56 protein-coding genes (1 of these 56 running past the window's edge) are annotated in these 57671 nt (G+C 45.8%); 6 read left to right on the top strand and 50 right to left on the bottom strand.

From position 1 onward, the window contains the following. The 3 genes from FFM73_RS04230 to FFM73_RS04220 all read left to right on the top strand — a co-directional run. Window positions 1–111 carry the 3' portion of a DNA-directed RNA polymerase subunit epsilon gene (locus tag FFM73_RS04230; protein ID WP_137630540.1) on the top strand. It extends 108 nt beyond the left edge of the window, so only the last 111 of its 219 coding nucleotides appear in the window; the start codon falls outside the window, past its left edge; its stop codon occupies window positions 109–111. Continuing rightward, complete coding sequence (gene rnjA / locus FFM73_RS04225; RefSeq protein WP_137630539.1) at window positions 108–1784, top strand: ribonuclease J1; 1677 nt, start codon at window positions 108–110, stop codon at window positions 1782–1784. The genes FFM73_RS04230 and rnjA overlap by 4 nt, the downstream gene beginning before the upstream one ends. Window positions 1785–1975: 191 nt before the next feature. Beyond that, window positions 1976–2944, top strand: coding sequence for a diacylglycerol/lipid kinase family protein (locus tag FFM73_RS04220; RefSeq protein ID WP_137630538.1), 969 nt, complete (start codon window positions 1976–1978; stop codon window positions 2942–2944). 94 nt (window positions 2945–3038) lie between these two features. Here the strand turns inward: FFM73_RS04220 and FFM73_RS04215 are convergent, their stop codons facing one another. The 43 genes from FFM73_RS04215 to FFM73_RS04010 all read right to left on the bottom strand — a co-directional run bounded on the left by FFM73_RS04215 (window position 3039) and on the right by FFM73_RS04010 (window position 46828). Beyond that, window positions 3039–3248 (bottom strand): hypothetical protein, encoded by a 210-nt coding sequence (locus FFM73_RS04215; protein WP_137630537.1) that lies wholly within the window; start codon window positions 3246–3248, stop codon window positions 3039–3041. Window positions 3249–3471: 223 nt separating this feature from the next. Beyond that, window positions 3472–4584, bottom strand: coding sequence for a C40 family peptidase (locus tag FFM73_RS04210; RefSeq protein WP_137630536.1), 1113 nt, complete (start codon window positions 4582–4584; stop codon window positions 3472–3474). Between the two features lie 279 nt (window positions 4585–4863). Next, a complete protein-coding gene (locus FFM73_RS04205; protein ID WP_235874450.1) occupies window positions 4864–5895 on the bottom strand; it encodes a DUF1002 domain-containing protein in 1032 nt (343 codons plus the stop codon). Window positions 5896–5981: 86 nt separating this feature from the next. Further along, complete coding sequence (locus tag FFM73_RS04200; RefSeq protein WP_137630534.1) at window positions 5982–6722, bottom strand: serine hydrolase; 741 nt, start codon at window positions 6720–6722, stop codon at window positions 5982–5984. Then, window positions 6719–7609, bottom strand: coding sequence for a C40 family peptidase (locus tag FFM73_RS04195; RefSeq protein ID WP_137630533.1), 891 nt, complete (start codon window positions 7607–7609; stop codon window positions 6719–6721). The genes FFM73_RS04200 and FFM73_RS04195 overlap by 4 nt, the downstream gene beginning before the upstream one ends. A gap of 25 nt (window positions 7610–7634) precedes the next feature. Further along, window positions 7635–8720, bottom strand: a complete 1086-nt coding sequence (locus FFM73_RS04190) for a mandelate racemase/muconate lactonizing enzyme family protein (RefSeq protein ID WP_137630532.1) — start codon at window positions 8718–8720, stop codon at window positions 7635–7637. 44 nt (window positions 8721–8764) lie between these two features. Then, window positions 8765–9451 (bottom strand): Crp/Fnr family transcriptional regulator, encoded by a 687-nt coding sequence (locus FFM73_RS04185; RefSeq protein WP_137630531.1) that lies wholly within the window; start codon window positions 9449–9451, stop codon window positions 8765–8767. A gap of 143 nt (window positions 9452–9594) precedes the next feature. Then, window positions 9595–10560, bottom strand: a complete 966-nt coding sequence (gene arcC, locus FFM73_RS04180) for a carbamate kinase (RefSeq protein ID WP_137630530.1) — start codon at window positions 10558–10560, stop codon at window positions 9595–9597. Window positions 10561–10662: 102 nt separating this feature from the next. Continuing rightward, the gene (argF, locus tag FFM73_RS04175; protein WP_137630529.1) at window positions 10663–11691 is read right to left on the bottom strand and encodes an ornithine carbamoyltransferase; all 1029 of its coding nucleotides are present in this window, start codon (window positions 11689–11691) and stop codon (window positions 10663–10665) included. Window positions 11692–11714: 23 nt separating this feature from the next. After that, window positions 11715–12950 carry an arginine deiminase gene (gene arcA, locus FFM73_RS04170; protein ID WP_137630528.1) on the bottom strand — a complete coding sequence of 412 codons (1236 nt, stop codon included), beginning with the start codon at window positions 12948–12950 and terminating at the stop codon, window positions 11715–11717. Window positions 12951–13237: 287 nt separating this feature from the next. After that, a complete protein-coding gene (gene rbsR, locus FFM73_RS04165) occupies window positions 13238–14257 on the bottom strand; it encodes a ribose utilization transcriptional repressor RbsR (RefSeq protein WP_137630527.1) in 1020 nt (339 codons plus the stop codon). Window positions 14258–14365: 108 nt separating this feature from the next. Further along, window positions 14366–15358, bottom strand: coding sequence for an aldo/keto reductase (locus FFM73_RS04160; protein ID WP_137630526.1), 993 nt, complete (start codon window positions 15356–15358; stop codon window positions 14366–14368). Window positions 15359–15469: 111 nt separating this feature from the next. Then, entirely contained in the window at window positions 15470–16375 is a 906-nt protein-coding gene (gene murQ, locus FFM73_RS04155; protein ID WP_137630525.1) for an N-acetylmuramic acid 6-phosphate etherase, read from the bottom strand. A 301-nt stretch (window positions 16376–16676) separates the two neighbouring features. After that, a complete protein-coding gene (locus tag FFM73_RS04150; protein WP_137630524.1) occupies window positions 16677–18317 on the bottom strand; it encodes a peptide ABC transporter substrate-binding protein in 1641 nt (546 codons plus the stop codon). Between the two features lie 61 nt (window positions 18318–18378). Then, window positions 18379–19341 (bottom strand): ribose-phosphate diphosphokinase, encoded by a 963-nt coding sequence (locus tag FFM73_RS04145; RefSeq protein ID WP_137630523.1) that lies wholly within the window; start codon window positions 19339–19341, stop codon window positions 18379–18381. A gap of 59 nt (window positions 19342–19400) precedes the next feature. Then, on the bottom strand, window positions 19401–21923 hold the full coding sequence (gene recD2 / locus FFM73_RS04140) for an SF1B family DNA helicase RecD2 (RefSeq protein ID WP_137630522.1): 2523 nt from the start codon (window positions 21921–21923) through the stop codon (window positions 19401–19403). A 21-nt stretch (window positions 21924–21944) separates the two neighbouring features. After that, window positions 21945–22673 (bottom strand): tetratricopeptide repeat protein, encoded by a 729-nt coding sequence (locus FFM73_RS04135; RefSeq protein WP_137630521.1) that lies wholly within the window; start codon window positions 22671–22673, stop codon window positions 21945–21947. Window positions 22674–22685: 12 nt separating this feature from the next. After that, entirely contained in the window at window positions 22686–23345 is a 660-nt protein-coding gene (locus FFM73_RS04130) for a histidine phosphatase family protein (RefSeq protein ID WP_137630520.1), read from the bottom strand. Window positions 23346–23463: 118 nt separating this feature from the next. Continuing rightward, window positions 23464–24588 carry a tRNA 2-thiouridine(34) synthase MnmA gene (gene mnmA / locus FFM73_RS04125; RefSeq protein ID WP_137630519.1) on the bottom strand — a complete coding sequence of 375 codons (1125 nt, stop codon included), beginning with the start codon at window positions 24586–24588 and terminating at the stop codon, window positions 23464–23466. 105 nt (window positions 24589–24693) lie between these two features. Further along, on the bottom strand, window positions 24694–25041 hold the full coding sequence (locus tag FFM73_RS04120; RefSeq protein ID WP_137630518.1) for a DUF1831 domain-containing protein: 348 nt from the start codon (window positions 25039–25041) through the stop codon (window positions 24694–24696). 154 nt (window positions 25042–25195) lie between these two features. Next, window positions 25196–25384, bottom strand: coding sequence for a zinc ribbon domain-containing protein (locus FFM73_RS13175; protein ID WP_198418928.1), 189 nt, complete (start codon window positions 25382–25384; stop codon window positions 25196–25198). A 6-nt stretch (window positions 25385–25390) separates the two neighbouring features. Next, window positions 25391–26374, bottom strand: coding sequence for an RNA-guided endonuclease InsQ/TnpB family protein (locus FFM73_RS04115; protein WP_198418927.1), 984 nt, complete (start codon window positions 26372–26374; stop codon window positions 25391–25393). 209 nt (window positions 26375–26583) lie between these two features. Further along, window positions 26584–27744, bottom strand: coding sequence for a cysteine desulfurase family protein (locus FFM73_RS04110; RefSeq protein WP_137630517.1), 1161 nt, complete (start codon window positions 27742–27744; stop codon window positions 26584–26586). Window positions 27745–27765: 21 nt separating this feature from the next. Beyond that, window positions 27766–28452 carry a 5'-methylthioadenosine/adenosylhomocysteine nucleosidase gene (locus FFM73_RS04105; protein WP_137630516.1) on the bottom strand — a complete coding sequence of 229 codons (687 nt, stop codon included), beginning with the start codon at window positions 28450–28452 and terminating at the stop codon, window positions 27766–27768. Between the two features lie 24 nt (window positions 28453–28476). Further along, window positions 28477–28785 carry a hypothetical protein gene (locus FFM73_RS04100; protein ID WP_235874449.1) on the bottom strand — a complete coding sequence of 103 codons (309 nt, stop codon included), beginning with the start codon at window positions 28783–28785 and terminating at the stop codon, window positions 28477–28479. Further along, window positions 28786–29337, bottom strand: a complete 552-nt coding sequence (locus FFM73_RS04095) for an NUDIX hydrolase (RefSeq protein WP_137630515.1) — start codon at window positions 29335–29337, stop codon at window positions 28786–28788. Between the two features lie 25 nt (window positions 29338–29362). Beyond that, complete coding sequence (locus tag FFM73_RS04090; protein WP_137630514.1) at window positions 29363–29593, bottom strand: cold-shock protein; 231 nt, start codon at window positions 29591–29593, stop codon at window positions 29363–29365. Window positions 29594–29802: 209 nt separating this feature from the next. Then, window positions 29803–32607 (bottom strand): isoleucine--tRNA ligase, encoded by a 2805-nt coding sequence (gene ileS, locus FFM73_RS04085; RefSeq protein ID WP_137630513.1) that lies wholly within the window; start codon window positions 32605–32607, stop codon window positions 29803–29805. Window positions 32608–32878: 271 nt separating this feature from the next. Then, window positions 32879–33586 carry a DivIVA domain-containing protein gene (locus tag FFM73_RS04080; RefSeq protein WP_137630512.1) on the bottom strand — a complete coding sequence of 236 codons (708 nt, stop codon included), beginning with the start codon at window positions 33584–33586 and terminating at the stop codon, window positions 32879–32881. A 23-nt stretch (window positions 33587–33609) separates the two neighbouring features. Then, a complete protein-coding gene (locus FFM73_RS04075; protein ID WP_137630511.1) occupies window positions 33610–34392 on the bottom strand; it encodes a YlmH family RNA-binding protein in 783 nt (260 codons plus the stop codon). A gap of 16 nt (window positions 34393–34408) precedes the next feature. Next, window positions 34409–34693 carry a YggT family protein gene (locus FFM73_RS04070; protein ID WP_235874448.1) on the bottom strand — a complete coding sequence of 95 codons (285 nt, stop codon included), beginning with the start codon at window positions 34691–34693 and terminating at the stop codon, window positions 34409–34411. Window positions 34694–34704: 11 nt separating this feature from the next. Then, window positions 34705–35154 (bottom strand): cell division protein SepF, encoded by a 450-nt coding sequence (locus FFM73_RS04065; protein WP_137630510.1) that lies wholly within the window; start codon window positions 35152–35154, stop codon window positions 34705–34707. A gap of 43 nt (window positions 35155–35197) precedes the next feature. Beyond that, entirely contained in the window at window positions 35198–36448 is a 1251-nt protein-coding gene (gene ftsZ / locus FFM73_RS04060) for a cell division protein FtsZ (protein WP_137630509.1), read from the bottom strand. A 24-nt stretch (window positions 36449–36472) separates the two neighbouring features. After that, window positions 36473–37795 (bottom strand): cell division protein FtsA, encoded by a 1323-nt coding sequence (gene ftsA, locus FFM73_RS04055; RefSeq protein WP_137630508.1) that lies wholly within the window; start codon window positions 37793–37795, stop codon window positions 36473–36475. Between the two features lie 185 nt (window positions 37796–37980). Then, window positions 37981–38817: a cell division protein FtsQ/DivIB gene (locus tag FFM73_RS04050; RefSeq protein ID WP_137630507.1), complete on the bottom strand. Its 837-nt coding sequence runs from the start codon at window positions 38815–38817 to the stop codon at window positions 37981–37983. Window positions 38818–38836: 19 nt separating this feature from the next. Then, entirely contained in the window at window positions 38837–39931 is a 1095-nt protein-coding gene (gene murG, locus FFM73_RS04045) for an undecaprenyldiphospho-muramoylpentapeptide beta-N-acetylglucosaminyltransferase (RefSeq protein ID WP_137630506.1), read from the bottom strand. After that, window positions 39931–41313 carry a UDP-N-acetylmuramoyl-L-alanine--D-glutamate ligase gene (murD, locus tag FFM73_RS04040; protein ID WP_137630505.1) on the bottom strand — a complete coding sequence of 461 codons (1383 nt, stop codon included), beginning with the start codon at window positions 41311–41313 and terminating at the stop codon, window positions 39931–39933. Before murD ends, murG begins: the two co-directional genes overlap by 1 nt. A gap of 47 nt (window positions 41314–41360) precedes the next feature. Continuing rightward, complete coding sequence (mraY, locus tag FFM73_RS04035; RefSeq protein ID WP_137630504.1) at window positions 41361–42320, bottom strand: phospho-N-acetylmuramoyl-pentapeptide-transferase; 960 nt, start codon at window positions 42318–42320, stop codon at window positions 41361–41363. A 31-nt stretch (window positions 42321–42351) separates the two neighbouring features. Beyond that, window positions 42352–44499 (bottom strand): penicillin-binding transpeptidase domain-containing protein, encoded by a 2148-nt coding sequence (locus FFM73_RS04030; protein ID WP_137630503.1) that lies wholly within the window; start codon window positions 44497–44499, stop codon window positions 42352–42354. Beyond that, window positions 44496–44876 carry a cell division protein FtsL gene (gene ftsL, locus FFM73_RS04025; protein WP_137630502.1) on the bottom strand — a complete coding sequence of 127 codons (381 nt, stop codon included), beginning with the start codon at window positions 44874–44876 and terminating at the stop codon, window positions 44496–44498. The genes FFM73_RS04030 and ftsL overlap by 4 nt, the downstream gene beginning before the upstream one ends. 45 nt (window positions 44877–44921) lie before the next feature. Next, entirely contained in the window at window positions 44922–45863 is a 942-nt protein-coding gene (gene rsmH / locus FFM73_RS04020) for a 16S rRNA (cytosine(1402)-N(4))-methyltransferase RsmH (protein WP_137630501.1), read from the bottom strand. Between the two features lie 27 nt (window positions 45864–45890). Next, window positions 45891–46322: a division/cell wall cluster transcriptional repressor MraZ gene (gene mraZ, locus FFM73_RS04015; RefSeq protein ID WP_137630500.1), complete on the bottom strand. Its 432-nt coding sequence runs from the start codon at window positions 46320–46322 to the stop codon at window positions 45891–45893. Between the two features lie 173 nt (window positions 46323–46495). Continuing rightward, complete coding sequence (locus FFM73_RS04010; protein ID WP_171001196.1) at window positions 46496–46828, bottom strand: DUF3397 family protein; 333 nt, start codon at window positions 46826–46828, stop codon at window positions 46496–46498. A gap of 180 nt (window positions 46829–47008) precedes the next feature. Here FFM73_RS04010 and FFM73_RS04005 point away from each other — a divergent pair, with 180 nt between their 5' ends. Continuing rightward, window positions 47009–47131, top strand: coding sequence for a DUF4044 domain-containing protein (locus FFM73_RS04005; protein ID WP_089137010.1), 123 nt, complete (start codon window positions 47009–47011; stop codon window positions 47129–47131). Between the two features lie 100 nt (window positions 47132–47231). Here the strand turns inward: FFM73_RS04005 and FFM73_RS04000 are convergent, their stop codons facing one another. Together FFM73_RS04000 and FFM73_RS03995 are read right to left on the bottom strand one after the other, a co-directional pair. Further along, window positions 47232–49562, bottom strand: a complete 2331-nt coding sequence (locus FFM73_RS04000) for a DNA translocase FtsK (protein WP_137630498.1) — start codon at window positions 49560–49562, stop codon at window positions 47232–47234. 27 nt (window positions 49563–49589) lie between these two features. Further along, the gene (locus tag FFM73_RS03995; protein WP_054654739.1) at window positions 49590–50105 is read right to left on the bottom strand and encodes a tRNA (cytidine(34)-2'-O)-methyltransferase; all 516 of its coding nucleotides are present in this window, start codon (window positions 50103–50105) and stop codon (window positions 49590–49592) included. A 399-nt stretch (window positions 50106–50504) separates the two neighbouring features. Between FFM73_RS03995 and FFM73_RS03990 the strand changes: the two genes are divergently transcribed. Next, a complete protein-coding gene (locus FFM73_RS03990; RefSeq protein WP_171001195.1) occupies window positions 50505–51104 on the top strand; it encodes a copper homeostasis protein CutC in 600 nt (199 codons plus the stop codon). A 72-nt stretch (window positions 51105–51176) separates the two neighbouring features. Here FFM73_RS03990 and FFM73_RS03985 read toward each other — a convergent pair whose 3' ends face one another. Genes FFM73_RS03985 through yjbM form a run of 3 tightly spaced genes read right to left on the bottom strand, consistent with a single transcriptional unit; the run spans window position 51177 to window position 53528 of the window. After that, window positions 51177–52076, bottom strand: coding sequence for an RluA family pseudouridine synthase (locus FFM73_RS03985; RefSeq protein WP_137630496.1), 900 nt, complete (start codon window positions 52074–52076; stop codon window positions 51177–51179). Then, the gene (locus FFM73_RS03980) at window positions 52069–52872 is read right to left on the bottom strand and encodes an NAD kinase (protein WP_137630495.1); all 804 of its coding nucleotides are present in this window, start codon (window positions 52870–52872) and stop codon (window positions 52069–52071) included. Before FFM73_RS03980 ends, FFM73_RS03985 begins: the two co-directional genes overlap by 8 nt. Beyond that, entirely contained in the window at window positions 52872–53528 is a 657-nt protein-coding gene (gene yjbM / locus FFM73_RS03975; RefSeq protein ID WP_306418821.1) for a GTP diphosphokinase, read from the bottom strand. The genes FFM73_RS03980 and yjbM overlap by 1 nt, the downstream gene beginning before the upstream one ends. Window positions 53529–53847: 319 nt before the next feature. On the opposite strand from yjbM, the gene FFM73_RS03970 reads away from it, so the two are divergent. Beyond that, window positions 53848–54465: a DsbA family protein gene (locus FFM73_RS03970; protein ID WP_171001194.1), complete on the top strand. Its 618-nt coding sequence runs from the start codon at window positions 53848–53850 to the stop codon at window positions 54463–54465. Window positions 54466–54530: 65 nt separating this feature from the next. Here the strand turns inward: FFM73_RS03970 and pepF are convergent, their stop codons facing one another. Together pepF and FFM73_RS03960 are read right to left on the bottom strand one after the other, a co-directional pair. Then, window positions 54531–56342, bottom strand: coding sequence for an oligoendopeptidase F (gene pepF, locus FFM73_RS03965; RefSeq protein ID WP_137630493.1), 1812 nt, complete (start codon window positions 56340–56342; stop codon window positions 54531–54533). Between the two features lie 54 nt (window positions 56343–56396). Beyond that, the gene (locus tag FFM73_RS03960) at window positions 56397–57446 is read right to left on the bottom strand and encodes a competence protein CoiA (RefSeq protein WP_137630492.1); all 1050 of its coding nucleotides are present in this window, start codon (window positions 57444–57446) and stop codon (window positions 56397–56399) included. Window positions 57447–57671 lie beyond the last annotated feature (225 nt).

Here is a 57671-nt window from a genome sequence, read left to right as displayed (position 1 = left end):
GTTTCTGATAACACCAAGCATAACATCGAATTCATCGAACCACTTGAGGGCAAGTTCCTTGAATACGAACAAGAAAACCCGGACTATAAGTTGACGGAGTTCAATAAATGAAAAAACTAAACGTCAAAAACAATGAAACAGCGATTTTTGGCGTTGGTGGTTTAGGCGAAATTGGGAAGAATACATACGGTATTCAATTTCAGGATGAGATCATTTTGATCGATGCTGGAATCAAGTTCCCTGAAGATGAGCTACTGGGAATCGATTACGTGATTCCAGATTACCATTATCTGATTGCCAACCAGCAAAAGATCAAAGCACTAGTCATCACCCATGGTCACGAAGACCATATTGGTGGTGTGCCTTACCTATTGAAGGATTTAAATGTGCCCATCTATGCTGGACCACTAGCGCTTGCGCTAATTAAGAACAAATTGGACGAACACGGCTTGCTCAAAACAGCTGAACTTCACGAAATTAGTGATGACACCGTTTTGAAGTTCCGAAAAACGAGTGTGGAATTTTTCCGAACAACCCACTCAATTCCCGATACCTTAGGAGTTGCTGTTCATACTCCTTCTGGCGTGATTGTCCAGACTGGGGATTATAAGTTCGATCTGACTCCCGTTACCAACCAGCCGCCGGATCTGCAAAAGATGGCGCGTCTTGGTGCCGAAGGTGTCCTTTGCTTGATGTCCGATAGCACTAACGCTGAAAAGCCGATTTGGACTAAGTCGGAAAAATGGGTCGGTAAATCAATTCGCCGGATCTTTGATCAAGTCGATGGGCGCATTATTTTTGCAACCTTCGCCTCGAACATTTCTCGAATGGAAACCGCCTGTGAAACTGCACTTGCCCATGGCCGTAAAATTGCGGTCTTTGGCCGAAGCATGGAAGCCGCCATCGTCAACGGTCGTGAACTGGGCTATTTGAATATCCCAGACGATGCGCTCATCGATGCGCACGAATTACATTCCATACCAGCCAATAAGGTCATGATCCTGTGTACCGGCTCTCAGGGTGAACCAATGGCCGCCCTGTCACGAATCGCTAACGGTACTCACCGTCAGATCTCCATTCAGCCCGGCGACACCGTGATCTTTTCAAGTAACCCGATTCCTGGTAACACCATTAGTGTTAACCACGTCATCAACGAGCTTGAAGAAGCCGGGGCTAACGTCATTCATGGTAAGGTCAATAACATCCATACTTCTGGTCATGGTGGCCAAGAAGAACAGAAGTTAATGCTGCGCTTAATGAAGCCGAAGTACTTCATGCCAATTCATGGTGAATACCGGATGCTTAAGATCCACACCGAATTAGCTGAACAATGCGGCGTCCCACTGGACCATAGTTTTATCATGGAAAACGGTGATGTGTTAGCCCTAACGAAGGATTCCGCCAGAATTGCTGGTCACTTCACTGCTGGTGATGTTTACATCGACGGCAGCGGTATCGGCGATATTGGTAACGTGGTTTTACGTGACCGCCAACTGCTTTCTGAAGAAGGTTTAGTAGTGGTTGTAGCAACTATCAATCTGAATGATAAGATTATCCAGGCTGGTCCGGATCTGCTCTCACGTGGCTTTGTTTACATGCGTGAATCTGGCGAACTGTTGAACGAGGGCCGTCGTCTGGTGTTCTCCACTATCCGGCGCGCAATGCGTTCTAAGAAAGCCAATGAAGCCTCAATTCGCAACGCCATCATTGATGATCTGCAGAACTTCTTATATGAGAAGACTGAACGTCACCCAATGATTTTACCAATGCTAATTATGGATTAAACCAGTTAGACTAAAACAGGTCAGCTACTCTTTGAAGTAACTGGCCTGTTTTGATTTTCAGAGGACCCTGAGTGTTGCTTTTGCTATATTTTAACGAAATCTTAGCACTTCAATATAGTTCCTACATACAAAGTCGGCTATAATAAGAAAGTATGATTTTTGTAAGCTTAAGCTATTGGAGGATGAGTTAGGTGTCTGTTAGTTACTACATCATTTTAAATGAGTTTGCCGGTGGTGGCAGCGTGAAAAAACTTTGGCCAGAGATCAAGGCCGTTTTAGATGAACGTCACGTGAATTATGAAGTCACGCAATCGACCTACGCTGGCCATACGCAGCTTTTAGCAAATCAGTTTGCCAAAGCCCATGCTGACGATACGCCTACCAAGCAGCCCCGCTTTGTGGTCTTAACGATTGGCGGTGATGGTACGCTCCATCAGGCCCTCACTGGATTAATTGAGGCTCATTTAGAGCACCCGATTCCGGTGGCTTCTCTACCAGTGGGCTCAGGCAACGATTTTGCCAGAGGCGTTAAAATGGCTAAAAATTGGCACGCTGCACTTGATCAGGTCTTAAACTGTACCGCCGAAAATTGGCTGACAATCGGCTCCTACTTCGATACCAATAAACAGGCCCAGGGGGTCTTTACAAACAACGTCGGCATCGGTTTTGACGCCGCTGTGGTTACCTCTGCTAACAGTGCGCCAACTAAAGGCTTTTTAAACCACTTGCATATCGGTATGCTCAGTTACCTAGCTGTTATCATTGGCGTCTTTTATAACCAAGAAGCCTTCCCGCTGACGGTCCATATTGGCCAGCATCGGGACATCTATCCCCACGCCTACCTCGTAACCGTTACGAACCACCCTTACTTTGGTGGCGGCGTTAAGATTGCGCCATCTGCTTCTGTCAATGACCCCAATCTCGATTTAATTGTGATTGAGAAGGCCAATATTTTCAAGTTGCTTTTTATATCATTAATGTTATCAATGGGCAAACATTTAAAGCTCAAGTCCGTTCATCATTATCATAATAACAAGATTCATTTGATCGTCCCCTCTATCGAGTATGGTCAAGTTGATGGTGAAGATATGGGTGGGCGTTACTGGGATACTTACTTTGAAACCAAGCAATATCCATTCTGGATCGATCCAACAATTTAAATCAGCATAACAAAACGACATTAACAGTCAATTAGCTGTTAATGCCGTTTTTTAGTTCTCATTCAATTATTTGTCAGAATCACTCAAACTCAACTTAATCTTCTGAAGCAGCCATTGCTTCTAGAATCATGTTTAAATAGTCATGCTTAGCTGAAAGCTTTTGCATCTGCTGACCATATTTCGGCTCGATAGTAATCGTCTCGTGATGACACGGTTCAACCTGTCGCGCTTCCGTAGCCTTTAATTCATCTAATTGCTCATTTACTTGCCGATATTCGGTGAGGATCTCTGAACGATTACTCATCAGTTATACGCCTTCTTAATTGCAAAATAAATTTAAAACAAGTTTAAGTATTTTTAGAACAAGAATGACTATAACACCAAACTTCAGGTTTGTGAACCGTATTTTGCAAGAAAGTTTTTAGGGACTAGCGGGATTAAAATTTGCTAAAAAACAGCCAACTAGCCCAAAACAAAAAGACTCGAACGTCAATAACAGACTTCGAGCCTCAATAAATCATCTTTAACTAGTCGTTTACAGTACCCGCAAAACTTGGTTTGAAGTAGGGACTGATCGATTGAATCTGAACGTTTTCACCAGGCTCTGGCGCAGCAACAAACTGGTTGTTGCCGATGTAAATACCAACGTGGTAAGTTGCACCTTTACTGCCCCAAAACAAGAGGTCGCCAGGAGTAGCTGAACTAACAGAGTGCGCAGAGACGTGTGACTCTTGTGCAACGGTGTTATGCGGTAGCGTCGTTCCCGTAGTATGGGCATAAACATAACTGGTAAACCCGGAGCAATCCATTCCCCTAAGTGAGGATCCGCCCCAAGTATACGGAATCTTTTCGGAAGCTAATTTAACCGCGTAGCTTGTTACTGAAGTGGATGCACCAGCAGCGTCCGCCTTAACGGTTTTCTTAGCTTTAGGTGCATTGACGGCAGTGGTTTTAGCCGTCGCTGTTTTAGTTGTCTTAGGTGTTTTAGTAACGATTGCTTTTTTAGTGACTGCGTTTACCGTTTGTTGTTTAGCAGGTGTCTTCTTAACGGTGGCTGCAGTACTCTTCTTAGCTGGTACTGCAGTGCCCCTGATCGTTAATTTTTGACCAGCGTAAATGACGTTAGTGGTTAAATGGTTGATGGCCTTCAACTGACTGGCAGTCATGCCATACCTTGCACTAACCTTGTTCAGCGTGTCCCCTGACTTCACTTTGTATGTAGAGGCTGAGGCTGTTGTCTTAGATGTTGCCACGTGGCGGGCAACACCGGCTTTAGTCGTAACTGGCGCTTTCCTAATCGTTGTCTGTTTAGCGGCTGTCGGTTTAACGGTTGTCGTTGACTTCGTTACCGTTGATTTTGTAGCCGTTTGCTTCACAGGTGCTTGTTTCACAGCTGTTTTAGTGACCGAAGACCCTAAAACAATCTGTTGACCTGCAAAAATCGTATCTCTCTGCAAATGATTGGTTTTTTCAATTGAACTAACTGATACACCATACTTGTGGGCAAGTCTCCAAACTGTGTCACCAGACTGGACAGTTACCGTTTTAGCGCTGGCTTGAAGCGGACCTGCTAGTACAAAGCCAGCAGCTCCAATAACGCCAGCGGTGATGATTTTAGTCGTTGTGTGTTGTTTTCCCAAATCAAATCACCCCTCCTGATTAATCTTCTCGTGAATGCGCTTTTACAGAAATTACACGTTCATAGTACCACACTTTCTAAAAATTCCGCAAAAAAGTTTAAGATTTTCTTGCGATGAGCAATTAATGACGCTTTTAATAATCGCCCTCTAGACTGAAATAACGCGGTTTATAAGGCTTTGTAACATACAAAAAAACTAGTTGCTGTTCTCATGAATATCAGCAACTAGTTAGTTATTATTAATCATTAGATTATTTTTTACTTAATAAATCAGCCTATTTTAGAACAAATGGCTAAAGAAATTCACGATTGACTGCCAAATTCTGCTGAGTGTGCCCATCATGCCGCTAGTGTCGGCATTACTAGCAAAATCCTTTAACTGCGCCATCTTGTTACCTACCGAGTTACTGATGTTACTAGCAACCTGTTTAGCGTTATCCACGTAACTTGAGGTGCCAGAAACTGGCGCTTTTTGAACGTTACCCAACGCAATCACGATGTTATTGATCACCGTAGTTGACGTTTGTGACTGAATACCTTGTTTAGCTAAGGCATCATCCAACATCTGTCTGATATCTTCCTTAGTCGCATATTGATTATCTTGTTGCCGCTGCTTGGCTAAATCAGACGAGACGTTACCAACTGCTGCCATCAGTTTTCCAGGATATTTTTTATCCCCTTTATTTTGGTCAATTGCTGGTTGAGTGGCGTCCATAATGCCGTTGGCAGCCTGAGTATTTTGCTGATTCAACGTTAAGCCATCCGCGGCCAGCGCTTTATAAACACCGGTTAAAGCCGATTCACCAGAAACGGTTTTATCAGCCGTCACCGTGATGATCACATCTTTGACCCCGGCCATGGTGGCCACCATCGCGTACTGCTGCGACGTCACTTGAGTAATATTATTTTGCCCGTTATAAGGCGCAATGTTGACTTTCACGCCAGTGCCCGGATCGGCTGGTGCTAATGACACGGAACTGATCATGCTGGCATCACTCGTTCCAGCCGAATTAATGTAAGTGGCATAATCAGAGCCCGTAACGGTCAAACTTTGATAGTTTGACTGTACAGCCAACGCCTTTGAAACGGCATCCTTATCCTCAGAAGCTAAGCCGGAACCATAAACCACGTATGGTTTTGACAGTGCTTTCGTTTGAACCGCCTGTCCAGAACTCGTATTCGCTGAATCAGAACTTTCAGAACTTGAAGGCACATCAGTGGTATTATCAGCCAGTGCCCGAACTGGCACACTAGCCCCCAGCAGGAGCAATAATGCCCCGCTGATCAAACTCAACCGAATTGCTTTTTTCATCATGAAATCCTCATTTCATATAGGTTAATTCTAGTGTATCACGCCCGATAACGGGGCTGAATACCTAACCAGTGCTTTTAATGAATTTATAAGGCGCGGTAGATCAACTGACCAATTGCCGCCATCATTGAGATCACTGCTAACCGGTCTGTAAACCCGTTTGTTAACACGGCGACATCCATCGACTGACCATTTTTAGTAAACCGCGCAACATCGTGGTCAACGAACGGCCCCTCACCGGTCTTATTGTAGATTTGAACGTCCGCGGTAGTTTCATCCATCGTTAAGGGTAATTTACCACGAAACTGCTGGTTTAAAAACCAGTTTTGCGTCTGCGGAAAGGTCTTCAAGAGGTACCGAAAAAGCCGCAGCGCATCAGCCGCTGAAATCACATTTTCACGCCCAGCTTTGACCGCCTCTGTATCCATTAATCGGCGTTGCAACTGTGTCTCCTGATAGCTATTTTGAGCTAACCACTGATTGATTGCCGCCATCGACAAATGGTCGATCATCACATTAGCAGCATAGTTATCCGAAACGGTGATCATTAATTTCAACAGATCCTGGATCGTCCACTTGGACTGGTCCAGTAAGTGCAGCACACCTGCACCACCAACTTGCGGCGTATTGGAAACATCAATTACCTGTTCCAGATCCTCATGGCGGGTTAATTGGGTCGCCAAAATGGCTAGTTTAATTACTGAAGCTGCTGGTAACTGCTCATGTGCAAGATGACTGTAAACTAGCTTATTTGCATGATACATATAAATTGAAACAGGCTCTTTGTAAGCTGCAATTAGCAAATCGACCTCTGCTTTTAGGCTCATTGCCAATACCTTCTTGCAGCCACAAATTCTGGGGCATATCGCATCTCAGTTAGTCTCGCAATGTCGACCTGTTTACCCGGTGTGCGTGACTGAATCATCTGGCCGTTGCCAATATACATCCCCACGTGATGTACAAATCCCTTACCGTGTTCATAGGCAAAAAACAGCAGATCACCCGGCAGTAAATTTTCTGGTTTGACTGGCTGACCACTGTTCCGCTGATCATCAGCATCTCTTGGAATCTTAATTCCCAGTACACGATGCAGGGTATACATAAAGCCCGAACAATCGAAACCATATGGTGAGATTCCGGCCCAGAGATAACGCAGGCCTGAGAATTGATGCGCCATGGCAACCATTTTATCGCCAGCCGTTTTGCCGGCTACATGAACCACCGTACTGTCAGCAGCAACATAGCCGTCTCCAAATGGTGTAGCGACTCGCAGTAAATTGCCTTCTTCTGATAATTTTGTTAATGCCGTACCCATGACAAGTTCAAGCAACGGTTTTTGCTGATCATCATAGAGGATCGTAAATGGTACGGTAATATGAACGGTCGGCGCTTCAGCCGAATACGCTACGGGAGCAGTCGACAATAGTTTAGTTGGCAACCAGCCAATGTAGCCTCGTTCATCCGCATCATCAGTCTGAGTGGTCAAGTAGACCTTGGACCACTCACCTTCAGTACTATCGATCATTACTTCGTCATTAAAAACGGCTTGGGTCTCCAACCGTTTAGCATCACATAAATCAATGGTTTGCGCCGTGGTCATCTGCGCCACCCACTGTTTAGTCTTACCATCGAGGGCTAACCGATCACTCTTTCGCGGTGCTTTGGGACTGGTCCACAACGTTGCTACAGGTACTATTACTCGTCTTATTTCCATTTGCTCGCCCCCTAATTGCTGTTAATTACTTTGTCTGAAACTGAATGCCCAATCCACTTTCGCTAGGAATCGTGATCTCTGATCCTGTATGCGTAATACCACCCGTTGTGGGCTGCTGAGTAAACATCATGGCCGCGTCTAAATCGTAATATTGAATATTACTTTTAGCAGCTGCAATCTCCGCAGCTGCAGTGACCGAAACCTGCGATTCAATCATACTGCCCACCATGCAAGGAACACCAAAGGCTTCCGCAAGTGTATTAATCTTCAGGGCATTATCAATGCCGCCCGCCTTCATTAACTTGAGATTAATAATATCACAACCGTCCATTTTTAGTAATCGCAACGCATCCTTGGCTGAAAAGATACTTTCATCCGCCATGATTGGCGTATCGGTATGGGCGGTCACGTAAGCCATGCCTTCAAAATCATCAGCTGGCACCGGCTGTTCTACTAATTCGATTGCCAGACCATCCGTAGCCATTTGATTGATCATTTTAGCGGCTTGTTTTTTATGCCAACCTTGATTTGCATCCAGCCGAATCTTAACGTCTGGGCCCACCGCATCCCGAATGACACGAACTTGTTTCAGATCTTCAAAGGGTGACTGACTGCCAACCTTGACTTTTAAGGTGTTAAACCCTGCCGTCACTAGTTGTTTGGCATGACGCACCATTTCCGCTGCCGTCCCGACACTGACCGTATAATCGGTAGATATCGTTTGGCGATAACCGCCCAGCCATTGTGATAAGGAAACCCCATAGTGCTGCGCCAGGAGATCATTCACGGCAATGTTGACCGCCGCTTTAGGACTGTGATTACCAACTAAGGCAGTCTCAATGATTTGTTTGACCCGTTCAGGCTGGTTCAGCGATGCGCCAATTAATTTCGGTGCGATCACCTGCTCGATAGCGTACCGGATACTGGCAGAAGTGTCACCCGTAATCGGTGCTGTGGGAGCTGCTTCACCCAAACCAGTAAACCCATCCGAATCCGTCATTTTCACAATTAAACTCTCAGCCGTCGTTACGGTTCGTAAAGCTGTTTTAAACGGTGACTTTAACGGTACTGCAATTGGAAAGGTTTCAATTTTTTTTATTTTTAATGCCATGACACTGCCCCTAATCTTTATAATCTTAAGTCCGTTTCCCCTGATCAAATGGTTAAATCATGGGGATCAAAACGAAAACGCTTCTTATTATAGGTTAATTTACCGGCAACTTCTAATTTGGTCACTACTTGCCCAGCGGTTTCACGCGTGGTGCCGCTTAAGCGGGCCAATTCGATCAGCGTGATCGGATAAGGAATCAAAACATCACCCTCTGGTGTCTGCTCACCCATATCGGTGCCAAAGATGCTCAGCGCCTGAATCACCCGGCCAGTCGCACTGGAAGTCACTAATTTCTGCAGCCGGTTTTCCATCTGGTCCAGCAAATGACTCATTTGACTGATCACTTGGCGGGTCACCAGCGGATTTAAAGCCACGATAGCTTCAAAGCTTGACATGGGTACTGATGCGATCGTAATCGCCGTTAACGCTGTCGCCGTGTAGGGATAGTCCGTATCCGTATACAGCCCACGGTAAGGAAAACCTTTGATCGCCTTAACGTAATTAATGAATGAAAAGTTACCGGTCTCATCCTGCCGTTCCAAGCGCACCACACCTTTGATCACGTAGTAAAACCGGTTTCGCGGGTCACCGTGGTCAAACAGCACTTGGCCCTTCGGATAAGTTTTAACGTTTAGGTCGTGCGTCAGTTTGGTAAATTCAGCCTCAGTAAACTCACGAAACTCAGGTAACTGACGCAAATAATGACGATAAGTATCATCCGTTTGCAGCATGGATCCGGCCCCTTTCTTAACTGGCTTATATTATACGCCAAATGGGGTTAAATTTAAGTTTCATCTATTAATTGTGCATTAAAACCTTATAAAAATAGCCTCATGATCATTCAAATAACTGATCATGAGGCTATTATATTCTCTTAAACGTTTGTCTCCACGTTCACGGCTGAGATAACGGTTCCGGAACCCGTTTCAATGAACTGCCCCAGGTTAGTCAGTGACGTGATCACCGCCTGTCCTTCTGGGCGATGGGTCACAAATTCAATAGCCGCTTCCACTTTCGGCAGCATGCTGCCAGCTGCGAACTGGCCATCAGCAATGTGCTGCTGTAAATCATCGACTGAAACTGCTGTCAGCTGTTGCTGCTCTGGGGTATTAAAGTTCACGTACACGTGATCCACCGCGGTTAAAATAATCAGCTGATCAGCACCCACCCGTTCGGCTAATTTTTCTGAAGCGAAATCTTTATCGATCACCGCTTCGCAGCCGACCAGTTCATGGTCATGCCGGATAACGGGGACACCACCGCCACCAGCTGCAATGGGGATAATTCCCGCGTTGACTAGCTGATTAACGGCGCCAGCTTCCACCACACCGATGGGTCGCGGTGACGGCACTACCCGCCGATAGCCCCGGCCGGCATCTTCCACAAATTGAAATTCAGGATTGGCACTTTGAATATCAGTCACTTCTTTTTGGGTATAAAAGGGCCCAATCGGTTTCGTTGGCGTGTCAAAAGCCGGGTCATTTTCATCAACCACGACCTGAGTCACCACCGTCGCCACGTCCATTTCGATTCCCAGATCAGCTAGTTCGGCCGCCATGGCGTTTTGCAGCCAGTAGCCGATACTGCCCTGGGTCATGGCAACTGCGGTATCTAATGGCATTGCCGGATTATCCGGTGTGTTGCCAGCGGCTTGCTGCAATAATAGATTACCGACCTGGGGTCCATTACCGTGGGAAATAATCAGCGAATCGCCTTGCTGAATAAATTTAACCAGGTATTTAGCGGTTTCTCTTAACGCGCGCTGTTGCGCTTGAGCACTGGCATCACTTGCTAAAATGGCGTTGCCACCGAGTGCCACCACAATTTTTCGTGCTGTCATGGGAAATCATCCTTTCTGTCAAGGTGTCTGCTGAAAATAAAAAAGGCGCTGAGCAAAACAACTGAATGTTTCGCCTAAGCCCCCTAAAATCGATTGATCAGCTTATACTCTTGGAATAAATAAGTCACCTAACGTTGCTGCCATCATGGCTTTGATGGAATGCATCCGGTTTTCAGCTTCTTCAAACTGCCGGGCGTATTTGCTGCGGAAAACTTCGTCCGTAATTTCCATTTCAGTTAACCCGTACTTCTCCTGGATTTCTTTACCGTAATCAGTAGTGGTATCATGGAAAGCCGGCAGACAGTGCATCACGATCAATTGATCATCTGGGGTGCCCGTCTTCTTCAAAGCTGCCATGTTGACTTGGTAAGGTTTCAGTAAATTGATCCGTTCTTGCCAGTTATTTTCACCCATAGATACCCAAACGTCGGTGTAAACAATGTTGGAACCCTTCAGACCTTCATCCAGGTCATTCGTGATCAGTAATTTAGCGCCTGAGTCCTTCGCAAACCCGTTGGCCAGGTCTTGAATCTCTTGGGCTGGGTGTAATTCGTTAGGCGCCACGATGTGGATGTTGACACCTAAGATTGCACCGGTTACTAATAGGGAATTAGCCATGTTGTTACGACCATCACCCATGTAAGTTAATGTTAGTCCCTTGAGATGACCAAAGTTTTCCTTCACGGTCATGAAGTCAGCCAGCATTTGAGTTGGGTGCCATTCGTCCGTTAACCCGTTCCAAACCGGTACCCCGGAGAATTCGGCTAACTGTTCCACGACTTTTTGACTAAAGCCCCGGAATTCGATGCCGTCAAACATGCTGCCAAGCACCTTGGCCGTATCTTCAACCGATTCCTTTTTACCTAACTGAATATCGTTAGCGCCTAAGAATTCTGGATGCGCCCCAAGGTCGATTGCTGCAGTGGTAAACGCTGAACGTGTCCGGGTCGAATTCTTTTCAAACAGTAACGCGATGTTCTTCCCTTCCAGGTAATGATGCGGCACGCCCGCCTTTTTAAGGGCCTTTAAATGCAGTCCAAAATCAATCAAATAGTTCAATTCAGCGGCACTAAAATCTTTTTCGGCCAGCACTGACCGTCCTTGAAAAACGCTATTTTTAAATTCTTTCATGATAATAGCTCCTTTTTGTTAGATTATAGATCTTCCCGTACCAGCGGCATACTCATGCATCTTGGGCCGCCACGTCCCCTTGAAAGTTCACTGGACAGAACTTCCAGAACTTTCAGTCCATGTTCACGGAGTACCTGATTTGATACGTAGTTTCTATTATAGGTTACCACAACTCCCGGAGCAATCGCTAATGTATTCGACCCATCATTCCATTGTTCCCGGTCAGCAATCAGGGGGTCACCGCCACCGGTCGGAATGAGGTCGATCTCAGCTAGTCCTAGCACGTCTTTTAACACTTGTTTGAGGTCTGAATGGTGGTTAACGTGCAGGTCGCCATCTTGATCTTCGGTAATGGTCCACGTATCGATTTGACCGCCTTCACCCAAGATCCCCGGGTGAACGGTAAATTGGTCGTGGTTGATCATCGTAAATACCGTGTCTAAGTGCATCATGGCATGGTTATGCGGGATCCGAATGGCCAGTACCTTTTCAAACCCGCTCTTTCTTTCAAATAACCGCCGAGCGATATCTTCAATAGCACCAGCTGAAGTCCGTTCCGACACCCCAATGGCAATTACGGTGTCACTAAGCACTAATTCATCGCCACCTTCGATCCGTCCTGGCTGATCACGATCCCGCCAAACGTGCAGGCCTTGATCAGCAAACCGTGGGTGATAGTTAATGATGGTTTCCATAAAGAAGGATTCGCGCTGCCTTGCCGGGAAGGTCATATGATTGATACTGAGACCGTCGCCTAACGAAGCAGCCGGGTCACGGGTGAAATACAGGTTAGGCATTGGATCTAGGTAGAACGGATAATCCTGTTCTTCAGCTGCACTCACGAGGTCACGCGGTACAAAATCTAATTCATTTTTCCGTACGCCTGCCATGAGTTTGATCACCATTTCAGTCGTTGTCATATTTAATAGGTAGTCTTCTAATTCACGATGAATAATGCCAGCTGCATAGCCAGATTCAGTTAACATCTTGTCCAGAAAAGCGGTTTTGACTGCTAAGCCGCCAGCCTCTAACGCTTCCACCACTAAGTTCTCTAAATATAATACTTCAGCGCCGTTCGCTCTTAATGTGTCAGCAAAATTATCGTGTTCTTTTTGCGCAATGGGTAGGTAAGGAATGTCATCGAATAAAAGCCTTGGCATCATCTCAGGGGTAAAGTTTTCCACCTCGGCACCTGGGCGTTTCAACATAACAACGTCAAGTTTGCCGATTTCTGATGTGACGTGAATTGGTTTAGTCATGGTAGTTACCTCCTATCTCTTTTAGACACCTTAATCATACGGTTAATTGGAACCGGTTTCATCGAATCCTTCACAGTTAAAATGCCAAGGATTTCACATTTTTAAGTCCGTATGCTTATTGCCAAAAAAATATGCAAAAATACTGGTTATTTGAGCTTCATCAGCTTAAATATACACGTACTTTTGCATATTATTAGATTATTAAAATTTCGTTAAATATATTTCATCCCCTATTCATAGGGATATTCGCACTTTAATCACTATTAATTCATATTTGTTTCACATTTTTACTGTATATCATCAGCAATTAATTTGACACTGTCCCGGGTCACTAGTTCTAACGGTAACTGTTTATCTTGATGAGCCAACCGGGGATTATTCAGCCGTTCGATCAGCAGTTTAGTAGCGACCTGCCCCATTTCAAATGCCGGCTGGTGAATCGACGTCAGCTTAGGTGTGATAAAATTAGCCAAATCAATATCATCGTAACCCACCACAGACAAATCATCAGGTACCTTTAATCCCCGTTCAGAAAGCCCGCGATAAAGACCAATCGCCATTTCATCATTAATACAAAAGACCGCGGTGGGCTTTTTCGCCAGCAACTCAGCCGTGGCTTGATAGCCCCCTAACTTCGTCATCGACGTCTGAACCACCATCTCATCCGGCAGTGTTGCCCGGTACTTAGCCATCCCGGCCCGAAAACCACTGATTCGCTGCTGAATATTATGAGTAATGGTTTCTCCTGCCAGCAAGGCAATTCTACGGTGACCCTGCGACAATAAATAGTTAGCCGCCATTTGGCCGCCCTTATAATCATCGACCCAGACCCGGTCCCCAATCTGCGCATCGTTTTGATCAAACAGTAGATAGGGAATCCCATTGCGAGTCAAAATGCGATCAATGTCGTTGGCATCCAACGTGGCACTGGCAATGATCAGCCCATTTGCTGCCCGTTTGATCAATTCCTCAAGGTACATACTCTGCAGTTCCTGGTTCTGATTAGCGTCAAAAATAATGGGAACAAAGTGGTTCGACTGAGCGGCCTGCTGAATCCCCTTAATAAACATACTAAAAAACGGGTTAGCTAAGTTAGGCACAAGCACCCCAATGGTTTGAGTGGATCCCATAATTAAATTGCGGGCGTTAAAATCCGGCACGTACCCTAGTTGTTTTTGTAATTTAAGTACCCGCGCACGAGTATCACTGCTGAACCGATCACCCTTACCATTGAGGATCTGTGAAACCGTGGTTACCGATACACCAGCAGCTTCAGCTAGATTTCGAATCGTCACTTTTTGTGCCACAATACGCTCCTTACTGCAACCCGCTTGTTTGAAAACGGTCGCCCATGATTAAACTATGTAATAAATCCCCCATTTCGCCGATGCAAAAATGGGGGTAATCCACTTTAATTAGCCTTTAATAATTGAATCGATCTTGGTTAATTCATCAGCGGAGAAACGAATATTTTGAACGGCTTTCAAATTGTCTTCCAAATGAGACACCTTTGAAGCTCCCGTAACCACACTAACAACCACGGGATCCTTTAATAACCAGGCTAAGGACATTTGAGCCAAAGTCTGATCACGATTCTTTGCCATTTCGTTTAACTGGTTTAACTTGGCAGTGACTTTAGCACGACCTTGATCCATGACCTCAGTACTGCTCCAATGAATCTGAAAATCTTCTGGAATGCCACCTAGATATTGATTCGTCAGCAATCCTTCAGCTAAGGGACCATAGGCGACCATCCCGAGGTTATTTTCCTTCAACGTATCCAGCACACCGTCGTCTTCAACTTCACGGTTTAACATGTTATAAGATAACTGATTGACCACAAACGGCGTGTGCAATTCTTTGAAGGTCTTCATAATAGCCTTAGTTTGTGCATCATTATAGTTAGAGATCCCAACATATAATGCCTTACCCGCCCGAACTAGACTGTCCAAAGCTTCCGCCGTTTCAGCTGGATCAGTGTTTGGATCTGGACGATGACTGTAATAGATATCAACATAGTCCAGCCCCATCCGTTTCAAGCTGCTATCAAGTGCGTTGATCAGCGTCTTACGGGAACTCATTTCACCGTAAGGCCCCGGCCACATATGGTAGCCGGCCTTAGTCGTAATGACCAGTTCATCACGGTACGGCTTCAAATTAGCCTGGTAAACTTGACCAAAGAGCCGTTCAGCTGCACCTGATCCTGGGCCATAATTATAGGCCAGGTCAAAACTAAAAATACCGCTATCAAATGCTTTTAAAATAACCTTTTCACTGTCAGAATAGTTGGCATCGTCCCCGAAGCTGTGCCACATTCCAAAGGACACTGCAGGTAACTGCAGACCCTTGTTGCCGGCACGACGAACGGGCATCCGGCCATCGTAACGATTTTCATCCGCTGCATACATATGAATGATTCTCCTTCTCTTATAAATTGGTACATATCAATTTTAAAAGGAGAATGACACTCGGTCAAGGGGAAAACCATGTGAATCTGCAGCCAATCAGTCAGATTTTCATTAGGATTTTAAACTGAGCTTGACCGCATCGCTGACGCGCCCGCCAGCCTGTTTCAATAACGCCTTGGCTTCAGCAATCGTCCCCTTGGTTTCAATCAGCAGAATGGCTAACGGCACGTTATTATCCGCACGGTCCAACGCTCTTTCGGCAGCCAGAGTAGACGTTTGCGTAGCAGCAGCAATGATGCGCTTTGCCCGCCGTTTAGTCTTGGCGTTAGTTGGTACCACGTTGATCATCAGGTTTTGATAGACTTTACCCGAACGGATCATGATGCCGCTAGAGACCATGTTTAAGACCATTTTTTGCGAGGTCCCGGCCTTCATCAACGTGGCCCCGGTGATCACTTCCGGCCCTACGATCGGACAGATTGCCACGTCGGCGTTATGTTCCAATGGGCTGTCAGTCACGCAGGCCACGGCAATGGCTAACGCACCGACCTGTTTGGCATAATGCAGGGCCGCCACGGTATAAGGTGTGGCACCACTGGCGGCGATTCCGATCACAATATCCTTCTTATTTAGCGTGACCTTTTTCAAGTCATTTTCAGCTGCTTCGGTTGAATCTTCTACCCCTTCTAGGGTGTGGAACATGGCATCTGGACCACCAGCGATAATTCCAAAAGTCTGGGATTCTTCCAGCCCGTAAGTTGGCCGTAATTCCGTTGCATCAAGAACCCCTAACCGGCCAGAAGTCCCGGCACCAATGTAGATCAACCGGCCACCAGCATCAAAACGGGTCGTCGCCAAATTAATGGCGTCTGCAATCTGTGGCAACTGTTTTTGAACTGACCGACCCACTCGCTGGTCCTCACGGTTAATAATTTCAACCATATCTGCCGTATCAACTTGATCAATGTGGGTGGAATGCCGATTACGCTGCTCAGTTAATAAATCTTCAAAGTTCATGTCAAAGCCCTACTTTCATCACCTAACCTTGATTTGAAAAAGGTTATTTTAAATTGTTATCGCTTTCAATTACCATAACTCAGGTATACCATGTTTCATTGAAAATTTCAAACAAATTCTCGTAACTGATATTTCTTTCACGTATTATTGAAAATCTCTAGTTGAATAAGTAAGTGGCTTTGTAAGCCGTAACTTTTAGTCGCGGTTTGAAATACTGCTGAAATCAGTTAAGGAATACAAAAAGCTTAACCATCAGCCAAAACGACTGCTAGTTAAGCTTTTTAACTCATATCTGTAAGGTTTACTTCGTTAAATAAATATCCTTATAACCGCGGCTCATCCCCGCTGGATTCCAGACGTAACCATGAACGTTTGGCCGCCATAGCTCAGTCGTGGATGGCTGATACAGTGGAATGACCCCTTGATCCTTCATCAGGACCTTTTCGGCAGCAACCAGATCTTCATACCGTTTCTGTTGATTATTGGCATCCGTTGTCTGAGAAGCGTTCGTCAATTTATCAAATTCCGCATTGGACCATTTTCCGTTGTTCGTTGGGTTCTTGGTTTCCTGCAAACTCAAGAAGTTGATTGGGTCAGCAAAGTCGGCACCCCACTGTGAAACCACGAGATCAAAGTTCCCGTTAGAGGACCGGGCCAAGCGGTTCTTGTACGGCACGTTATCAATGTTAACTGACAGGCCGGGCAGCTTGGTGAATTGATCTTGCAGATACTGCGTCGTGGTCTTGGCCTGATCCGTATCATCACTCAGCAAGGTCAGCGTCAGCTTCTTTTGACCGACTTCTTTCATGCCTTGTGCCCAAAGCTTCTTGGCGTTACTTGGATCATAGGTTACCCCAGACTTCACGTAAGCATCAGTCGCAAAATCCGCCTTAGTCTTCGGGTTTCTGCTAAGGTTCGTTGAAACAAACCCCTTTGGCGCCGTAGAACCATCACGTAATACGTTATTTGCTAAAGCTTGCTTATTGACGATCTGAGACAGTGCCTGGCGAATCTTAACGTTTCTCAATGCCTTATCCCGCTTTTCATTCAGCTGCAGATACATCATTGAGCCACCTTCAAATTTGCTGAAGCCCTTGTTCTTCTGGTAATTAGCAACTTGGGTCCCGGTTAACGGCGTCACATCAAGTTTATTTTGATTATATAAGTTCAAGCCGGTGCTGGGACTCTTAACCACTTGGAAATTGATAGCACTCAAGTGAACGTGTTTTTTATCCCAGTAATTCGGATTCTTCTTTAATTGCCAAGTATTGTTCGTCCCGTTCCAGCCAGCAACCTTAAACGGCCCGTTGTTTGAAACGTCCTGACTGTTGTTACCATACTGTTTACCATACTTTTCAACCGCTGACTGCTGTTCTGGAAAGAAGGTCGGAAAGGCCAGTAACAGCTTAAAGTATGGTACTGGCCGATCTAACGTAACCACCAGCTTATCCTTACTTGGCGCTGCAATACCTAACGTATTGGGACTCATCCGCCCCTTTTGAATCGCACTAAAGTTCTTGATCCCCGCGAAGAGATAAGCGTAGTTGGCCGCCGTTTTCGGGTCAGCTGTCCGGCGCCAAGAATAGACGAAATCCTGAGCAGTAACGGGTTTACCATTACTCCATTTGTCGTTTTTACGCAGATTAAACGTGTAAGTTAAGCCGTCATTTGAAACGTTAGTCTTAGTAGCCAGAGCGTTTTCAACTTTAGAATTCTTCCCCAGCCGGTATAACCCTTCATTAGTCGAATATAGGGCAGTTAAACTCACTGATTCAGAAGCTGCCGAATTATCCAGTGTGGAAATGGTATCAGTCGTACTCAGATTAAGGTCTTGCTTGTCAGCCATCTGCTGTGTACTGCTCGACTTGGACTGACCGCAAGCTGCAAGCGTTAAGGCTAACGCGAGACTACCGATACCAACCAAGAGCTTTTTAAATGTCATGATGCCTACTCTCCATCTCTAATTTTTTGTCTTTAACAACTATACAATACTGGTCTTACTTTTACTGGATAAAAAGCTGACCAACGCTTTGTTCAGAATAAATGCGTCGAATCGCCTGACCCATCAAGTTACCAACGGAAATAATTTCCAGTTTATCAAATTGCTTCTCTTCTGGCATTTGAATTGAGTCGGTCACGATCACTTTTTTCAATGGTGAGTTCACCATTTGGCTGACGGCGTTCTTACTAAAGACCGGGTGGGTTGCCACGGCATAGATATCGTTGGCGCCAGCGTTCTTCAATGTCTGAGCTGAAATTGAGATCCGCACAGCCGTATCAATAATGTCATCCACTAAGATCGCGTTTTTACCCTTAACAGAACCGATCACAGCCTCAGCCGAAGTCGTTGATTTGTTTGGATCCCGATTATCAATAATGGCTAACGGTGCGTGCAGGAGGTCCGCCATTCGCCGGGCTTTTGAGACCCCAGCGTGATCGGGTGAAACGATGACCAAATTATCAGTCAAGTGGTGATCTTCAAAATAGCCCGCCAGTAATGGGGCGGCTTCCAAATGATCCATTGGAATATCAAAGAACCCTTGCAGTTGGGCAGCGTGTAGATCAAGTGTGACGACCCGGTTAACACCGTCATCTTCTAGTAACGACGCGATCAATTTAGCCGTAATGGGCTCGCGGGAACGGGCTTTGCGGTCCGCCCGAGAATAACCGTAATACGGAATCACCACCGTAATTGAATGGGCGCTGGCACGACGGACAGCATCCACCATGATCAATAACTCCATTAGCATCGTATTGACTGGATCTGAAACTGACTGAATCAAGAAAATGTCATCGCCACGAATACTTTCGTCTACCGTAATCGAAATTTCACCATCACTGAAGTGCTTGATGGTGGCCTTACCCAGTTCGACACCCGCTGCCGCAGCAATCTTATCTGCCAGTGGCCGGTTTGAATTTAACGCAAACATCTTTAAAGGATGTTCAGTTTCACTTTGATTTGGCATGTTTTTCCTCCAGAATTTGTATTGTCAATTTACCTGCATAAACAAATAGTACACTATCGCTAATTTTTAGTAAACGATTTTGGCGTGATCTTTCCCATTCCGATCATCGGATCGATCTGACCGCTGCTGACCAACGACATGGTTAAAATGCCATCGTTTAAAATCGTCGGTCCATTATCTTCGGCTACTGGTTCCGGTTGGGCCTCTGATTGCGGTTGCGAGGCTCCTTCAGGCTGATCAACGGGCTTGCTGGCAGCTGGTTTTTCAGCCGCCTGCTGGCTAATTGATTCCTGAACGTCACTGATAGTCGCCGTAATACGGTCTACTAGCGCCGTTTGGCGGTTAACTGACTGCCGCTTGACACTGGTTTCAAACGCCGCTTGTTCACCCAGTAAAATCAACGTTGACTTAGCCCGAGTAATGGCGGTATACAGCAGATTACGTTGCAGCATCCGCGAATACTGCATGACCATGGGTAGAATCACCATTTTAAATTGGCTCCCCTGCGCCTTATGAATCGTCGTGCAGTACGCCAACGTTAACTTATCCCATTCATTGCGCGGATAGGTAACTTCAGTCGTGTCAAAGGCAACGGTAAGTTTATCGACTTTATCCGTATTCCCCTTCGATTTAGCTAAGGTGATGCCCACGATCGAGCCAATGTCACCGTTAAACACGTTATTTTCGGGACTATTGACTAGGTGTAACACCTTGTCCCCAATTCGGAATTTTTCACCGCGAAATTCAACTTCTTTTTTACGGGTATCACTTAAGGGATTCATAATATCTTGAATCAGCGTATTTAAACGCGTTACCCCGGCTGGACCCCGGTACATCGGTGCCAACACTTGAAAATCGTCCGCGGAGAAGCCCCGCTGCTTGGCCTTGCCAACAATTTGTTCAATCACGGAAGGCATCTGATAGGCGTTGCAAGCAATAAATGACCGGTCAGACTTATTTTGCGTAAAATCAGCTGGTAATTTGCCAATTTTAATGTCGTGGGCTAACGGAATGATCGACGAATCGTCGTCCTGGCGATAAATCGTGTTGAGCTCCATTTCCTTCAGCCGATGACTGCTTAAGAGGTCAAAGAAAACCTGTCCTGGCCCAACGGATGGTAACTGATCTTTATCACCGACTAATACCACCTGCATGGAGTCGGGAATGGCCCGCAGCAGCGTGCGGAACAGATAAATATCCACCATCGACATTTCGTCAACGATCAACAGCGAGCCTTCCAGATCTTTAGCCGTCACATCGTCGTTATTTTCCCGTCCCGTCAGTCCTAATAGCCGGTGGATCGTACTGGCAGGTAAACCGGTCGTTTCACTCATCCGTTTCGCTGCCCGGCCCGTTGGTGCGGCCAGCAGAATGGGAAACGGCTGGTCCTTATACTGATTAACGTCTAAGGACAGCTCGTGCAATTTCGCATACAGGTTCACAATGCCGTTAATAATGGTCGTTTTACCCGTTCCCGGACCACCCGTCAACAGGAAAACGTGGGATTGAATCGCCGCTAAAATCGCTGACTCCTGCGACTCATCGTAGGTAATTCCCAGATTGCGTTCAACTAAGCGCATCTGTTTTTCAATCACTTTATCCTTAAAGCTGGGCAGATCCTCAGCCTGACAGATGCGGTTGAGGTGTTCCGCTGCCTGCCATTCCGCGTCATAGAGACCCTTCAAGAAGATCCGGTTACCTTCGCCAACCACCTTTTGCGCTTTTCCCAGTTCGATCAGCTGATCCGCAATCAATTGTGGATCGACTGCTTCATTGCGGCTATCCTGCAAGAGTCGAACGGTGCCGTTCAGTAACGGTTCCGCAGTGGTAAAAGTGTTACCGTCCGCCATGGCCAGTTCACTTAACGTTTGCAGCAACCCGGCCTGAATCCGTTGCGGTGACTGGGTACCAATGCCGAGCTGATCCGCAATTTGGTCAGCCCGTTTAAAACTCACCCCGTTAATGTCTTCAACTAACTGATAGGGGTTCTCCTGAATCACCTGCAGCGTTTTTTCCTTATAACGTTCAAAAATCACACTGGCGAGCCGACTGCCAAAGCCGTAGCCGTTTAGACCAATAATGATCTGTTCGACGCCGTTATTACTGGTCAAGTTGTCAATCAGCGTCTGTTTCACTTCAGTTTTTAAATTTAGCGGATCCAGTACTGATGGGTCCTGATTGATCTGATCAATGGCCGTTAAGCCCAGTAAGGCGACAATCTTTTCAGCCGTTTTTTTGCCTAATCCCGGAAAGTCATCGCCTGACAGATACTGAACAATGCCTTCCTTAGTCGTTGGCGCCTCGTTTTGATAATTATCCGCCTGAAATTGCTGGCCGTATTTGGGATGTTCCACTAATTTACCAAAGAAGCGATAAGGCATCTCTTCAGCCACATCGGCAAAGTTACCGGTCACCACGATCTCATCACCACGCCAGTCAAGGTTAGTTTGCGAGACCTTCACCAGTAAGACCTTGTAAAAACTATCTGGACTTTCAAAAAAAGTCGCTGATACTGTACCAACGATGTAGGACTGCTGTGGCTTTTGATCCGCATCAAATAGATTTATATTTTCACTGGCCATTTTGCACATCCCACTTTCAGATTAAGCGTTCGTCTGATCATCTTTGGACTTTTGATCAGTTTTCTTTTTAGTTAAAGCCCCTTGAATATCGGCTAACCGTGACTGCCCTTTTTGATAGTACTTAGGGTCTAATTGCTTGGCTTGGTTAAAGTACTCAGTGGCATCTTCACCCATGACGACAGCGGCAATCCCACGGTCAAATTGAGCGTGGCCATTTTTCGGATCACTGGCTAACGTTTTATCGTAGTACTCAGCAGCCTCTTTAAAACTGCCGACTGCTAATAGATTATCCGCAATCAATTGGTTGACTTGCGGATCCTGCCGGTGATTTTCTGCGGCGGTCAACGCGAATGCCAGCGCCGTTTTATGGTCGTTATTACCCATATAGCTTTGCGCTAACATCATGTAGGCATCACTTTTTAACTTAGAATCTTTAACTTTATTGAACTGCGCAATGGCTTTTTGAAATTCCCCAGCCGCGTAGTACACGTTACCCAGACCGTACGTTAAGGTATCCTTGGCAGCCCGGCTCTTATCCGCAAATAGCCCCAGCGCCTTCATCATTAATTCTTCTGCTTGAGAATAGCTCTTTAGATTAACTAACAGTGCCCCTAAATCATAGTAGGTATGGTAGTTATCTGGATCATCATCAATTTCTTGAATCAGCCGGTGCATGAGCTGTTCTGATTCTTTTTGTTTCGCATCCCGCTCAGCCTTTTGAGCATCCTGCTGTTGATTTGTTTCAGTCATGTCCTCGCCCCTCTAAATAGTGTCTGTTGAATCAAGTTTTCGTTTCAAATAATCGGTTTTGTTCCAGGCCACTAGTTCATAGTGTGCACCTACATCATGGGTCTCTAAAATGGTCGTGGAGGTATTACTCAGCCCGCCACGATCCCGTAAATGGGCTAAGGGTGTCCCCAATAACGCGTTGATCTCAGCGTTTAAAGCCGCCCCGTGGCTAACGATCAAAACGTTTTGATCATCGTTTGGATAATTATGAACAATGGTTTGAATCGCCGGTGTCATCCGGTCGATCACTTCCTGAAAGCTTTCACCGCCAATTTCCACTGGACGATAATCAGCCGGTGCGTTACGAAAAGCGTCGAATTCCTCAGGAAACCGGGTTTGGGCCTCTTTAAAGCGCATCCCCTCCATTTTACCCAGGTGAAACTCTTCCAGCCGACTCAGCAAACTGAGAGCTGGTCTGCCAGGTAGATACTGACGGACAGTACTGGCCGTATCCCGGGCCCGCTTAATCGGACTGGCATAAATATGGGCAAATTTGATCTGTTTTAAATACGTCCCAGCTTGCTTAATTTCATCATAGCTTTCAGGTAAGAGCGGCGAATCACCACCCGCACCTTGATAACGTGACTCAAGATTCCATTCGGTTTTACCATGTCGTAAGAAAAATAATTTCAATGTCTGTCCCTCTCAACCAACGTTAATTTTTAAAATTAATCAATCCTATTATGACAGGTTGACTCGAAAAAACCAACCTAAGTTCTGCATAGAACCCAAGTTGGTTTTGATTACCTATTTAGACGTATTGGAGCTGACGATCTTTACTGTAAGCAGCGTCAATAATGGCACTTCCTAGACATTCTTGACCATCGTAGAAAACGACGGCTTGTCCAGGTGTAATTGCCCGAACCGGATCATCGAATTCAACGGTCACCTTTTGACCATCGTCAGACAGGTGAACGGTCACACCGGTATCGACTTGGCGGTAACGGAACTTCGCGGTTGCCCGGAAATCCTGACCGCGGTCAATGTTATTGACCCAATGAATGTCAGAGGCTTCAAGATGAGTTGCGTAAAGATGCTCATTATGATAACCCTTGCCGACATACAAAACATTCTTCTTCAAGTCCTTACCGATTACAAACCAAGGCTCGTTATCTTCGCCATCGCCACCAATACCAAGGCCCCGGCGCTGACCGATGGTATAGTACATCAGACCGGCATGCTCGCCCTTAACGTCACCGTCAAGGGTCATCATCTTACCGGGTTTGGCTGGCAAATAGTGGCCTAAAAAGCCCTTAAAGTTCTTCTCACCGATAAAGCAGATCCCAACGGAATCCTTCTTGTGAGCCGTTGCCAAGCCAGCCTTCTCAGCGATCCGCCGAACTTCTGGCTTAGTGATGTCGCCAATGGGAAACATCACACGGTCCAGCTGTTCTGTGGAAAGCTGACTGAGAAAGTAGGTCTGGTCCTTGTTTTGATCGACCGAACGCATTAAGTGCATATGACCATCAGCATCGCGGTTTAACTGGGCGTAGTGGCCAGTTGCGATGTAGTCAGCACCAAGATCCAAAGCGTAGTCTAAGAACGCCTTAAACTTGATTTCCTTATTACAGATCACATCCGGATTAGGGGTCCGACCCTTCTTGTACTCATCTAAGAAATAAGTAAATACCCGGTCCCAGTACTCCTTTTCGAAGTTAACTGAGTAGTAAGGAATTCCAATTTTGGCAGCGACTTTAGCCACGTCTTTGTAGTCTTCAGTAGCAGTACAGACGCCGTTTTCATCAGTGTCGTCCCAGTTTTTCATGAACACACCGACCACGTCATAGCCCTGCTGCTTTAAGCGTAGTGCGACAACGGACGAGTCAACCCCGCCACTCATGCCGACAACCACACGCGTTTGGCTGTTGTCTTGCATAAAATCACCATCACTTCATAACAGATTCTGGAGAATCTACGAGTTGAAGGTCGCAAAAATCCAGTATAAATGATAATACACGCCAATAGCAGTGATTGCAAGCGATTAGTGCGTTACTGGCACGATGATCTCGCGTTCTTCCAGATTATCCATAATGTAATGGAACTGTTCCAGAAAGGCATCTTTGCGATCCATTTTGAAAATGTTCACTTCACGCATACCATTACCCGCAACAGCAGCCATTTTAAAGCCGCTTAAATCTGAATTGACCATGACTTTTAATTCTACCGTTGCATTATAGGGGGACGCTGGGTCCAATGAGCGCTTTAACGTGAAGCTGCCGTTCTTACTTTCATTAAAGCCAACATCTCTCAGTGAAAATTTCTTAATGCCATCACTGATTGTATACGACTGCTCGTCACCCTGTAACTTAGTTGTTTTATCAAATGCCATCTTACTTCGCCTGCTACTGATAACTTATAAAAAGTTAACGATTATTCTTGTTTCTTCCTATCCCGCCTCGCACGTTGCCCGCTACTGCGGTTGATATGATAGTCCACAAGCGTCAATTCCCGGCTAGCCACCGGTACATGCTTTGCAGCCTGGTTTAGTAGGCTAAGACAAAGTTTTTCGTATCCCTGATATTCAGGGCAGCATTTAAATCACGGTCATTGGTATAGTTGCAATTAGGGCAGTGATAAGTGCGTTCACTCAGCTTTAAGCTTACTTTCTTAGTGCCACATTGGTGACAAAGTTTGGAAGTTGGCTCAAAACGTCCAGTTAAATGTACTGGAATTCCTAATTACTGACATTTAGCAATCAATTTTACTCTAAAGTTGTAGAAACCTTGTTGAGCGATAGCTTTAGCTAAATGCCGATTTCTCATCATCCCGCTAACATTCAAATCTTCTAAGGCAATCCACTGCGGCTTGGTTCTCACCACAGTGGCAATCAGCTTATTTTGATAATCAATCTGAATATTAGTTAATCGTTGATAAAGCCGTTGCACCTTCAGCTGAGTTTTGGCTAGGTTCAAATCAGTAGCAGATCTACCTTCCTTCAGTTTTCTAGCCTTCAGTGCACGATACTGGCGTGATAATTTTCTTTGTAATCGTCGAAGCCGTTTTCTAATTCGCTTCAGACGACTGCTTTTGTTCTGATTGCTATAGGTGGAACCATTACTTAAAATTGCAAAATTCTTTAATCCTAGATCAATGCCGATAGGACAACCATCTAATATAGGTTGAAGCGAATCAGCCTGTTCTACGACACAGGTCAGATAATACCGACCAGCTTTAACTTTCACTCGTCCTTGTTTAATCACAAAATGTTCAGCATCAGTAGGAATGTAGCCGAATTCTTTCAATCGTATCCAGCCCAGTTTGGGCAATTTAATCCGGTGCCGGTCACAAGCAATGATCTGTTTTTGACTATTCTTAACAAAGTAGTAGCTACCTTGACCTCGTTTAAACGAACGCCAATGCGGGTAGTTACTTAGCCTCTTAAAAAAACGTTTCATAGCTGTATCCGCATCAATAAACGCCTGCTTCACAGACTTGGAAGATAATTCTTTAATCCACTGATCATCTGGATTAACATCCAAATAATCATGATTAAACCACCTAGAAAACTCATAGGCACTCATGTAGTGATAACCACACTCATAACGTTGACGATTAATATCTAAAAAGAGGTTGTAGGCCCAGCGACTACCGGATATCTGCTGATCAATCAGCCAAGCCTGCTTGTCAGTTGGCTTAAGCTCAACTTTATAGGTAATTAACATCGTATTTCCTCATTTAATTAAGTTTGGTGACCCACTTACCCAGTGGGTTCAAGCTAATTATACCCGATAGATCCCTTTAAAAGGTATTTTAAGGGAATTATGAGGGAAACTATTTTCAAAATCAGTCAGTTCATTAAGACTAGCAGAACAACAAGGTTTCATCCCTTTTGATAAGTCATTAGAGACTTTTATAACAGAATGGTAGGCATTTATCCCTCACTGCGTGTCTTTACCCGAGACACAATTTTAGAAATATTTGTTACCAGTGCTGAAATATCGACCCCAGTCGTGTAACGACCGAAACTGATCCGAATGGACTCTGAGATTCGGGGACTGTCTGAACCAAACATGGCGGTCAAAACATGCGATGGTTCAATTGACCCCGCCGTGCAGGCTGAACCGCCGGAAACGGCAATCCCAGCTAGATCAAGGTTGGTCTGCATAACGTAGGTTGAGACCCCTTTGATCCACAGGTTCAACACGTGCTGTAAATTATTCCGGTCCAGTGACCCGTTCACTTCAAAGTCCACGCCAGCGTCCGTCAAGCCTTTAACAATCTGCTGCTTGAACTGAAAGTACTTCTCTTGACGATGGGCCTTTTCTTCAGAAGTGATCGTTTTAACGGCTGCCGCCATACCAGCGATTCCCGGTACGTTTTCCGTCCCAGCACGGCGCTTTTCTTCCTGGTCGCCGCCCTTGATAAAACTGGGAAAGTTGATCCCCGTTTTACGGTATAGAAAGCCGACCATTTTTGGCCCGTTGATCTTATGTGCCGAGGTAGACAGCATGTCGATATGGTCGCGTTTAACATCAATGTCCAGCAAACCGTAAGCCTGCACCGCATCCGTATGGAACCAAGCTTGGTGATCCTTCAGCAGTTCACCGATCTCGTGAATCGGCATATGCGTCCCCACTTCGTTATTCCCGGTCATGATGGTAACCAAGATCGTATCATCACGTAAGGCGTGTTTGAAGTCATCGAGGCTGATCTGACCATTTTCATCGACTGGTAGATAGGTCACTTCAAAGCCCTGTTCTTCTAGAAAATGCAGGGGCTTTAAAATCGCCTCATGTTCAACCGCCGTGGTAATAATGTGTTTGCCTAATGATTGGCGTGCATAGGCCGTTTGCATAATAGCCGTGTTATCAGATTCAGTCCCGCCACTGGTAAAAATAATGTCATCTTCATCGGCATTAATGCTCTGGGCAATAATCTGCCGGCTGTTTTCCAGAACGGTGTGCGCTTGACGCCCTAAGCCATAAAGGGTTGACGCGTTGCCGTAAACGTTTTGCAGCTTATCCGTCATTTCCGCGAGCACCTCGTCAGAAATGGGGGTGGTGGCTGCGTTATCTAAGTAAATTTCTTTCACTTTAAGTACTCCTTTAACTCGTTAAACTGCAAACAGGACCAACAACATTTGTGCTGACCGTTTACCAGCCTCAATAATAAAGTCATCAAAGCTGACCCCGGCGTTTTCGTCACCAACATCAGACATTGCCCGAACCACGACGTAAGGGGTGTTAAATTGGTGGGCCACTTGGCCAACTGCCGCGCCTTCCATTTCACTGGATAAGGCATCTGGAAAATGGGCTAAGATTTTTTCGACAGCTTCGTGACTGGCAATAAATTGATCCCCAGAAACGATCAGACCGGTTTTAACGTTCAGTCCAGTTGATTTAGCGGCTTGTTCTAGCTTTGCAACCCAGGTCTTGTCAGCATCAAAGCGGGCAGGTTGGCCGGGTAATTGACCGTAGACGTAATCAAACGCCCGTGCGTCGACATCGTGATAGGCCGTCTGCGTTGATAATACCACGTCGCCCACGTGCAGACCCTTGCCGATACCACCGGCCGAACCAGAGTTAATGACCACGTCAACGTGAAACTGCGTGATCAATAAGGCAGTCGTTAGTCCAGCCTGTACTTTACCGATCCCTGAACGGACTAAAACCACATCCTGGTCACTGATCGTCCCTTCATAAAACGACACGCCGGAAACATCCACGACGTTTTCGTTGACTAAGGCTTTTTTTAACGTTTCAATTTCTTCATCCATGGCGCATAAAATACCGTATTTCATTATATTGCCCTCACTTTATAAGCGTTAAAATTCCACAAAAAATAGGATTAAAAAGACTGCAATAATGCCCACAATCAGCCAGCCAATCGCCCAATTTAACCGACGTTTTAACCGGTTGACCTTATCAGCCGCTACCGCATCTTGCTGTCTTTGGTCGTATTCCGGATCACTATGCTGTTTAGCGTAGCGCTTTTCGGCTTTCAGCCGTTCGTGATCACGGCGGTCGAAGTCTTCCTGCTTTTTCCGCTGTTCCTCGCGATACGCACTGCGGCTCAATGGCTGTCCACCATCGTTTGCCTGTTGATCATCATCTTGATATGCGATAAGACTCACCTACTTTTTTTGCTGCATCATTTCAAACCGCCAAACCGCCATCACCGTTTTAGCATCTTCAATGTCACCATTTGCAACCATCGTTCTCAATTCATCTAAGGAATAAGATTTAATATTTAGGTTTTCACCCTTATCCCGTGGCAATTCAGATTGCACCGGTCGCAGATCAGTGGCTAAATATAACGTCATGTATTCGTCTGAAAAGCCCACTGACGAATAAAAACCGGCTAACCGTTCAAGATGGTCAGGGTGCAGCCGAATTTCTTCATTCAATTCCCGAATGGCGGCGTGCTGAGGGTCATCACCATCCCGCGAATCCAGCTTGCCCGCCGGAATTTCTAACGTGGCCCGTCCAATCGGTGAGCGCCATTGCCGTACCAGAATCATTTTTTGTTCCGGTGTAATGGCCATAATTCCTACGGCACCCGAATGATGCACGATCTCACGGTAGGCCTTTTCGCCATTGGGTAATTCAACCGTTTGACGTTCGACGTTCATAATGGCACCGTCATAGATTGGCGTATGCGCGATTACTTTTTCTTCTAAATCCATTTAATCATCCCTTGTTGATCAGTAATTATGCTTCAGAATCCGTCTGCGTTGATTCTTGAACTGGCCGGACCCGTGCTGCTTGAGGCCCCTTTTGACCTTCAACCACAACGAATTCAACTTCTTGTCCGGGCGTTAATTTTTTAAAACCGCCCATTTCAATCCCGGTATAGTGCACAAAAAGCGATTCACCAGCTTCAGATTTAATGAAGCCAAACCCGTTTTGTTCGTTGTAACGTTCTACTTTTCCTTTAATCATACTGCCACTCCATTCAAGTTAAGTTACTTATCTGATTACGTTCTAAACATTTTATGACTTGGAAATTAAGCAGTGTCATTGGCGTTAATTGAAAATAACTCGCTTTTTATTTTAAACTACCAAGCCCATCTAAATCAAGCCAGTGGCGTCCAAAAAACGGGCGCCAGACAAAACCATTCGTCTGACACCCGTTTTGTTTTAATCTTTAATTACTTTTCGTCAAACGCGACACCCACAGTTTCTGGGAACTCTGCGCGAACGATCTTGGCACAGCGGTCACAGAAGTGCGGATAATCAGGGTCTGAACCCACCGTTTCGCGGGTCATCCGGCAACGTTCGCAAACGTCACCATCAGCTTCGGCCACAACGATGGCAACACCATCGTTGAATTGTTCAGCATCCGCTGGTGCATCCGCCATTTTGGCAACCGTCAAACCAGATACCAATAATACCTGACGAACATCAGTATCTAAGTCGTTTAATAACTTAGTCTGCTTGTCATCAAGGTACAACGTCAATTTAGCTTCAGAAGCCTTACCAATCAGTTTTTGATCACGCGCTTCTTCCAAAGCTTTCAAGACATCTGAACGCAATTCCATGAAGGCGTCCCAGTTTTCAACTAACTGATCTTCACCGTTGAAGTGTTGAACTTCAGGCATCTCAGCTAGTTGGGCGTAGTCTTCCGGTTCCTTCAGGAATGGCCAAATTTGTTCTGCTGTATGTGGCAGGATCGGTGTTAACAATTTAGTTAAACCGGCTGCAATGTCATACAGAACAGTTTGCATTGAACGGCGTGAATGGCTGTCCTTAGCATCGATGTACAAGATATCCTTAGCGAAGTCCAGATAGAAGGCTGATAGATCAGAAATCACGAAGTTCATTACTTCCTTGTAAATATCCAAGAAGTCATAACGATCATAGTGACCCTTAACGCTTTCAATCAGCTGGTTGAATTGAGCCAGCATATACTTATCAGCTGAAGCTAAGTCTTCAACTGGTACCGCATCGGTCTTTGGATCAAAGTCACTAGTGTTCGCCAGCATATAACGCATGGTGTTTCTGATTTTCTTGTAAGCATCAGAGATCTTGGTGAAGGCGTCCATTGAGACCCGCACGTCAGCGCTGCTATCAACAGAAGCAACCCAGAGACGGACGATTTCGGCCCCCATCTTCTTAATGACTTCAGCTGGGGCAATGGTGTTCCCCAACGACTTGCTCATCTTGTGGCCTTGACCATCAAGGGTAAATCCTTGTGATAATACCGCCTTGTATGGGGCATGACCAGAAACCGCCACACTGGTGATCAAGCTCGAGTTGAACCAGCCACGGTACTGATCAGAGCCTTCAAGGTAAAGATCAGCCGGGTACTTCAATTCTGGCCGTTCAACCAGCACTCCTTGATGAGTAGAACCGGAGTCGAACCAAACATCCATGATGTCAGTTTCCTTGGTGAACTTACCGTTTGGAGAATGTGGTGAAGTAAAATCATCTGGTAACAGGTCTTTGGCATCACGTGAGAACCAGACATCAGAACCATACTTACCAAATAACTGCGCCACGTGTTCAACCGTTTCTGGCGTAATAATGGCCTCACCATCTTCACCGTAGAAGATGGGCAGTGGCACGCCCCAGACCCGTTGCCGTGAAATGACCCAGTCACCACGGTCACGAATCATGTTGTGCAGCCGTTTCTTGCCCCAGTCAGGGAAGAATTGAACATCATCAATAGCAGCTAAAATTTCATCTTTCATCTTATCAACTGACGCAAACCATTGCGGCGTTGCCCGGAAGATAACCGGTTTCTTAGTCCGCCAGTCAAATGGGTAACTATGCTTATATGGCATGTAGTCCAGTAACAGACCAGCATCTTTTAGCTTATCCAGTGAGATCTTGTTGGCATCATCGTAGAAGACCCCTTCAAAATCAGGACCGGCTTCACTAGTCATGTAGCCTTTATCATTAACTGGGACTAAAATATCAAGTCCGTATTTTTGACCAACGTAGAAGTCATCTTCACCAAAACCAGGTGCGGTATGAACTAAGCCAGTACCGGCATCCAAGGTAACGAAATCGCCGAGCATCGTCACTAACTTACGGTCTGGGTAAAATGGGTGCTGTGTCAAGACACGGTCGAGTTCTTTACCCTTTACCGTCTTCAATGTCTTAACGTCTTCCCAGCCAAATTTCTCAGCACATTGGTCAACCAATTCGGTGGCTAACACAAACTTACGGGTTTCCCCTTTAGGCTGAACAACTGAGTAATCAAAGCCGGCATCAATGGTGATTCCTTCTGATGCGGGGATTGTCCATGGCGTCGTTGTCCATACGACCATGTATGTATTGCCGTTTTCCAAAACACCCTTGCCATCAACGACTTGTTCACCGTAAAAAGCGGAAGGTGATGTCACATCGTGGTATTCAACTTCGGCTTCAGCCATTGCAGATTCAGATGACCATGACCAAAAGACTGGTTTCTTACCCTTAAAGATCAAACCGCGTTTAGCAAAGGCCCCAAAGACCCGTACTTCTTGGGCTTCAAATTCAGGCTTCAATGTCAGGTATGGATTATCCCAGTCACCAGTAACACCTAGACGTTTAAATTCTTCACGCTGACGGTCAACTTGTTCCAAAGCATACTTACGGCATAATTGCCGGAATGCAACCGTCGACATCTTCTTACGGTCGTAACCTTGCTGTGTCAACTTTTGTTCAATTGGCAGGCCATGAGTATCCCAACCGGGAACGTAGGGTGCTCGAAAACCGTTCATTGACTTGTAACGGACAATAAAGTCCTTTGAAACCTTGTTCAAAGCATGACCCATGTGAATGTCACCGTTCGCGTATGGCGGGCCATCGTGTAAGATAAACGTTGGTTTACCTTCGTTTAATTTTTGTCTTAATTGATATACTTTATTATCAGCCCAAGCTTTTTGAAGTTCAGCTTCTTTGACTGGTAAATTACCGCGCATTTTGAACTTGGTTTTACCTAAGTTCAGTGTGTCTTTTACCCGCATTAGGGTCCCTCCTCAAATTATTGGATGGCACAAAAAAAGACCTCACCCAAGGGACGAAGTCTTCGTGGTACCACCCAATTTTAGAATCAATAATTCTCTTATCTTAGCCGTTAACGGAGCCGACCCGTTCTGACCTACGTGTTTCAGTCAGACAGCTAGAAGATGATCTGCATTCCAACAGAGGTTACCGGCTTTCCACCATGACACCGGCTCTCTGAAACTTGCTGGGATGCTTTCTATTCTTCATACCGCTTTAAGATTTAGCCGCAGATTACTTTTTAGCGTCATCATCTGGGAAGATTACGACCGTTTCAGTTGACTGATCGTTATCTGGATCAACCGGCTGATCAGCGTCATAGATCTCACCCGATGAATCGGATTGTTCATCTGCTTGTGAAGTCGAGTTTACGCCATCTTCATTCTCATTGTCAAGTTTGTTTTGTTTAATGACGTTCTTAATTTCTTCATAGGTCGACGAGCCGTCATCTTTAAGCAGGTTATCCCAGCTGTCGCTCTTAATTTCTTCCAGCTGGCTTTCAAGCATGACTTGCAGCCGCTGCCGAAATACTCGGGTGCTCTTCTTAAGATCGTCAGTTTCCACGGCTAATTTTTGCGCCCGTTTGGAAACTTCCGAAATTAACTGGTTACCCTTTTGCGTTGCTTCATTCACCGTGTCATCCGCTTGTTTCTGCGCTTCTTGATTGATGATCTCGGCTTCTTTTTGCGAGTTCGACTTGACCTTGTCCGCGGCTTCCTGTGCCACAATGATCGACTGGTTCAGTGAATCTTTCAAATCATTGAAGTACTTCAGCTTCTCATCTGCGGAAGCTAGTTGATCCGTTAACTTTTTATTCTGATCCAGCGTGATCTGATAATCTTTAATAATCTGTTCGAGAAAATCATTCACTTCGTCAACGTTGTAACCACGTAACTTTGTTGAAAATTCCTTATTATGAATGTCTAATGGGCTAAGTACCATTGTCCGTTCCTCCCCAATTGCAATTATTTATGCAGCACTGCTAGTGTGACTTTCAGCTTATCCTTCTTGGTCACGCCGTTAACACTTGTTAACCGCACCCGGCCAAACCCACGAACTGAAATAATATCTTGATGTTCCAGTTGGTAATCTGGTCGCTCAAAATCATTCCAATTTAATTGAATTCGACCGGCTTCGATCAACTCCTTAGCGCGGTGCCGTGATAGATGAAAACCGGTTGCCACCACGTTATCAAGCCGTGTAGAAGACAGCGTCGTGCTCTCTTCTTCCCAGGCATCGAGCGGCACGATATGATCCGCCAGATTCATTTGGTTCAACCGCACCTTGATCTTACCCATCCGGTCAACCTGCGCACTCACGTAGCGGCTCATATCCGCCGTAATGAAGAACTGCCATCGCTCACCGTCAGTAATAATATCACCTAAAACATCCCGATCAATGCCGGCACCTAAGATGGAACCTAAAATCTGACCATGCTGAAGCTGGGTGAACTTTCTGGGATAATCGATCTCAAACAAGTTGATTTCAAAGTCCAGATCTGCGGGGGCAACGTAGGTTGGATAGATCATCGCCCGTTGCATTTCTGCGCCGGGGTAGCCGCCTTGAAAGGTCAGCTTCAGCTCAGCGTCACTATTCACTAGTGTTGATAAAATGTATTGCTGTCTGGGATTCAAAAAATGGGTCAAAATTGGCCGATATTCATCACTGGCCTGTTGAATGAAACCCGTTGCGCTTTCAATAAACGGTGCTTCTTCTGCTCGAAAATGCTGTGCAATGTGATCAGCCAACGTCAGCCCCTCCTAATTACATACCCATAAGTCGAAAAACAATTTGTTCAAGAAACACTAAGCCACTGCGAACAAGCCCTAAAACAAAGATCGCCACTACCGGTCCAAAACCGATCATACCGATCGACGCCCAGTTAAACCAGCGTTGAAACGGCTCAACAATAGCGCCCAAGAATTGCCCTAGCTTAGTCTGATACGCTCCCGGGAACCAGCTCAACAGCGCATAGACCACAATGGCCATAATGTACAAGTCGATTGCCCGGCTTAATAACCAAAACACAAACGTTACAAAAGCGACCAAAAACTCACTCCTTACTTCAGTTTCTCGCCTAAAGTGGCTGAGAGATCTCCGGTAATTTCAAAATTCTTGGGTGTACATAAGAAAATTGCGTCACCGATTCGTTCAATATCACCGTCAATAGCGAATACCGTTCCCGTCAAAAAATCAATGATTCGGCGGGCATTAGCATCATCGATCCGACTAAAATTAACAATCACAGCTTGCTGCTTGAGCAATTGACTGGCAATGTCTTGGACGTCCGAATACAGCCGCGGTTCAACTAAAGCAATTTTACTGGCTTTACTATTCGTCGCTGTACGGGGGGCGTTCAAAGAGACCACTTTATTGTCATCATGTCGTGGATGCAGGTTGTGTGCCAACGATTGATCAGTTACTGGCTGCTGAGTGTCTTGGGATACTTCAGCATCATCTTCGTAATTATCATCCATGCCGAAAAAGCGACTCATACTAAATTTTCCCATAGTAAACGCTCCTTTCGCTATTTATCCATGTATTTCAGTTGCACTAGTCGTTTTTACGACGGTGCTTAAAGAATGGCGGTGTATCAAGGCTGTTATCATTATCTGTGTCACTATTTGAAGTGTCATCGTTGTTAAAGACGCTGAAGTCGGGTTTAGAGACACCGTCGAATTCACTAGTATCTGGTCGACGCGATTCAGTGGATGCTGCTGGCTTTTGACCACTTTGACTGGCATTAAAGCTGTCCATCTGATTGTCATGGTCAACCCGGTGTGAATTATTAACGGGGGTGGCACCATCAGCTAACCGACGTGCCGTCCGAGTAGCGGTCTCGTGTTTCTTTTTGTCAATACCAGTGGCAATGACGGTCACCCGGACTTCGTCACCTAGATTTTCATCGATCGAGGTCCCGAAAATAATGTTGACATCGCTAGTGGCTGATTTAGAAACGATCTCTGAGGCAGACTGTGCTTCAAATAAGGACAGGTCTGGGCCACCAGTAATGTTTAACAGCACCGTTTCAGCACCATCAATTGAGACTTCCAGCAATGGTGATGAAATAGCCTTCTTAGTGGCATCTTCCGTCCGGTTTTCGCCGTTAGCGGAACCAACACCCATTAAAGCGGCGCCCTGATCCTGCATCACGGTTTTCACATCAGCAAAATCCAAGTTGACATAACCGGGACTGGTAATTAAGTCAGAGATTCCTTGAACCCCTTGACGAAGCACGTTATCGGCTTCTTGGAAGGCTTCCATCATTGGGGTCTTCTTGTCGACGATTTCCAGTAACCGGTTATTGGCGATCACGATCAAAGTATCCACGTTTTCCTTCATTGCTGCAACACCTTCAGCAGCAAAACGGGAGCGTTTAGGGCCTTCAAACGTAAATGGTCGGGTAACAACCCCCACGGTTAGTGCACCCTGTTCCTTGGCTAATTTTGCCACGACAGGCGCAGCACCGTTACCAGTACCACCGCCCATACCAGCGGTGACGAAAACCATATCAGCACCAGTCAGGGCTTCTGAAATCTGATCTTCACTTTCTTGAGCAGCTTTAGAACCGATCTCAGGATTAGATCCAGCACCTAGTCCACGTGTCAGCTTCGGTCCTAATTGAATCTTAGTTTCAGCCTTCGAAGCTTCTAGTGCTTGAACATCAGTGTTGGCAACAATAAACTCGACACCCTTAACGTCTTCTGTGATCATCCGGTTAACGGCGTTGCCACCACCGCCACCAACGCCAATGACTTTAATATTGGCTCCTCGGTTTTGTGTTGAATCTAACGAAAATTCCATTTTTAAATCCCTCCAGTAATCGGGTCAATCAAAGAATTCAGTGAAGAATTTCTTGATCCCCTGTCCACGTTGTTTTTTCGGTTTATCCGTACGACTTTGAGCAGGCTTAGTATGACGTGAATCGTTCACTTCAACGGACTGCTGCGGTTCTGGCTGTGAATCAATTTGCGAAACTAACTGGTCGTTGCCAGCTAAGGCTGACTGAACCAGCAGTGCCACTTCGCTCATTTGACCACGGTAATTGACCAATGATAACGCCTGAGTAAATGAAGGGTGCCGCAGTCCCATTTGATCAGGTATTGAAACTCTGACCGGTACGTCGAAGACATCCTGAGTAAGATCAGTAATGCCTGGAAGTGCGGCAACGCCACCCGTCAAGACAATACCACCAGGCAAGGATAAAGCGTTGGTGGCAGTTAACTGCGTCTTAAGTTTCTCCAGGATCTGCATTAAGCGCGCTTCAATGATCTCTGCTAAATACTTTTCTGAAATATCGCTTGGTCTGCTTTGACCCACAACGTCAACGGGAAATTGATTATCCTCTGAAGCCCGTGATGAATCCGCATACCCATAGTTACGCTTTAATTTTTCGGCATTTTCAATGGACGTATTCAGCACAACTGAAATGTCCTTGGTGATGTAATCGCCGCCTTCAGGATCGACTTCAGCAAACTTCAGCCGGTGATCATGGATCACAGCTGCGGTACTTTGGCCGCCTCCTAAGTCCAGCAGAATGGTCCCAAAGTCCTGCTCCCCGTCACTCAAAATACTTAAGCCTTGAGCGATTGGACTGACAACCGCCAGTTGTGCATTTAACCCAGCCTGTTCAACCGCCTTTTTAGTGTTATGTACGATTGTTTTGGGTCCAGTAAAGAGCATCCCATTCATTTCCAGACGAACACCAACCATTGATCTGGGATCTTTAATCCCGTCAAAGCCATCAACAATAAATTCGTCTGGTACTAGATTAATGATTTCGCGTTCTGGCGGCAAATTTTGAATAATGGCCGCTGACGCAACGTCTCTAACATCTTGATCAGTAATTTCCCGTGCCTGATCGCCAATAGCGATCATACCCGTTACCGGTTCAATTTTTAACATATTTGCCGAAATACCCACAATCACATCGTGAATCTGAATGCTGGCTTTCTCTTCGGCAGCTTTCACTGCCCGTTTGATTGCTTCACTCGCCTTATCAATATCCACGATCACGCCACGGCTCAGACCAGCTGCACGTTCGTTACCAACACCCAGTACGTTCAGCTGTCCCTCTAAATATTCTGCCACGATGACTTTAATTGAGGTAGTTCCGATATCAAGTCCTACATACATGCCCGAAGTATCCATAGTAGCAGGAACCTCCTCTGATTTCGATTTAATGAATTCTCATAAAAAAAGTCTTATTTTACTTTCCAGTTTACCACAAACACTACTCGTTAAAAAAGACATTATTCCCCTTAGATCGCGCAATAAAACGGTCGTCTCTAAAGCGGTTTCACCAACACTGGATTTATTTGGCTGACCCATTTCCTTTAAAACGAATACGAGTACGCGCCAACTTCCAAATTGACAATTTCCTTGTGCGACATTTTAGCCGCGATACTTGGGTAATAAGCCATTTTGCTGGCAAACGTTGAAATCGTGGCATACACTTCATTGCCGTCATTCATATATAAATGAACGCGTTCAGGATCCGCCTGGGTTGGTGAAAACTGGATTTCTGAGATCCCAGTTTGAATCTTTTTGGATAGTTTAGCATATTGCTGAATCATTTGGGAGAGCTGTTTATGGGATTTAAACTTATCATAAACTGGGTAGCTTCCCGTTGGCTGCTTTTGCCGTTCTTGAGAGATCACACCGCTGCCTAGAGCAACCCGATAGTAGCCGTTAGCAGGCACAAAACCGGCCGTTGGGTATTCAGCCACGTGAATCGACAGCTGATTGAAATGGGCAATCGAAAATGTGATGCGTTTCACTCGCGGTGTTTGCCGTTTTACCCGTTTGCTCAACTGCTGTTCTTTCCCCACGACCCGGTAGATCGAATCACCATGATCAATACCGCTGAGTTGGATCACCCGCTGCCTGGACAGGGCTTGATTGCCGCTCACACTGATCCGGCCAACGTGGCTTAACGGTGACACATAATAGCCTGATATGACCAGTATGATCCCAAAGATAGCGATCAAAATGCCCATTCGCTGTGCAAGACGACGATTTTTTTGATGCTTCAACCGCGGCAGTTTAGCCCCGATTCGCTGAACCCGGTTAGGCTTCTTAGCAGCCCGTTTGCGCTCCTCAGACTGGTATTTTTCCCACGGTGTAATTGCCACGTGGCGATTGGATTTGTCCCGGTTGATTTTAAAACTCATCTTGCACTCACTTCCTAAATTACGACTGGCTAACCTCTTTTAGCAACGCCAGCATTTCGGTAGCTGCCTTAGGTTTACCAAGCTTCTTAGCCGCAGCGGCCATCGCAGCACGTTTGCTGTCATCAGTCATTAATTCATCCATCGCTGATACCAGCGTTTGGGTGGTCAGATCAGCTTCCTTGATCATCAAAGCCGCGTTGGCGTTGACTAAACTCAGCGCGTTTTTGGTTTGGTGGTTCGCTGTCACGTACGGACTTGGAATCAAGATTGAAGGGACGCCTAAAGCCGTTAATTCAGCTAAGGTCGTCGCACCGGAACGGCCGACTACCCCCGCAAGCTTTGGCAGTACTTCCGGCATATTATTGATGTATGACTGAATCGAAATGTTATCAGCAGAACCAATTTTAGTTACCTGTTTCATGACGTCATCATACCGTTTCGGGCCGGTCACAAAAACGACCTGATAAGGCTTCTTAGCCAACGTTGGTAATGATTCAACCATAACTTGATTAAGCTTTAGCGCCCCTTGAGAACCGCCGACGACCATGATTGTTGGTACATCATCCTTTAACTTAAAGGCTGATAGACTAAAGTGGCTTTTAATATTGGCGACTTCCTGCGCTCTGGGGTTACCCGTCATGACCACTTTGTCAGCCGGAAATTGGGCTCTGGCATCCTCAAAGTTAATGGCGATCTTATTTACGTAACCGCTCAGAAACTTGTTAGTCATCCCGACCACGCTGTTTTGTTCGTGAATCACCGTTGGGACGTGCAGTTTAGCCGCCGCATACAAAACGGCGCCTGAAACGTAGCCACCGGTTCCCAGAACAACGTCCGGTTTGAACGACCGGACCAGTTTCTTAGACTGGTGAACGCTCTTTAAAAACAAGTAAACCGTCTTTAAGTTTTCCAGTGATAAGGACCGTTTGAACCCTTGAATGGTCATTGCTTCAAAAGGAATTCCTAGATCTGGTACGATCGTACTTTCAATTCCCCGGTGGGAACCCACGTAGAGTACTTCTGCGTCTGGGTCCTGTCGCTTAAGTTCATTGATCACAGCTAGTGCCGGGTAAATATGACCACCCGTACCGCCGCCAGAAACCATCAACCGCATTAGTTCTCCTCCTTTTTACCAGTTAAGTCTTCAACCGCTTTGATATACCGGTCACCGCGCACTTCAAAGTTCGGGTATTGATCCCAGCTCGCGTTGGCTGGTGACAGTAAAATAATATCGCCAGGCTGACTGTACTGGTAAGCGACTGGCACACCTGCTTCAGCGTTTTCAACAAACTTAATTTGCTTAATACCCGCTTTTTTAGCAGCGTCTGCTAAGAGATCCTTCGTCTCACCAAACAAAACAATAGCTTTAACGTGCTTTTTAAAGAACGGTGTTAACCGCTCAAAGGTATAGCCACGGTCCAAGCCCCCTGCTAACAGTACAACAGGTGCTTTAAAGCCCTTCAAAGCCATTTCAGTGGCTTCAATATCAGTGGCTTTAGAATCGTTATAGAACTGACGGCCTTCGCTGGTAAGCACGTATTGGGTCCGGTGACGAACACCGCTGAAAGTCGTCAAAACGTGTTTGATGGCCTCACTGGAACGGCCCTCGATCTTAGCTACGGCAATTGCTGCCAGGGCATTTTCGATATTATGGTCACCAGGGACTTTAACGTCTTCAGCAGCCATAATGGGTTCATCCTTGTAATACAGCGTGCCATCCAATTCATAAGCGCCATCTTTAGTTTTGGCTAACCGTGAAAATGGCACCACTTTGGCGCGAGATTGTTTGCTCAAGCCAACCAGTTCTTCTGAATCAAAGTTGACCACGAAATAGTCATCAGCCGTTTGGTTTTGGGTAATGCGCATCTTAGCTCTGACATAGTTTTCACGAGTTTTGTGATAATCCAAGTGGTTCGCAAAAATATTCGTTAACACAGCAATATGCGGGTGAAATTGAGTCGTCCCCAGCAGCATAAAGCTAGAGACTTCCATCACCATCGTATCTTGATCGGTCAGTTTTTGGGCCACTTGAGAAGCCGGTACCCCAATGTTGCCAGCATAGGCACTCTTACCGGCCGACCGTTCCTGATTCATCATCTTGGTGATCATGGTCGTAGTCGTCGTTTTACCGTTGCTGCCAGTAACAGCGATCAATTCTGCATCGGCAATCTCACTGGCCAGCTCAATTTCTGTGATGATTGGTAACTTCTGATCAACAGCTGCTTTGATCAGCGGTACATCGTAAGGGATACCGGGGTTTTTAACCATTAGATCAAAGCCAGCATCCAGTTGTGAAGGGTCCTGTTCACCCGTCAAAACGGTGTACCCGCCTTCAGTCTGCAATTCCTGTGCTTCTGAATTTTTCTCTAAGGGCTGCTGATCACTGACCGTGACTTCAGCACCTAATTTTTTAAGCAGCCGTGCTGCATTTAAACCACTTTTAGCTAACCCAACAACAATAACTCGTTTTCCTTCATATGCCTTGATACGCTTCATACCTTTTTCCGCCACCTATTAGTATTTTATTACTGCATGAAAAAGAACTACCACATGACCCAAATACCCGTAATAGCCGTTACTGCACTGATGCACCAGAACGTGATGTCAATTCGCCATTCGCTCCAGCCCTTCATTTCAAAATGATGATGAATTGGTGACATTAAGAAGATCCGTTTACCGGTCGTCTTAAATGAAATCACCTGTAAAATCACGCTGGCAGTTTCAATCACGTAGATCAAGCCGATCCACAACAGTGAAACCTCATGATGAACTAAGATCGAAACGGCAGCCAACGCGCCACCCAATGCCAATGAGCCCATATCACCCATAAAGATTTTAGCGGGCTTGTGATTGTAAATCAAGAAGGCCAACAGACCACCGACCACGGCAAGGCAAAACATCGCAACATCATATTGGTGCTGATGAAGCGCGATAATACCGTACGTGATAAATGAAATCGACCCGACACCAGCAACCAGGCCATCTAGCCCATCCGTTAAATTAACGGCGTTAGAAAAGCCAACCAGCCAGAATAAAATAAAGATGAAATAGCCGACTAAACCTAAATGAACGGCACCAAAACCGGGAATTTTAAGCAGTAGTGGCAAGCCTTCGTGTAAATAAACCGCGAAGAACACAGCTCCACCAATGATCTGCCCCAGTAATTTTTGCCAGGCTTTCAGCCCTTCGTTTTGACGCCGGAACAGTTTGATCGAGTCGTCCCACATCCCCAATAAGCCATAGAGGATCAGGATAAATAATAGGATCAACGCTACCGGATCAAGCTGGCCAAACACTAAACCAGCAATCAGTGTTGCGACAATGATGGCCAAAATAAACATTAAGCCACCCATCGTTGGTGTCCCCGATTTTTTCTCGTGCCAGGATGGTCCTTCTTCTCGGATCATTTGACCTTCATGTTTAGCGCGAAAATAACGGATCAATGCGGGCATAAACGCCGCAGTAAATATAAAACTAATTAGAAACGATACAACCGAACTCATAACTTTCTCCTCTTATACCCACAGAAGTGAGTTACTTTAAATGCACTGTTAATTTGTCAGACTCGTTAACTTGTTTACCAACGGCAATGCTTTGCTTGGTCACGAACCCGTTACCATCCGTCTTAACGTTCAATCCCAGCATCTGACCTAACCGCAAAACATCACTGGATGACCAACCGGTTAAAACTGGCATTTTAGGTGTCCCACCGGTGATTAAAATCACCCGCTGATGTGACATCATGACCTGACCAGAAATTGGCGATTGTTTCAACACGTGGTTGCCGTTACCGATCACGGTGACCTTATACCCTCTGGAAGTGAGGTCGTTTTTGGCACCGGAAGTTGAACGATTTACGTATGACAGCATCTTATCCGCTGCTTGATTGTTCGCCGTTGACGTGTCCTCTTGCAAGGCACGCTTCATGACGGGCTTAAACACATCCGCCATCAACTGAGTTGGTGTCTCGGTTCCCGGTAGATTCGGTTGTTTCATGGTGATGTACATAATATACTTAGGATTTTTAGCTGGCGCCATACCGGCTACTGAATAGAGATAACTATCATCCCCGCTTAAGTAACCTGATTTACCATTGCTGACTTGTGCAGTACCCGTCTTGGCTGCAATTCGAATACCCTTGATCTTGTAGTCAGAACCGATCCCGTATTTCTTATATACAACGTCTTGCATGTGTCCACGAACTGCCTTGGCAGTTGCTGCAGAGATTGGCTGCCCCACTTCTTTCTTACCATATGATTTAACAACTTTACCAGTATTAGGATCGACAATCTTACGAACTAAGTAAGGCTTTAACATTTTACCATTATTCCCGATAGCAGATAACCCCTGCATCATTTGAATTGCGGTCACCTGAATACCTTGGCCAAATGCCGTATCGGCTTGATCGATCGTATGGTTAAAGGCGATTCCACCGCTTTGCTCGCCAGGTAGACCAAACCCAGTTGGTTGTAAAAACTTAAACCGGTTGATATATTTTTTCCAGGTCTTGGCGCCCATTTGCTGTTCCAAATGAGCCATGGCAACGTTACTGGAAAGGGCAAACCCCTTGTTATAGGTGATGGTACCCCAGCCACCCGGATTCCAGTCAGGCACTGTCCGGCCGCCAACTTCATAGCGTCCAGACTGATAAGTGGCATTACCGTTGTAATTACCGCTATCAATAGAAGCTGCCATCGTAAAGACTTTCATGGTTGAACCGGGTTCATAGGAATCCTGGATCAACGTGTTGCGCCAGACTGAATTTAACCCTTTACCCGTTTGCGGATCAAAGGTCGGCCGTTGAGTAGCCGCCACAATAGCACCAGTTTTAGCGTTCATTAACACCGCGTTCAAGGTTTTAGAATGCGTCTTGTCCTGCAAAACGGACATTTGAGTTTCCAGTAATGTCTGCAGGCGACTATCAAGCGTCGTATACACATTATCTCCGTTACGCGGCTTACGGGCTTTTTGATTTGAACCCGGAATCTGGTAACCATTGTTATCCTGGCTGACTTTCTTAAAGCCATCAACACCCTTTAATAAGTCATTATCGGCACCTTCGATTCCCATCGTACCGACTAATTGTCCCTTAGCCGTAGCGGTGACGTTACCAATCAGGTGAGAAGCAAACACCCCGTTAGGATATAGTCGTGCTTGCCGTTGCACAAACGTCAGGCCGTGGATATGGGCTTGATCAATTTTTTCCTTAGTTGTTAATGAAATATTCTGCCCCGCAGCACCGAATTCAACCTGAAAGGCCTTTTTATTACTGGGTGTCAGATACGCTAACGCTTTTTGATCACTAATTGGCAAATACTTTGAGAGCACCCGAGCAGCCCTAGCTTTATTTGTCACATACATCGGCTTGCCGGCAATGGTTCGCTGATTTTTATCTAAAACCGCGTACAGTGAATAAGTACTGGTATCTTCGGCAATCGGCTGACTGGAAGCGTCATAGATCGTTCCCCGTTGCGCTTTTAGCGTATGATTAGCGGTATACAATTTTTTAGCTTGAGTACTTAAATTCACGTGTTCGACATTTTTACCAATGGCGATATAAGAAAAACGACCAATGAATAGCACCAGTGCGAAGGTGAAAATCACCAGTAGGGTTCGTCCAAAAACCCGCTGATTGCGTCGCACTTGTTTGCTAGTCACCGTTCGTTTAGGTGATTGTTTCATTTATTCACATTCCTTACTTTACTATTCGAAAGTGTCATGCCGTTTGCTTTAGCAACTTTTTCCAATCTGGAGCGGTTCAGCAATTCATTAATGGTCTGCCGATCATTCGTATTTTTGTTTTCAAGACTCGCGATCCGCGTATCCACATCCTGCAGATGCTGTTGCGCCGTTGAGACCCCGATTTTAGTGCTGACCAGCCACAGCATCATACCAATTATCAGTACGCCCCCCACTGTGAGTAAACACTTTTCAAATCTGGAAACTGGCAGCTTCTTCGGAACACTGACAGCCTGTTTTGAAGATCTATGTAATGGAACTTGAGGCTGTTTAGGCAGTGTTTGCGGTTGATATTGAGTTGCTAAGTTATTTTGAGCCATACTTGATCATCATCCTATCCCTTAAAATATTAAATTATAATTTCGTCATTTTTGTTCGATTACGCGTAACTTAGCACTATGCGCACGATGATTTTCAACTAACTCTTCCTCGTTAGGTATAATGGGCTTGCGCGTGATCAGTTTAAAATCGGGCTGCATGTTATCCGGAATCACTGGTAACCCAGCTGGCAAGTCAGGTAAACTGCTCTTTTCCTTAAACATAGTTTTAACTAGACGATCCTCCAAAGACTGGAACGTAATGACGCAAATCCGACCCCCCGGATTCAGTAACGTCAATGCTTGTTCCAAAGATGTTTCAAGTGCTGAAAGTTCATCGTTGACCGCAATTCGAATGGCCTGAAAAACCTTCTTCGCCGGGTGACCGCCATGTCGCCGGGCGGCTGCCGGAATTGCCTCTTTGATCAGCTCAACCAGCTCACCAGTTGTTTCAATGGGCTTCTTTTCACGGGCAGCTTCAATCCGCCGAGCAATTGACTTGGCAAACTTTTCTTCGCCATACCGGTAAAAGATGCGGACCAGTTCCTGGTAAGACCATTGATTGACCACGGTTTGTGCAGTCAATGGTGCGCTTTGATCCATACGCATATCTAACGGTGCGTCATACCGGTAACTGAACCCCCGGTCGGCATCGTCGAACTGCGGGGACGAAACTCCCAAATCATACAAGATACCATCAACGTGATCGACTTGCTGATCTACCAGTGATTGTTTTAAATCCCTAAAGTTTGCGTGAATCAAGGTCAATCGCTTAGCCGAAATCTCAGTTGCTAACTGTTCTTGATTATAGTCAATCGCGGTTTCATCTTGATCAAACGAATACAAGTGACCGGTCGTCAGTTCCGTCAGGATTTTATGCGTATGACCGCCGCCACCAAGCGTACAGTCAACATATGTACCGTCTGGATGAACGTTGAGTTCACGGACGGCCTCATTTAATAATACTGTGCGGTGATGAAACTCTGCCATAGTTCTTCTCCTTGTCTAATGCTCAAATTACAGATCAAAATCAATTAAATTTTCAGCAATATCATCAAAATTATCCTCCGCTTTTTCAGCAAAGGCCTGCCAGCGCTTTTGGCTCCAAATTTCAAAGCGGTCTGAAACGCCAACAATGACACATTGTTTTTCCAGTTCAGCATGTTTAATCAACGCTTGGGGCAGGTTTACCCGCCCCTGCTTATCAAGTGAACACGTCGTCGCTGCCGAGTAAAAGAACCGCACAAAAGCCCGCGCATCACGCTTGTTCAATGGCAATGCACTTAAACGCTTTTGCACAACCGCCCATTGGGACATTGGATAGCCAAACAGGCAGCCGTCCATACCCCGAGTGATGACGAATTCTTTACCTAACTGATCACGAAATTTGGCTGGAATAATTAGCCGTCCCTTAGTGTCAATCGAATGCTCAAATTCACCCATGAACATTCGATTCACCCCCTAATACAGCTATTTTAACTAAAGTTTACCACAGCTCCCCACTTTCTACCACAACTCCCCAAACATTAATGACACAAATTAAAAAAAATTAAAAAAAAACCGTTCAAACCATGTTTGAACGGGGAAAGTTTGGGATAGTGTGTAATGCTTCACATAAATAATTATCTGATTAAGACCCGAATAAGTGTCACTAGATAAGCTAAAAGTAATAAAATATCGGTCATTCGCCAGTAAAAAAGCAGAAATTTATTCCAAAGCAGTTCACCTTTGGAAAATCCCCACCATAACGTCAGGATAATTGAGATCACCATCCAGATGAATACGATCGCAGCAAACCAAGGGTCAGCCCAGGTATGGGACAGCTGCCAAATAAACCAAAGACTAAGCAGCGGCAAGCAGTCGATTGGACGCAATCTTGGTCGTTGCGCTTTGGGGATGAGGTTTCTAAATACCCGTAAAATAAACAGGACTGCTATCAAGATAATAATTTGCATGATCATTGGTCCCACTATAGTCCGTCCCTTCGCTTATTTGCCATGGTTACCATCGTTAACGCACAAGGGAAATTTTACCGCAATCTTCCCTTTAAAATCAAGAAAATTTCCATTCTCATTGCAATTCTTTATTGACCACGTTAAACTATTTGAAGTAAACAGATGAAAAGTGGTGCGAATATGCAGAAAAAACAAAAATCAACCTTTCAAAAAATCACAATGGTCCTAGTCTGGATCATGATTATTGCAACTTTAGGCTCATTAGTTGCCAGTGCCCTCCAAGCAATTGGTGTGTTCGGCTAAACTAATGGTGGGGCTGTGCCCCATTTTAAAAATTAAAGCTTCTGAAGGACGTCTGTCAATGGCGCCTTCAGAAGCTTTTTTAATCTTTTTAACAACCTAATTAAGCATCCGAGTCTTTTTGTTTGTACACCTTGCGTGGTTTGCTGCCGTCTTGCGGACCAATAAAACCACCTTGTTCCAGATCATCGATCAATCTAGCTGCGCGGTTGTAGCCAATCCGGAAATGGCGTTGCAGCAGCGAGGTACTGGCCTTTTGCTGATCAACCACGAACTGCAGGGCATCATCAAATAAATCGTCATCCGAATGCGCCTCATCCTCCGAGATTTCTTCGTCACTCACCATCATCGCCTCATCATACTCGGCGGTCTGCTGGTTGCGAATGAAATCCGTGACATGCTGGACATCCTGATCCGGAATATAGGCCCCCTGAATCCGTGTCGGTGAGTTTTGGTCAACTGGCATATAAAGCATATCGCCACGGCCTAACAGTTTCTCAGCCCCGTTTGAATCCAGGATAGTTCGTGAATCAACCCCACTGGAAACAGCGAAGGCCATTCTAGAAGGCACGTTAGCTTTAATTAACCCAGTAATAACATCTACCGAAGGCCGTTGAGTGGCCAGAATCATATGAATACCAGCCGCCCGGCCCATTTGAGCCAGCCGAATAATGGCGTCCTCGACTTCATTGGAAACGGTCATCATCAAGTCGGCCAATTCATCAACGATCACCACGATGTATGGTAACGTTGGTAACGGCTTATCTGCCGTTTGATTTTGAGTCTTAATAAACTGGTTGTACCCCGATATCTTCCGTTGACCAGCCTTAGCAAACAAATCATAACGCTGCTCCATTTCATGAACCACTTTATGCAGGGCCTTAGCCGCTTTCTTCGGGTCTGAGACCACTGGTGTCAGTAAGTGGGGAATGCCATTATAGACGCTTAATTCGACCTTTTTAGGATCGATCAGCATCAACTTGACCTGACTGGGCCTAGCGTTCATCAGGATACTCGTGATGATGCCATTGATTGCCACCGATTTCCCACTACCAGTTGACCCGGCAATGAGCAGGTGCGGCATTTTGGTGAGATCCATGTTGATGACTTTACCGGTCACATCCCGGCCCAACGGCACTTCCAGTAAATGAGCGGGGCCGTGTGTGACCGCCTCGCTGACATCACGAAATGAAACCGTCGAAATTTCTTTATTGGGGACTTCGATTCCAATTAATGATTTTCCAGGAATCGGTGCCTCAATTCTAATTTCCTTAGCAGCAAGCGCAAGGGCTAGATCATCCGCCAGATTAACGATGCGTGACACTTTCACGCCAATGGCTGGGTGCAGCTCATACTCGGTTACGGAAGGGCCTAGATTAACGTGTTTAATTTCAGCATCGACCCCAAAGCTATCCAACGTTTTTTTCAGAATTTTAGTGTTTTTTTCAATCGTTTTGTAGTCGTCTTGCTGATCTTTTTGTGGGATCGGCGTTAACAGGTCCGTTCCCGGCAACTGATAATTGGGATCATCCCCCACAGCAGCAATCATTGTGGACGCAGGATCTTCAGTCTGCGTCTCAGAGTCCGTTGCAGACGGCTGTTCCGGTTCATTTTTGCGGGTTGCCACACTAATGGGAATGGCCGGCTTTTCTGCCGGTGGTTCAACACTGGCCTTCCGCTCAGCTACTGGGATTGGCAAGTCTTTCTCAGTGGTTACCGTTTGCTTAACCGGTTTTGACCGTGTCGGCTGTTTAGCTGACTTTAATTGCGTTTGTTTAAGCTTAGCCACTGCACCGGTCAATGAATGACCCATCAAGGTTAAACCATGCCCCAGCCAGTGACTAGCGGCTTGAATCCAGGTTAGGAGCTGAGCGCCGGAAACGTTAAACGCAACCATCACCCCAGCCAGTATCAGCAAAACGGCAATGACCTTAGCACCGCCAAACGCCACGAGAAAATGGGTGACCGTCAGCAGCACCGCCCCGATGGTTCCCCCACCGACTGCCGTATTAACACTGCTGTTGGCCAGATCACTCCCCAGCAATTGCCAGGTATAGCTCAAAAAAACAGTATGCTGGTCTTCGGACAAGAATAGATCCACCTGCAGCCACAGCAAAATACCGAGGTACATCAACCCCAGGCTCCAAAGCCAGCGCCCAGAAATTTTGGGCAGCCGTCCCGTGATTAATAATGCCAGTCCGACTGCTACCCCAACTAAACTGATCAGCGGGTAGGTATCCCCAACGGCAAAGCGAATTAAATTGGCCACTAACTCACCAATAAATCCCGCCTTAAAAAACGCCAAAAGGCACAAAGTTAACAGGATCAGGCCCACTGCATTGGCGGTATAAGAAACGTTTTTTTGACGTCCCTTTTTACGCCGGTTAGTCGACTTAGTGGTTCGACGGCGTGCGGTCTTTCGTTTTTGTGCCAAAATGTTCACCCCTATTAATTAATCAGCTTACTTTAGTTTATCATTTTCATAGTGGTGTTCGAGCTCTAATTTAGGAAAGTTTTGCTGACGCAGAATTTCGTAGATCACAATGGCAGCCGAATTAGAGAGGTTCAACGCGCGAATATGCGTATCATCTTGAGGAATCCGGATTGCCTGTTCGCTGTGCTTGCGCATAAATGGTTCTGGCAACCCAGTAGTTTCCTTACCAAACATGAAGTAGTAATCACCATTTTCAACATCCGTGTAATCGTGCTGCGTGTAAGCAAATTCCGCGAACTTAGAGACTAAGAACAGCCGCTTAACGTCTGGAACCGTACTCATAAATTCCTGTAAGTTTTTGTGATAACGAATGTCAACCTTATCCCAATAATCTAAGCCAGCCCGTTTGAGATGCGCATCGTCAACGGAAAAGCCCAAGGGTTCAATCAGATCTAAGATCGTATCCGTCCCGGCACAGGTTCTGGCAATGTTACCAGTATTAGCTGGCATTAAAGGTTCAAATAAGACAATATGATTGGACATAGTTATGCTCCCTTTGATAAAAGTTATAAAAGTCACCGCATAAAAAAACGCAACCCCTCGGTGTCAGCACGGCGAGGAACTGCGTTAATGAAGTGCAAATTCGACAATGGCTGACGATTTCTCGACATCCGCTCCCGAACGATTTCTCAATAGTAAATATAACGCGAATTTATAAAGAATGCAAGGGGGTTCATGGAATGAACTGGCAGTCTGAAAAAGTCCGTTATAGCAAGCGCTTACACTATTACCTTTAGCTTATAATTACCGAGTTATCCCTAGCCCCAATCACTATTTACGGGAAATTATTATAAATGTCGTCTTGACCGGTCACATCAAACTCAAAAATTGCTATAATGACTCTTAGATTAAAAACAGAGTAAAGTTAAAAGGAGACTTATCTTGAAATTTATTGAACCGCTTGTTAATAACTACCGCCAATTGACCCAGGCCATTAACGACCAGACTACCCGCGTCACGATTGCAGCTGATGGCACTACGCCCAGCAAAGGCACGATAGCCGAAGCCACCCTTTACGCCCACGAACACGAACTATCCCTAGCCGTTTTAATCCGGCCCCGAACTGGTGATGCCAGCTATAGCGACCCTGAATTAAAGATCATGGAAGCCGATATTTTAGCAGCTCAGCAACTGGGAGCTGATGCTGTCATCGTGGCTGCCCTCACCCCTGAACATCAATTGGACACTGAAGCCATGGCCAACTTGATTGCAGCAGCCGGTGGTATGTCGATCACCTTTGGCACGGCCGTCGATGATCTGGCCGACAGTGACCAGGCTGATGCCCTGAAGTGGCTGGCCGATAACGGTGTTGACCGCATCTTAACGCACTTAACCGGCAAGGCCAACACTGCTCGGTTATCACGGCTGAATAACGTGGCTCAGGCTGCTAACCTACAGTTAGTGGTCTTAAGTGATGATGACACACAATCCAGCCAGTTAAATGAACAGCTGAATTTAAGCTACTTTCTTCAGGAAAAATAAACGCCTCAATTGACTAAAGGTCCCTGCTACTCAGAAAACAACTGAATAGCAGGGACCTTTTTAATTGTCTTCTTAAAGCTGACTTTCATGTTCGATCAGCGTGGCCAGATCTGCTGGCATCGGCGCGTAACAGGTGATCTGTTTTTGCGCAAACGGATTATAAAAACTGACTGACGCACAATGCAACGCCTGTCGATGAATCCAGGGATTAGTCTGCTGACCATATAAGAAGTCCCCAACTAATGGGTGGCCGATACTGGCCATATGCACTCTGATCTGATGAGTTCGACCCGTGTGTAAACGGATTCGTAATAATGTTGATGCTGACATCCGTTTAGCAACCCAATACTCAGTCTGAGCGGCGCGGCCATCAGCCCTCACCATCCGTTTGATAAATGAACCGGGCTCTCGGCCAATCGGTGCATCAATCACAGCGTGTTTAGCCTTGATCACCCCAGTAACAACGCAGAAATAGGTCTTTTTTAGACTATGCTGCTTCAGCTGGGTGTCTAATACCGTGTGGGCAAAGTGGTGCTTTGCAAAAATTACGATGCCGCTGGTTTCGCGATCTAGTCGCGTCACGATATGGGTCACCTGACTGGCTGCGTGCGTCCGTATCAAATACCCCTTTACCCGGTTGACCAGGGAATCATCAGCATAAATATGCGAGGGTACTGAGGCCACCTCAGCAGGCTTATTGACTACCAAAAAATGGGCGTCTTCATAGAGAATTTCCAGCGGTGTATTGGAGACCTGGATATGATCACTGGGAATCTCCGGTGGCAAGGTCACTTCTAAGCGCTGACCCGAATGCATCTTATAGGTCACTCGAACACGCTCACCATCAACGCAAATGCGACCGCCCGAAAACTTAATTTGTTTTAACAGGTTTCTGCTGATGCCTTGCTGGCGCATGAAGGTCCGCACGAAAATCGGCGAATCACCAGTGTACTGCCAATCAAATTTAATCAATCGGCTTTACCCCAATGAAGGATTCTGAAACCCGTTTCCAAAACTGCGTATGCCGGTATTGGGCAAACGCGATCCGTTGTTTCGAGATCCGGTAGGTCACCGATTTTATTTGCCGCTTTTCGACCACTTCTTGATCACAAGTCATCAAATTTTCATCTAACTCCACCGGCTCAATACGCACCCATTCCTGAGGCGAAATGATAATGGGTGAACCTAGTGTTCGAAAGACCCGGTTATTGATCGAAGCAATCTCTGATACTTGAACCACATTCAGTTCGGAACTGACCACAGCACCGCCCGCTGATTTATTATAGGCCGTAGATCCGGTTGGCGTCGACACGCAAAGACCGTCCCCGCGGAACAGTTCAAACAGCTGGTCTTTAATGTAGACGTTTGCCAGCATGGTTCCCGTCAGCTTCTTAAGCGTTGATTCATTTAATGCCAGCATGCTTTGCTTCTTGCCATCACTATATTCAATCAAGATATCCAGTAGCGGATAGCTGACACTTTGCCCGTTATCATGTGCTAAACTATCGATCAACTCATCGACTTCGTAATCCCGCCAGTCCGTATAAAAGCCTAAATGGCCGGTGTGAATGCCGACAAACCGAATATTGGCAAGCTGCTTTTCATAATGGTGAAACGCCGACAGCAAAGTGCCATCACCGCCAACCGTAATCAAAATATCAGGATTGTCATTATCCAAAACTAAGTGTTCGGCCTTGATTTTGGACTTCAACGCATTTGAGACCCGCGTTGAAGCTGAACCTGGATTACTAAAAATTCCAATTTTCATCACTGATCATCCTTCTTATTAGGCGGCTGCGGCTCTGAGCCCTTACCGTACGAAAATAAATGCTGAGCTTCCTGAATCTCTTCTCTGATCTCCGACATCTCGGTATCCAGTTTAAAAGCGGCTTCCCCGGCACGCTGCAGTCTGGCACTCAGTTCTTCAGGAAATTCGCCTTGATATTTATAGTTCAACGAGTGTTCAATAGTCGCCCAAAAGTTCATGGCTAGCGTGCGGACTTGAACCTCGGCTAAAATCTTCTTTTCGCCAGTCACCATCTGAACCGGATATTCGATCACAATGTGATAGGAGCGATAACCGCTGGGCTTTTCATTGTGAATATAATCACGTTCTTCAAGAATCGTCATATCAGACCGCTTTCTCAGCAGATCAACAACTTGATAAATATCTTCAACGAACTGACACATGATCCGTAATCCGGCAATATCTTGCATATCTTGTTCCAGCCGTTCTTCAGAAACGTGGCGTCGGTTCATCTTTTCTTTGATACTGTCTACTGGCTTCACCCTGCCGGTCACAAATTCAATGGGTGAACGCTGATTTTTGTTTTGAAATTGCTTGCGCATTCCCCTTAATTTTACTTTTAATTCATCCACTGCCTGATTATAAGGCAGCAAAAAATGATTCCAATTGTCAATCAAGCTGTTCACCTCGATATGGTTTCAATTGATTGTAGTTTGTTTTACAAACAGACTTTATTTTAGCATATTTTCGCTTAGGTTGGGTCGTCTAACCCTAGAAGAATTCGTCAGCTTACCTGACCACCCATCTTGGGGAAATAATTATTTGTATAACAACGGAAAACAGTATCACCTATGACAACGGTCTTTGAAACCGATTTCGCCCTTCCCAGTTGCATTTACATAGCCTAAATCCTTGCATTTCGCTCAAAATGCTTTATGATTATTTTTGACTAAAGGTCGTTTACTAAGTAACGGCTAATTAATGGAGGAAATTACTTTGCTGGAAGTATATCTATTTATCAACCCATTAGGCAGTCGCTGTATGAAGTCGGAAAAGAGTATTTTACGTCTCGCTGATCAAATTTTTGGCGATATTTCTTATCAATTTATTCCGCTACTGAATCCGCACATGATTGATCAGCACCTCAAAGTGACCAATCAAGACTGTCATAACTTAAATTTACGCAATGAACAATTTAATCTGCATTACCGCATTATCTTAGATTATAAGGCTGCCCTTTTTCAGGGAAAGAAAAAGGGTCGACTCTTTTTATTGACACTGCAAAATCAATTGGTTCAACAGGGACAGCCCTACTCTGAAAAATTAGTTTTGGAAGTTGCTAAGCACGTCCATCTCGACCTTTCGATGTTTACTGAAGATCGTAACTCCGAATTAGCGCGCCGAGCCTTTCAAGCCGATCAGCGATTAGCTTCCGAAATGGAGGTTGCTGACCCTTCCACCGCAGTTTTATACAACGCGAACGTTTCCGATTGCGGTCTTAAGTTGCCAGACGTGACCTATCAAGGGCTATACGAAATTTGTGAAAACAACGGTCTACTGGCAAAACAAGCGCTGGAACATCAAAAATCAACGCCTAATTTGCATGTCCTTTGAAATCGAATACGCAACCAAAAAAGCGATCTGCATTTTTGCAGGTCGCCTTTTTTGATGGCACTCAATCACATGGTTTTAGCCAGTTTTTCGAATTGATTCAAGCGTTTTTCAAACTCAGCAAAAGCTTGATCCAGATAGTCGGTCCGGGTCATATCGACCCCCGCCTTGCGCATCACGTTGATCGGATAATCTGAACTGCCGGATTTCAAGTAGTTCAGGTAAGCCTCTCGCTTACTGTCATCTCCACTGGTGATCCGCTGGGCCAATGTATTGGCAGCCGCGAACCCCGTTGCGTATTGATAAACGTAGTAGTTGTAATAGAAATGCGGGATGCGGGCCCACTCATCCGCAATTTCTGGATCTGAGATGACCGCATCACCATAGTATTTTTGATTCAGCTCCAAATAATGCTGACTGAGGTATTCTGCGGTCAGCGGCTGACCGGCCGCGTCCTGTTCATGAATAAAGTGTTCAAATTCAGCAAACTGTGTCTGACGGAAGACGGTCCCCTTGAACCCGTCCAAATAATGGTTCAGCACGAAGGCCTGCACCTGCTCATCCGAATAGGTTTTCAGCAGATAATCAGTGAGTAATGTTTCGTTAGTCGTGGAAGCAATTTCCGCCACAAAAATGGAGTAATCCCCGTACTGATAAGGTTGGTTATGGGTCGTGTAGTAACTGTGCATACTGTGACCCATTTCATGAACCAGCGTAAACAAACTCTCCAGGTTATCCTGCCAGTTCAATAAAATGTAGGGTGCGGTATCATACATCCCGGAAGAATAAGCTCCCGAGCGCTTGCCCTTGTTTTCAACCACGTCGATCCAGCGGGAATCAAAGGCGGTTTTGACGTGACTGATATAATCCGGCCCTAATACCGCCAATGCTTTGAGTGCCTCGGCCTTGGCTTCATCAAAGGTATAGGATAATTGCGGTTCGCCAGTGATTGGTGTATAGAGATCATACATGTGCAGTTCTGGCAGGTTTAAGATTTGTTTCCGTAAGGCCACGTACCGGTGCAGCAACGGCAAATGATCGTTAACGCTGGTCACCAGTGAATCAAATACGCTGGTTGGAATATGGTTGCCACTCATAGCTGCTTGTCTGGCATCATCGTAATGGTGAACGGAAGCTTCAAAATTGTGCGTTTTTACGTTTCCTGAAAGGGTCGCTGCCAGCGTATGCCGAAATTGGTGATAAACGGCGTACAGCTGCTTAAAGGCCATTTGACGAACTTCTGGTTTTGTCGATTGAATCAGCTGATCATAAACACCTTGTGACAGTTGGACGGTCCCGCCGTCATTATCCTCCACCACCGGGAATTCCAGATCGGCATCGTTTAAGACGTCAAAGGTGTTGCTAGAAGCACTCAACGCGTCGCCAGCCTGCGCCAATAATTTTTCAGCAGCCGGCGTTAATACGTGCGCCCGTTCATCCGTAATGGTCCGCAGATAATGCTCATAAGGCTTCAAATCGGCATCCGTCTTGATCCAGTCATCAAGCGTGGCTGGCGCGACAGCTAATAGTTCAGGTTCAAACCAGGCAATGTTGCTTTCGAGTTTCGTCAGCATACTTTGCGTCTTACCGCTGAGATTCTGGTTAGCCGCGTTCGTCGTATCCTGATCATGCTTCAAAGAAGCGTAAACGTAGAGCTTTTCTGCCGGCCGAATAGTGGCCATGATCGTTTGAATCACGGATAAAAGTGCCTTTGAACTTTGTGCTAACTGCCCTTCTAACTTGGATAACCCATTAATTTGAGTCATGACGGTCTCAAAGGCCTGATTAAAGGCCTGGTCATTTTGATAAATGGGAGTCAGGTCCCAGGTTAAACTTGGGTCGACCTGATCTCGAGTTGGTAATTGCTTAACATCTGCCAACGACAGCACTTCCTTTTCATCGAAATTTGTTACTGTCCATAGAATACCACATGACTAGTGTGGTAAAGCAACCAATTGCCACGCCTTTTCGTCAAGCATCTTTAAAATACCCTGGTGTTCTAGTAAGGTAACGTAGCGTTGCAACTGTCGCTCCCAGCTGACAACGACCTGCTGTACCGTGCATTGAATGAGCTGAGTCTCATCAAAATAAGGTCTGATCTGCGCCACCCACTTTTCGAGGTCAGATTGTTCGATCAGCGACCCCATTGGCCGTTCTCGCAGCAAAATGGTCATCAACGCAGCCCAAATAACGGGCGAATCACAGATCACAGGTTCAGTAGCCGTCAACTGATAGCAAATTGCCGGAATGGCCTGTAACAATCCATGATGTTCATAGCAGAACTGCTGCAGTTTTAGCCATTTTGGCAGTTTATAGTACAACCCCATCTGAACCTGGCGCTGCAGTTTTTGGGCAACTGTATGGCTCGTCGTTAGGGTGGTCTTGGCATACTGCTGACCATTACTGGCTTTCGTCCACCCTTGTAATTGGCCAGCCCCATCTACAGTGAGGTGATGCCAAATAATTAAACTTTGCTGGCGGGTCTCCCAGAAAATCAAATACCAACCTAATTTGTCAGAATACTGCAGCCATTTTTCAGCCTGCCGGACCGTCTTGATTTTCTGTAAATAATCTACGCCCAAGATCCACAGTACTTCCAGTCCAAACTGGCTGTAGCCTAGGTTTCGCTGCTGTAATCTACTGACTGGTATCACTGAACACTGGTATTCAATCGCCAGGTTCCGGTCAGCTCGCTTCAATAACAGATCTGGGCGTTGCGCCAGCGCCTGTATGTACGGCTCCAACTCAACGTGACTACTGCCAAAATAGTCGGCGAGCTGCCACTTACCCGTCAAATGCGCCTGCGATTCCGATTCGCTAAAGGGCCGGCAAACAGAATTCGGGCGGTGCGCGAAGTGCGCCACCATACGCGTCCCCCGTTTTAAGATCACCTGTTCTTGGCAGCTAGGACAAAAATAAGCCTGCTTGCGCTGAGCATCACCGGCTTGAACCTGAACATCTTGCTTCGTACGTGCGGTTAGCATCTGATCACCTGCTCTCCTTTGGCGGTTTACAGTTAACTACGCAAAACGGCCAGTCGCAATTTTCGGGTCTAAGCTTTTTAGTGTTGATTAAGTTCAACACTGAGAAACTTAGGCCTGTTTTTTTGCAAAAAAGGACACCTAGTCTCCCAGGCGTTATACTTTACAGCGACCAAACCAAAAGTAAAGGCAGGGAAATTAAATGTCCAATATTAATATTACACTAGA

The organism is Secundilactobacillus hailunensis (assembly GCF_005405185.1).
GTDB lineage: Bacteria > Bacillota > Bacilli > Lactobacillales > Lactobacillaceae > Secundilactobacillus > Secundilactobacillus hailunensis.
This window is presented reverse-complemented; position numbering and strand designations above follow the sequence as displayed.

Bases quoted from the DNA above. Each gene is read 5' to 3' on its own strand.
- rnjA (WP_137630539.1), top strand. From the start codon at position 108: ATGAAAAAACTAAACGTCAAAAACAATGAAACAGCGATTTTTGGCGTT.
- FFM73_RS04215 (WP_137630537.1), bottom strand. From the start codon at position 3,248: ATGAGTAATCGTTCAGAGATCCTCACCGAATATCGGCAAGTAAATGAG.
- FFM73_RS04205 (WP_235874450.1), bottom strand. From the start codon at position 5,895: ATGAAAAAAGCAATTCGGTTGAGTTTGATCAGCGGGGCATTATTGCTC.
- FFM73_RS04200 (WP_137630534.1), bottom strand. From the start codon at position 6,722: ATGAGCCTAAAAGCAGAGGTCGATTTGCTAATTGCAGCTTACAAAGAG.
- FFM73_RS04195 (WP_137630533.1), bottom strand. From the start codon at position 7,609: ATGGAAATAAGACGAGTAATAGTACCTGTAGCAACGTTGTGGACCAGT.
- FFM73_RS04190 (WP_137630532.1), bottom strand. From the start codon at position 8,720: ATGGCATTAAAAATAAAAAAAATTGAAACCTTTCCAATTGCAGTACCG.
- FFM73_RS04185 (WP_137630531.1), bottom strand. From the start codon at position 9,451: ATGCTGCAAACGGATGATACTTATCGTCATTATTTGCGTCAGTTACCT.
- arcC (WP_137630530.1), bottom strand. From the start codon at position 10,560: ATGACAGCACGAAAAATTGTGGTGGCACTCGGTGGCAACGCCATTTTA.
- argF (WP_137630529.1), bottom strand. From the start codon at position 11,691: ATGAAAGAATTTAAAAATAGCGTTTTTCAAGGACGGTCAGTGCTGGCC.
- arcA (WP_137630528.1), bottom strand. From the start codon at position 12,950: ATGACTAAACCAATTCACGTCACATCAGAAATCGGCAAACTTGACGTT.
- FFM73_RS04160 (WP_137630526.1), bottom strand. From the start codon at position 15,358: ATGTATGCAGCGGATGAAAATCGTTACGATGGCCGGATGCCCGTTCGT.
- murQ (WP_137630525.1), bottom strand. From the start codon at position 16,375: ATGAACTTTGAAGATTTATTAACTGAGCAGCGTAATCGGCATTCCACC.
- FFM73_RS04150 (WP_137630524.1), bottom strand. From the start codon at position 18,317: ATGACATTTAAAAAGCTCTTGGTTGGTATCGGTAGTCTCGCGTTAGCC.
- FFM73_RS04145 (WP_137630523.1), bottom strand. From the start codon at position 19,341: ATGCCAAATCAAAGTGAAACTGAACATCCTTTAAAGATGTTTGCGTTA.
- recD2 (WP_137630522.1), bottom strand. From the start codon at position 21,923: ATGGCCAGTGAAAATATAAATCTATTTGATGCGGATCAAAAGCCACAG.
- FFM73_RS04135 (WP_137630521.1), bottom strand. From the start codon at position 22,673: ATGACTGAAACAAATCAACAGCAGGATGCTCAAAAGGCTGAGCGGGAT.
- mnmA (WP_137630519.1), bottom strand. From the start codon at position 24,588: ATGCAAGACAACAGCCAAACGCGTGTGGTTGTCGGCATGAGTGGCGGG.
- FFM73_RS04120 (WP_137630518.1), bottom strand. From the start codon at position 25,041: ATGGCATTTGATAAAACAACTAAGTTACAGGGTGACGAGCAGTCGTAT.
- FFM73_RS04115 (WP_198418927.1), bottom strand. From the start codon at position 26,374: ATGTTAATTACCTATAAAGTTGAGCTTAAGCCAACTGACAAGCAGGCT.
- FFM73_RS04105 (WP_137630516.1), bottom strand. From the start codon at position 28,452: ATGAAATACGGTATTTTATGCGCCATGGATGAAGAAATTGAAACGTTA.
- FFM73_RS04095 (WP_137630515.1), bottom strand. From the start codon at position 29,337: ATGGATTTAGAAGAAAAAGTAATCGCGCATACGCCAATCTATGACGGT.
- FFM73_RS04090 (WP_137630514.1), bottom strand. From the start codon at position 29,593: ATGATTAAAGGAAAAGTAGAACGTTACAACGAACAAAACGGGTTTGGC.
- ileS (WP_137630513.1), bottom strand. From the start codon at position 32,607: ATGCGGGTAAAAGACACACTGAACTTAGGTAAAACCAAGTTCAAAATG.
- FFM73_RS04080 (WP_137630512.1), bottom strand. From the start codon at position 33,586: ATGGTACTTAGCCCATTAGACATTCATAATAAGGAATTTTCAACAAAG.
- FFM73_RS04065 (WP_137630510.1), bottom strand. From the start codon at position 35,154: ATGGGAAAATTTAGTATGAGTCGCTTTTTCGGCATGGATGATAATTAC.
- ftsZ (WP_137630509.1), bottom strand. From the start codon at position 36,448: ATGGAATTTTCGTTAGATTCAACACAAAACCGAGGAGCCAATATTAAA.
- ftsA (WP_137630508.1), bottom strand. From the start codon at position 37,795: ATGGATACTTCGGGCATGTATGTAGGACTTGATATCGGAACTACCTCA.
- FFM73_RS04050 (WP_137630507.1), bottom strand. From the start codon at position 38,817: ATGAGTTTTAAAATCAACCGGGACAAATCCAATCGCCACGTGGCAATT.
- murG (WP_137630506.1), bottom strand. From the start codon at position 39,931: ATGCGGTTGATGGTTTCTGGCGGCGGTACGGGTGGTCATATTTACCCG.
- murD (WP_137630505.1), bottom strand. From the start codon at position 41,313: ATGAAGCGTATCAAGGCATATGAAGGAAAACGAGTTATTGTTGTTGGG.
- mraY (WP_137630504.1), bottom strand. From the start codon at position 42,320: ATGAGTTCGGTTGTATCGTTTCTAATTAGTTTTATATTTACTGCGGCG.
- FFM73_RS04030 (WP_137630503.1), bottom strand. From the start codon at position 44,499: ATGAAACAATCACCTAAACGAACGGTGACTAGCAAACAAGTGCGACGC.
- ftsL (WP_137630502.1), bottom strand. From the start codon at position 44,876: ATGGCTCAAAATAACTTAGCAACTCAATATCAACCGCAAACACTGCCT.
- rsmH (WP_137630501.1), bottom strand. From the start codon at position 45,863: ATGGCAGAGTTTCATCACCGCACAGTATTATTAAATGAGGCCGTCCGT.
- mraZ (WP_137630500.1), bottom strand. From the start codon at position 46,322: ATGTTCATGGGTGAATTTGAGCATTCGATTGACACTAAGGGACGGCTA.
- FFM73_RS04010 (WP_171001196.1), bottom strand. From the start codon at position 46,828: ATGCAAATTATTATCTTGATAGCAGTCCTGTTTATTTTACGGGTATTT.
- FFM73_RS04005 (WP_089137010.1), top strand. From the start codon at position 47,009: ATGCAGAAAAAACAAAAATCAACCTTTCAAAAAATCACAATGGTCCTA.
- FFM73_RS03995 (WP_054654739.1), bottom strand. From the start codon at position 50,105: ATGTCCAATCATATTGTCTTATTTGAACCTTTAATGCCAGCTAATACT.
- FFM73_RS03980 (WP_137630495.1), bottom strand. From the start codon at position 52,872: ATGAAAATTGGAATTTTTAGTAATCCAGGTTCAGCTTCAACGCGGGTC.
- FFM73_RS03960 (WP_137630492.1), bottom strand. From the start codon at position 57,446: ATGCTAACCGCACGTACGAAGCAAGATGTTCAGGTTCAAGCCGGTGAT.